This window comes from Proteiniclasticum ruminis DSM 24773, from assembly GCF_000701905.1.
GTDB lineage: Bacteria > Bacillota > Clostridia > Clostridiales > Clostridiaceae > Proteiniclasticum > Proteiniclasticum ruminis.
In genome coordinates, this window is the sequence record NZ_JNKC01000012.1 from 1 (window position 1) to 57,205 (window position 57,205).

Below are 57,205 nucleotides of genomic sequence, written 5' to 3' on the forward strand. Positions count from 1 at the left end.
ATGCGGCACTGTAGGCTTATGCGGTATTAATCTTCCTTTCGGAAGGCTATCCCCCACTTTGAGGCAGGTTACCCACGTGTTACTCACCCGTCCGCCGCTAAGAACGCTTCCATGTAAACATATCCGCATTCTCCGCTCGACTTGCATGTGTTAGGCACGCCGCCAGCGTTCGTCCTGAGCCAGGATCAAACTCTCAATTTAAAAGTTTGAACTAGCTATTCATTACACTAGCTTCTGAACTTCATTTTCATGAAGTTCGCACTTTCTTTTCAGAAAGTGGTTTTTTTGATTTCTCAAAAAGAATTACTTTGGTTTTTTACCTATATTCTGTTTAATTTTCAAAGAACTGTGTTTGTTTGTGTTTGTCGCTTTCATCAGGCGACTTCTATATAATATCATTCAGGCAAATTAGTGTCAACAGGTTTTTTCGTTTTTTTTAGGAAAATGTTCATTTTTTCTGGAGTTCAGTTGATACTCCTTGAAACTCAATTGAGTTGATCACTGACATTTTCTTCTGTATTCTAAAAACTTGTCTGATAACTCACCTCAAAGCATACTCATCTGTAGAAAACACCACAAAAGAATACTTTGAAGTACTTGTAATTATACAACAAATCATCAAAGAAACAAGTAGCACACTTCATGATTATTCTCATTTATTTTACATTGTTTTCGACACAAGCCCTCTTCAGTTCATTATAATAGAGGTAATAAAACTAATTGGAGGTAATTATGGGAATAGTAACAAAAACAGGGGATCAAGGCACTACCGGAACTCTCGGTGGAAAGAGAATCCCCAAATCATCTTCCTTAATAGAACTGAACGGACAAATCGATGAAGTGAACGCTTCACTTGGATATTTGAACTCCCTTATAGAAGAAGGAAAAGCTTTTGATAAAAAACAAGAGCTAATGGAATTCATCCGTTTCATTCAAAACGGACTCTATAACCTAGGAACAGAAATTTCTTCCGGATTTACTATTGTCAGATTCAATGAAACTCACCCAGCCATGCTGGAAGCGAAAATTGATGAACTCACTGCTCTGATGCCACCCCAGACTAAATTCATACTTTTCTCTGGTGCAAAAGAAGCAACCTATGCTCACGTGGTCCGCTCTGTATCCAGAAGATGTGAGAGACAATTCGTACGGTATTTGCTAGAAGAAAATATTGATCCTTTTCCTCAATGTTATAAATTCTTGAACAGACTTTCTGATTATCTATTTACTGTTGCCAGATTCCTAAACCAGGAGCTAGGTGGAGAAGAGATTGAAACCTCTCCTTGGAATAGCTAATCTACTTTAAGTCAGACTATTGTATAGACTTTCATGCCTTCATCACTAATCTCGTATTCACGCCTTGATTCTTCTTTGTTTTCGCCTTCAATTTTTGTTTGGCATTAAACGAGACTTCTTATGGGTATGAGTATAATTTCCAGCCTTTTTCTTTCCTGCACGAAAAGGAGCAGCTGCAAAACTAGGTCTAGTTTTGCAGCTGCTCCTTTTTCATATTTTATACTTGCTTCACCAAAAAAAGAGATAGAACCCGTATAGTACTCCATCTCTTTTCTCAAGGAGCTCCTTCATAACAGCTCCGCTCTATTTTAATCTACCCTGAAACCTGAATTAAGATTCCCTGTTTCTTCTTACAACTTCCACCATTTCAATATAAGTTTTTTCGTCACTGTATGGGACTTTTTTCCCGCAAACAAGATTATATGTTTCATGCCCCTTACCTGCAAGGACAATCGCATCTCCCCTCTGCGCTAAAGTAAGCGCAAGTAGTACCGCTTTTCTTCTGTCTACTTCAATATATACCTCCGAAGCCCCATCCTTCATATACTCCGCCATCTCTTTAGTAATCTGAAGAGGATCTTCTCTATCCTGGTTATCTTCAGTAAGAATTGTAATGTCACAGTACTCTGCTGCGACTTCAGCTAATTCTCTTCGTCTTTCCTTCGTCCTATTCCCGACAGATCCAACTACAAGAATTATTTTTTGGGGGTTGTAGGATCTCACAGTCCTTAAAAGATTCAACAGAGCAACTCTGTTGTGCGCGTAATCCAAAATCCCAATTACACCATCTAGATTATTCATAATTTGAAATCGTCCTGAAGCCTTTACTTCCAGTAAAGCTTTCTTGACATTACCCAATTCTACACCCATCTCAACTGCAACGCTGATTGCAGCTAAGGCATTGTATAAATTATAAAGACCTGGCTGAGGAAGAAACATAGGCATTGACAATTTTCCATGAACAAAATCAAATTGCGTTCCCATCGTCTCAAGTGTATTTCCTTCACAAGCATTCAAGCCTCTATAGAAACCCTCTGTTTTTAAAGAAAAAGTCTTCAGTTCTCCCACTGTGACAGATTTCATGAAATCCGCATACTCATCATCATTATTAATGATGGAAATCTCAGCCATCTGAAAAAGCTTCGCTTTACTATCTCGATAATGTTCAAAGTTTGGATGCTCTTTTTCGCCAATATGGTCAGGAGTCAAATTGAGAAAAACACCATATTTAAAGTGGATATCATCCACTCGATGCATCATGAGTCCCCCAGAAGAAACCTCCATGACGACTGTATCTATCCCCTGGTTATAGATATCTCTAAGAATTCTTTGAAGCTCATAACTTTCTGGCGTAGTATTAGCAGTGTCTTCCATAACATTTCCGTAAAATACACCTACAGTTCCAATGAGACCGCAAGGGTTCCCGTTAGACTCCAATATATCCCTAATGTAATGAGAGACTGTGGTCTTGCCCTTTGTGCCTGTCACACCTATGATTGTCATATTTTTAGAGGGATGACTATAAAAATTCGCTGACATTCGAGAAAGAGCCTTACGAGAGTTCTTTACAACGAACACAACAGCATCGTCAGGGAGATCCACATTCTTCTCTACAACAAAAACCCTAGCTCCTTTTTCATATGCATTCATTACGAAGTCATGGCCATCCACATCAAGTCCTGTCAACGCAACAAATACTTTCTGTATCCCCGCTTTTCTGGAATCATACACCAGCTCTTCTATTTCCATATCAGCGGTTTCTTTATACAATTCATCATCAATTAAGTCGATGCCATCCAATAGTTCTAAAATCCGCATTATATAACTTAGTACCTCACTTTCATTTGAATCAACTTCATTATACATGACTTTTATGGCATTTAACAATCAGGCCAATCTCATCCATCGCCTATTGTTGTGTTCATTCACCGATCCCACTCTACTCTGAATTGAAAGGTTTTGGGATTCATCGGTTTGAGAATTTGCCCTGATGTATTCTGACTGTATCCGATATTCTTCTGATACAGGAGAGAGCAGTCAAAGCTCACATCCACTCTTGCGGAAAAAAAGTGACCTCATCCCATTCGGACAAGGTCACTTCGTCTAAATCTAACTGCATACTTCCAAGTGGAAGTACCAAGCTCCGACTTTTATTATGCTTTCTTTACAAGACCGAACAGACTGTTGAGAATGATACCCACGACCGCCGCCAGGCTCAGTCCGCTCAACGCGATGTTGTCTGTCAGTCTGATGGAGAAGAAGGAAGCCATTTCTGCTGGAAGATAAGTTGGTGCCAGTCCGATCACTACGATAGCGATCGCTGTAATCACTGTTCTAGCCTCTACTTTCACTTCTTTCTGTTCGAATGCTGATTTTAAAGTTTTTACACCAATCAGAGCAATCATAGAGAACAAGATGACACTGATTCCTCCCATGACTGGAGTTGGAATACTTCTAAGAGTTCCTCCAAGTTTACCTACAAATGCCAGAACGATAGCAAACACTGCAGCCAGTCTCAGGATCGCAGGATTATAATTCTTCGTGATCGCCAGCACACCTGTGTTTTCGCCATAGGTTGTGTTCGCTGGTCCACCAATGAGCGCAGCAAATGCAGTTGCAAGACCGTCACCCAGAAGTGTCTTATGTAATCCAGGATTTTTGATGAAATCTTTTCCTACCACCTGACCGTTTGTTGTGATATCTCCCACGTGTTCCATAAACACCGCAAGTACTACAGGTGCAATAGTTAACACTGCATCCAGATTGAACTTAGGTAAGGTAAAGGTCGGTATTTGAAGGAGCTGTGCGCTTGTGATGATAGAAAGGTCTACTTGAGACAACGCCAGAGAAACGATATACCCTACCACTACAGCGATGATAATAGAAAGCTGCTTCAGCATTCCTTTTCCAAAGAGATTCAATGCAAGCGCTGTAAGAAGTGTCGCAGATGCAATAATCAGATTTCCCTGAGCCATGCTATATGCGGTTGGCAGCAGTGTCAGTCCGATGACCATAATCATAGGTCCTACGACATAGGAAGGAAGAATCTTTTTCAGACTCTCATACTTCACTTTCCTCATAATGAAGGAAGCCAGTACATACAGAAGACCTGCCACAACAATACCACCTTGCGCATAAGCATAATCCCCACCATTTGCTTCTTTAACGCTGTTGATCACCGCGATAAAGGCAAAGGAAGATCCTAAAAATACTGGTACTGTTCCACCAGTGACAAAATGAAATATCAGTGTACCGATACCCGCTGTTAGAAGTGCAATGGATGGATTCATTCCAGTCAGCATTGGAACCAGAACAGTTGCACCAAACATCGCTATGAGATGCTGGAGAGCAAGTATGATGTCTTTTGGTGAAGTCACCTCGAAAAATTTATGTTCCGTTTGAACTTCCAGTTTGTTTTTTGCTGTAATTGTTGTCATGTTTTCCTCCTTATTGGGTATCCCTGTACCCATTAATAAAATATAATTGCATAAAAAAACCTCTTGTCCAAACAGACAAGAGGTATAATAAGCCTACGTATTCTTTGATTCATGCTTACCATCTTCTTGGCCTCTCTGGACCTTGTTAAAGATTTCTTCTAAAGAAGTATAGCACATGGAGTCTTATTCATCAAGAGTAAATTCAAACTAATCCTATACTTTCCATTACAGCTTATTCCAACGCTTTTTTATCCTTACTTTACTCTTCACCTGAGGTCAGCGCAGAAAAATCACGGAAAAACTCCGGATAGGATTTATTTACTGCTTCATATCCTAAGATCTTCACCGGCCCTTCACACCTTAAGGAAGCCACCGCACTGGCCATGACAATACGATGATCATGATAAGTATCAACGGTTCCTCCTCGAAGCATTTCGCAGCCTTCTATCACAATATCATCACCATCCAGCTCCGCCCGCCCTCCTAGAGAACGGATCAGCTCAATGGTGGACTCGATACGGTTGGACTCTTTGTAACGGAGTCTTCTGCAGTTTTTAAGCTTTCCGCCACCCTTCGAAAGTGCTAGAAGCACCCCAAGAACCGGTGTCAGATCCGGAATGTCAGAGATTTCCACTTCTATACCATGAAGTTCAGATTTCCTTACCTTATATCCATCCTCAGTACGAAGTGCTTCTGCTCCCATTTTCTCAAGGATATTCACAATTTCCCGATCTCCCTGAACAGAGTCATGAGAAAGCCCTTTTATATGCGCCTCTCCTGCAAGAGCTGCTGCCGCCATAAAGAAAGCCCCTTGAGAGAAATCCCCTTCCACTTCATAATCTCTTGCTGTATAACTCTGATTTCCTCTAACAAAGAAGGTGTTTCCTTCCCGCTCCACAAATACCCCGAACTCTTCCATGACACGAAGTGTCATGGCTACATAACCTGCACTTTCAAGGTTTCCAGTTACCGTCAGCGTACTGTCACCGTCCAGCAAAGGCAGAACAAAGAGCATCCCGGAAATAAACTGAGAGCTCACATCCCCTCTCATGGAGAAATGTCCAGGTAATAGCTTCCCTTTTACCACAAGACTTTCCATACTGTCCCGGTAAAGAGTCACATCCAGTTCCTCAAAAAGTTCCTCATATACAGTCAGTGGTCTCTTCATGAGATTTGTGCTTCCTCTGAACTCATACACTTCATCAAAAAGCAACGTGATGGGAATGAAAAAACGAAGGGTTGAACCAGACTCTTCCGGTTTCAGAACACGGTCCCGCCTGTTCCCGAATCCTCTGGCATCCATGTGTACTTCTTTTTCACGAATAAAGAAATCCACGCCCAAATCTTCCAGACATTTCAGAGTCGACATAATGTCCATGGATAGATCCACCGGATAGACAACACCCTTCCCTCTAGAAAGCGCTAAGGCGATCAGTGCTCTATGGGCATAGGACTTAGACGGCGGCACTGTGATCTCCCCCTGAACAGATTTTGCATTCAGCTCTTTAATCACCTAAATTCCCCCTTTCTTTTGTGCAGCTTTTTTACAGACTCTTCTCGAAACGTTCCAGCACTTCCGTTAGGAATTGTCCATTTTCATGGAAAAGTTCTCCATCGGCATAAATCCGTCCTGTTTTACGAAGCTCGCCAATCATATCCCAATGAATGACACTTCTGTTCATCCCTCCAGCTTCTGGAAAAGAGTCTCCAATGGCCATATGGAAGGTTCCGCCTATCTTCTCATCAAAGAGGATATTTTTTGTGATGTTCTTAATGCCATAATTGGTTCCAATGGCCAGCTCTCCGAAGGTTCGCGCTCCTTCATCTGTATCCAGGATGGTCATGAGAAGCTCTTCTCCTTTTTCTGCAGAAGCTTTTACAATTCTTCCTTTTTCAATCTCCAATCTGATTCCTTGAATTTCTTTTCCTGCATAGATCAGCGGGAACTCAAAATAAACATGTCCATTCACCGAATCCTCCACTGGAGAAGTGAAAATCTCTCCATCCGGAAAATTCACCTGGCCATCACAGTTGATCCAGACTCTGCCGTCCACACTTGCTGTGACATCCGTCTCTTCTGACACAATTCTGATTGTCTTCTTAGTATTGAGATAGGCAATCCAGCGGTCCTGCTCCTTTGAGATTTTTGTCCACTCGGCCACAGGATCCTCTTCGAATAAAAGTCCTGCACCGTAGACAAAATCCTCATACTCTTCCAGGCTCATGCCCGCTTCCTGAGCATCTCCCATTGCTGGAAATTGAGTGCCGCACCATCTTAATGATCCATCTCCCATACGCTCTGAATAAAGCTTTCTCCAACCTTTAGCCCCGATAGAGGAGAACTTCACTTGATCCGGATGAATATTCGTCCCGAATTTCGGATTTCTTGACCCCCATGCAGTCAGCCATACATCCGCCTTGGCAAGAAGAGTTTCATTAAGAAGATTCCCCTCCCGAAGCTGCTCTTCAGTGGACTCTTTTAAAATCACTTCCTGGATTTCATCTGACGTAAGTACAACCTCAACATGACCTCCTGCTTTCACCGCTTCCCTTGCCACAGCCTTTGCCCAAGGTGTTGCTACCTCGTCACAGCGTATGTACACAAAGTCTCCTGGTGTCACTTTCGTGGAGTACTTCACCAAAAGTTTCGCCAATTTTTCAAGTCTTTCATCTCTCATCGTTTTTCACTCCAATGCTTCTGTTTTCTCCATTATACATCAGAGTGCTTCCACATCCTAGAAAAGAAACATTTCCAGAGCCTCCCTGCGTTCATGCAAAATTCTTGCCAGGTCCGTAGAAACGTTAAGACAATATTCAAAGTTCTCCCTTATAATAAAAGAAGAGGCTCATGCGGATGCACTTGCCTCAAAAAGAACAATAAAAAAATCCGGTAAATCTACCGGATTCAAATGGTGGTCGATCAGGGGTTCGAACCCTGGGCCCTACGATTAAGAGTCGCATGCTCTACCAGCTGAGCTAATCAACCATATAAACAACAAAAATTATTATATCGGGTATAGGATGCACTGTCAATATCTTTTTAAAAATAATTTCAGCGACTTCTGAACGCCTTGTCGATAACAGGCAGAATCAGAATAAAAAATCCGGTGTATACACCGGATTTAATGGTGGTCGATCAGGGGTTCGAACCCTGGGCCCTACGATTAAGAGTCGCATGCTCTACCAGCTGAGCTAATCAACCTTGTTTACTGACAAAGATTATTATACTTATTCTACTGTTTTCTGTCAATAGAAGAATAGGATTTTCTTGTTCTTACCACACTCCCGCTCTTTCACAATCAGGTCTACCCTACTCCATTTCCACTGAATTTCAAGGAGTTCTGGTTCTGGAGATGAACATAATTTAGGAGGTAATCTTATTGTTCGAATTTACATTCCATATGCCCACTTCCATCATCGTCGGTAGAAGCTGTCTGGTGAAGAACAGCCTAAGACTCCGCGAATTTGGCAAAAAGTGCCTGATCATCACCGGTCAGACTTCCTCGAAGCTCAACGGCTCACTGGAGGACAGCATTCTGGCGTTGGAAAATGAAAACATCAAATATGTCATTTTTGACAAAATCGAAGAAACTCCCACCCTATCCACCGTGGAAAAAGCCTATCGCGAAAACAAAGAGAAAGGCATTGACTTCATCCTTGCCGTTGGAGGCGGTTCTGCCATTGATGCGGCAAAAGCCATCTCCATCCTGTTCAAACATGATATTTCAAAAGAAGAGCTTCTTTCCCGGAAAAACCTCAAAGGGATTCCCATTGTAGCAGTACCTACAACTGCTGGCACAGGTTCAGAGGCCAATCCTTATTCTATCTTGGCCATGCCGGAAGAGGGTGTGAACAAGAACATCGGACAGCAGGTGTTCCCTGTTCTGGCGTTTCTCGATGCCAGATACACGCTGAATATGTCCTATGAACTCACTGTATGTACTGCAGTGGACGCTTTTTCGCATCTGGCCGAAGGATACCTCAATACAAGAGCAAATCTTTTTACAGACACCTTGGCTGAAAAAGGACTGCGCTTATTTGGCGAATGTATCGAACCCCTGAAAAATATGGACTGCAACATTGACATGCGGGAGAAGCTGCTCCTTGCATCCACCATCGGAGGTATGGTCATTTCTCACACCGGCACCAGTCTCCCCCATGGTATGGGCTATCCACTCACCTACGAGAAGAACATCCCCCATGGCGTTGCCAATGGAATTCTGTATCCCGGATACCTGAAGGTCTTCAAAAAGTGCGACAAGCTGAAAAGGATGCTTTCCCTCATCAACGTTTCATCGGTGGAAGAGCTCTCTAGTATACTTCAGAAAATTCTTCCCATGAAACCTCTGACACTTACTCAGGAGGAGATCCGGCGTTATGTGAACGGTCTTCTGTCCAATGAGAAAAAACTGAAAAACCATCCGGAGAAAGTGTCTCGGGATGACCTGATCAAAATCTACAAGACAATACTCACCCCTTAAGGAGGAAGCTATGTGCGGACGGTTTCAGCTGGAACTCACCATGGAAGATATCAAGAACCTTCTGGATGTCATCGGAGAAGTGAAGGAGCGGTATCAGGAAGACCGCTTGTCATCCTTTGTCCAGGAGAAGCAGGATTTTTATCCCGGAAGCCTTTCTCTTACCGCAGGTCATGACAGCCTTCAGAAAAATCTGTGGGGATTTCCTTTGGGTAAAAAACTGGTATTTAATGCCAGACAGGAAACACTTTTTGAAAAGCCCTTCTTCAGGCAGGCAGCCTTGAAAGAGCGCTGTCTGGTTCCTGCTTCGCTTTTTTATGAGTGGCAGGGAAAAGAGAAAATCAAGCATCTCATCCGAACCGAAGATTCCCTCTTTTTCATGGGGGCGGTGAAAGAAAAATTTCCAGACAGCAGCGGTTCCATCACCGAACACTTTTCCATCATCACCACGGCTTCAGAAGGTGAGATGAAAAAAATCCATGAAAGAACCCCTTTTATTCTGGACAAAAATGATATCCGTAGATTTCTCGATCCGAAGGCTTCTCCAGAAGAAATCAAGGAGATCCTAAATAAAAGGAACCTGAATCTTCTCATTGAGCGCGCAAGCAAAGAGGAGCAGCTTTCTTTCTTCTGAAATCTCTGATGAAATACGCAAAAAAAAGCTCCCTGCTTAAAAACAGGGGGCTTTAATCATTCTATACTTCTTTGTTATGGAAGAACTCAAGAACTTCCTTTGCTTTTTCCATAAGATCCTCCAGGCTTCCATCGTTATTGGCGATGAAGTCTGCTTTATCTACAAGCAATGCCACTTCTTTTTCTGTATTGTGGTTTGGATTGCTGTTTTTTGCGACTTCCTCCCCATCACGGATGGCCAGTCTGTGGAATCTGTTCTCTTTGGTAGCCGTGATGCCTACGATCAGAAAACCAGCCTTCTTCCAGAAATCGAAATCATCCTTCGTACGGCCGCCAACGATCATTGGAAGAATGTTCTCATTGACTCTTCTCAGATTCTCATAGAGGTCTTCCCATTTATTCTCCTGGGTTACCTTGTGAAGCTCAGCATTTTCGGTGATCATCTTTGCCAAGGCATACTTATTGAGAATATTCATGTCAATTTCCCGCAGTTTATCCGCCATCAGCTGGAAAAACCCTCTCTCATTGCCAGACCATTCTGGGGAAATAGAAACGATGGGTTTCATGTTTCTGATGATGTCTCCTAAACCGTACTTCTTGGTCTTCGGTTCCATTTCAATGATGAAGTCCGCAAGGGTATCCTTACCTGAACCCATTTCTCCAAAAATAATAATTCCGTTATAATTCATATTAACCTCCATAAACTCTCAGCTTTATCCGTTGCACCAGAAAGGCAGAATGGATTTCTTCCGAGGTGTATCTAAAATATTTCTTTTCTAAGCTCTTTCAACACTTCAATAAGTATATAGAGAATGTGCTTAGAATTCAAGAGAAAATCCTAGGCAATTTCCTCCACTTTTTCATCTTTGATCTTCAGGAAGAAGTAAGCTCCAAGGATAAAAAGGATGATAAGACTCAAAATTCCATGTCTGGTCTCACCTGTGATACTGATGACGATCCCCATCAGAAGAGGACCGAAAATCGAGGAGACCTTACCGAAAATATTGAAAATAGAGAAGTACTCCGCGGATTTGTTCTTTGGAATGAGCTTTCCAAAATAGGACCTTGAAAGAGCCTGAATCCCCCCTTGAGCACTGGCCACAAGCATAGCAAGGATCCAGAAATCCAGCTCTGTCTTTAAAAAGAAGCCATAGATGGAAATCACCGTATAGGTGATGATTCCTGCCATAATCATTTTCCTTGCACCGAAAACCTTAGCCAGTTTTCCATAGAGAATTGCAAAGGGAAATGCCACCAGCTGAATGGCCACAAGAATGATGAGAAGCCTGTCAGAATCTACACCCACATCCACCCCATAGGCCGTGGCCATGGTGATGACAGTATGGACACCATCAATATAGAAAAAATAGGCAATCATAAAATACAGGACCATTTTGTTCTTTGTGATCTCCAGAAGGGTTTTCCAGAGCGCAGAAAAGCTTTCTTTGATCTTAGAAGGTTCTCCTTCAATATAGTATTTCTGCTTCACATTTTTCAGCATGGGCACCGTGAAGATCATCCACCAGAGTGCCGTGATGAGAAAAGCCATCTGGGTGGCAAAGGTCACCGTGAGCCCCAGATTTTCAGCACTTAAAATCAGTCCCAGGGAGAGCACAAAAGGAATGGTTCCGCCAAGATAACCAAATCCGAATCCTTTAGAAGATATGTCATCCATACGGTCATCTGTGGTGACGTCCGTTAGGAAAGCATCATAATAGATGCTGGATCCATTGAACGCCACGGCAGTGATGATATAAATGGCAAGTGCGTAAATCCACTGACCTTCTCCCACTGTGGCAAGAAGCGCCGAGGAGATGATTGCAGTCAGAGTGAATGCGGCAAAGAGCTTTTTCTTCACCCCTTTAAAATCCGCAATGGTACCCAGAAGAGGAGCCAGAAGTGCTATGAGGAGCGTTGCAAGAGAATTGGCATATCCCCAATAGGCCGTGGAGGTAGCATCAGGCAGCTGGCTGGCGGCAACCCCCTTGAAAAATATAGGTAAAATTGCTGTGGTGATGGTGATGGAATAGGCTGAGTTGCCGAAATCCTGCAAGATCCAGCTTCTTTCTTCTTTCGTCATAAAAGTTCCTCCTAACGCGTTATCCATTTAGAATCAGTGCAAAGGTATAGTGATCTTGCCATTTGCCATTGATATAAAGATATTTCTCATTCTTTCCCACATAGGTGAATCCAAGTTTTTTAAGGACATTTTGTGACCGCTCGTTAAAGAGGAGCGTAGAAGCTTCCAGCCGGTGAAGCATCAGTTCTTCCTCAGCGTAGTGGATTACAGCCTGAAGCGCATCCTGCATGAGGCCTTTGCCTTCAAAATCCCGATGGAGCGCATAACCAAGATGTGCACTTCTCAGTCCTCCGTAGACCAGATTGGAGAGCTGCACCTTGCCGATAAGCTTCCCTTCAAGATATACACCGAAATTGATGGCCTGTCCGTTCATATACTGCTTGAAACTCTCATCCAAAGACTTTCTTTGACCCTCCAAAGTATAGAACTCCGGGCTTCTCTGGGGTTCATAAGGCCTAAGAAATTCTCTGTTCTCCATGTAGTACTGAAGATAATCCTGTGCTTTTTCAGGGGAAGCAAGGCTCAAATGCACCCTTTCTCCGTCCAGCGCTAGAAGCTTGAATTCTTTCAGCTGATTGAAGCGTGTCTGGTCTGTTCCAAAAACATACTCATTGCTGATGAGTGAATTCTCATAGCGGTTCCCCACCAGTATTCCTTCTAAAGTGTAGCCGAGCTCTGTAAATGGAAGGGTGGACACTTCATCCGCCACCAGCACATTCACCTTGTAAATACTGCCATCTTTCAGAAAGGTCCTGGTCATGATCCTTAGGGCCTCCCGCAATAAAATCCGGTCTTTTTTATAGAATCTTAGTCGGATCATCATATTCTTCTGTCCCAGATTTCTCTCGAGAAGGGTAAATCTTCCGATGGTGATCCGGTCTGTATCTCTTAAAATATACTCTTTTCCCTCTGTGTCTTTAATCTCTTCCATAGTAAGTTTCATTTTTTCCATTCACTTCTGTCTCCGTTCTATAAGATTTTCTACTGTAATGCTGTTTCGTTGTTTTTTGTCTTGATTCTGATGAAGACCATAAGACACAGCGATATCCCCATGGAAAGGGGCAGCAGGAAGATGGCAAGCCTTGGACCGATCTCATCCATGAGAATCCCCATCAAAAGGTTCATGCTGTTCAGGATAAATGCCACCATAGTCATGATGAACCCCGTTGCCATGCCAGGTCTCTCTTTGAAAATCTTAGATACCAGAGACATGGTGGACGGAAACACGATGGAGAAGAAAAGTCCTGAAATACTGATGACAAAAAGATAGGAGTTTCCAAAGAACACCCCGATAAAAAGCAGAAGGAGTGCCGCAATCTCTGTGAAAATCACGGTACGCATGACCCCTGTTTTTTGTACTATGAATCCGCCTAGTAGACGTCCCACAGCAAAAAGCAGGAAGAAAGCACCCAGGTATCTCGCACCAATGCTCTCTCTCAGCCCAAAGGCCTCTTTCAGATAATTAGGGAGCCACAAAGACATCCCCTGCTCCGCAAATACATAAAATCCAAGCGCTGCGCCGAAAACATAAAGCTTCGGATTCTTAAAGACCGAAACCTCTCCCTCTTTTACGGGAACCCGCTGCTTGTCCGGGAACCGGGTGAACTTGAACGCCAGCAGCACAATCACGTAAAGTGCGGCGATAAACAGATAGATGCTTCTCCAAGTGATACCATAATCAAGAAGAACACCTATGGCGTTTTGCGAGACCGTCGAGCCCGCCCCATACATAAAATGGAAGAGGTTCATGGCCAAAGTGGAAGACCCCACAAAGATCAAAGGCACCATGGTGTTGGATGCTACACTGTATATGTTCAGTCCCGCAATGATCGGGATAAATCCAACAAAGAACATAAAATAGCTGTTGGAGAGGGCTTGGAGGACCATACCAAGAATCAGGCAGAGGATACCAAGAAGCACCGTCTTCTTCTGTCCAAGCTTCTCAATGAGCGCTCCTCCAATGAAGGTGACCGCCATACCTGCCAGGGAAACTCCCGTGATCATGGAAGAAATGGCGGTATTGGACACCGAAAAATCCTCCTTGAAGATGGGGATGAAAATCCCTCTTGTATTTTCTATAAACGGAGCCAGGAACATCAGGGTGAATAACAGGAAAACCCCCAGCTTGTTCACTTTCGTCTCTTTCATCAAATGTACCTCATTTTCATAATCTATCGGGAGTTTTCGCCCGAATATATACATTATTATAAGCCATTGGGATATAATATAATAGAAGCGGCAGGTAAATTAATTCCCGAAGTACTGCTCTTCAGAAACAGTGAGGTGTAAAAAATGAATAAAACAACCCTGGATAAGATGGCTTTCTTTTTCCTTGGTCTCAATAGCAGATTCAACGAAAACAGAGAGATTTTCATAGAGATTGATGTGCGGTTCAAAGCTGGTTTAAAGTCATTCAAAGGAATCGGCCTTCTGAATGAGGAGGATACACTCTCCTATAACTATAATGGAGTCACGAGGCTTCTGTCTTTCAGCGATGTCCTGGAGGACATAAAAAAAGAATCTGTGCACTATGACAGCCTTGTTCTGACTTATAAGGAACGAGGGACGAAGCTCATCATTGAGGCCAGTACCAAAGGCGTTTCCATGAACAGCGAAGCACTGAAATATGAAACCTCTAAGGAAGAAAAGGAAACATCCACACTATTGACCAGAGACTACCTCATAAAATCAAAAGAAGCAGCTCCTCTTCTGAAAGCCATTGGCATTATGTCCAAGGATGGGAAAGTCAAAAATGACAAGATCAGAAAGTACAATCAGATTGACCATTATGTGGAGCTTCTCAGTAAAAACTTTGAAACTCTGAAAAAACAGGAAACCATCCATATCATGGATGTGGGCTGTGGAAAAAGCTATCTCAGCTTTGTACTGAACTACTACTTAACAGAGGTGCTCCGCATGAAATGCCATTTCATCGGCATTGATATTTCTGAAGAAGTCATCGAAACCTCCAGAAAGATTCAGAAAGAGCTCGGATACCGCAATATGGAATTCCACGCCATGGATGTGAAAGACTTTAAAGACTCCAGAAAAATCGATGTGGTTCTGTCTCTTCACGCCTGCGACACCGCCACAGATATGGCCCTCTCCTATGGGGTCTATCAGGAAGCTGATTTCATCGTGGCTGTGCCCTGCTGTCATAAAGAAATGCTGAAAACTTACTCTTATGAACCATTTGAAGGCATTATGAAGCACGGAATCCTGAAAGCAAGACTTGCAGATACCCTCACCGATGGTCTCAGAGGACTGCTTCTCGAATCCCATGGATACGAAGTTTCCATTGTGGAGTATATTTCTCCTCTGGAGACCCCGAAAAACCTCATGATCCGGGCGATGAAAAAAGGCAACCGAAACGAAAAGGCCGAGAAAGAAGCTGCCGCACTGATAAAGGCGCTTCAAATCTATCCTGCATTCAATTATTATCTGGACCAGTATACCTATGGTACCGGAGAAGGATTCGGTGATTTCACATGATGGTTTATACCCTTGGGCTTCTTGTGACCCTTATGGTCATTCTTTTCCTTGCCATGATCCATATCGGCTCCAAGGAACCCTATACACTAAACAGAATCTATCAGAAGGAGAAGAACGGCATCCGTCTTTTCAACCGGTTTTATCTCAGCTATCTTCTTCCCTGGATCTTCCTGCCCTTTATCGGTTCCGTCTATTTCAGAACCTATTATGTGCTTTATATCCTGATCTTCACTCTGGCTTTGGAAGATGGCCTCTATCTGTATGGACTGTCTACCGGAAAGAACAAGGAGAAATTCTTGGTGATGGTGCTTTTTAATGCCCTGCTATTGGGTCTGATGTATATTCTCATTCTGCAGTTCCTGAAAGGATTCACTCCTTTTCCCATGAACTAAGCAAAGATACCAGGAGGTGGTTTTATTGAAGATAACCAAATTAATCAGTGATGCCCCAGAACTGACCAAAATCAAAGCAAAGAAACTTCTGAAAGAAAACAGTATCGGAAAGATCACCTACCGGAAAAACCTTCTTCAGGCACGCACAGAAGATGGTATGGACTATATCCAGAAAATTCTTCTGGAAGATCAGGAAGTGAAAAACTACAGCTGCAGCTGTAATCGTGAAGAGATCCTATGCCCGCACCTTCTTGCGCTGCTGATAAAATGGGCTGAAAAACCCATAAAAGAAGTCACTGTGGATAAAACGCCTAAAGCTACCCTGAAAAATACCAAGAGCAATCTGAAGGAGATTCTTGACGGCGCCGACAAAGAAGAACTCATTGAATTTATTCTGTCTTTAAGAAGTTATTATAAAGACATCCCCGTCATCATCAGAAAGAGCTTTTTAAGTTCCACCGATGAGGAGTTTATCCGGGAGACAAGAGAAGAACTGCTCTCTCTTTATCACAGCCTGAAACCTACCAGCAGTAAAGAGGCCTTTTCCCGATATTTCAACAGGATCCTCTCTGCCCATGAAGAGGCCAGGCACGAAGCGAAGGAAAGAAACTATCTGAGAGCCACACTTCTTTATCTCCTTCTCTTTGAAATGGTCAGTCTTCCAAGCATTGGAATGGAGAGCTTTCTCTTCAACAGCCATTACATCAAGGTCTATCAGGAGGCCCTCTTCCCCCTTGCCGAAAAAAAATATACAGTGCGGGAATCCCAGATGATTTTCGAGTCCCTTCGGTCTATCTGCGTTTCACTGAAAGATCTCAGTAATATCACCACCCTTTTAAGAATCATGAAGGATTATATCACCACAGAAAAAGACTTTGACCACTACTACGAAACACTTCTTCTGGTCTATGAAAAAGATACTGTACTGCCTTATGACAAAAACAATCTTCTGTTCCTGGAGTATGAGCTCCTCATGATGATTGGAAAAGCTGAGGAAGCCAAAGAGCTGAGGCGGGAAAACCCCTCCGTTCCGGAGTTCCGATTTATGGATGCGGAGTCTTACCTCGCACGGGGAAAACTCCATGAAGCCCTTCTCATTGTCCGGGACGGAATTGAAAAAGCAGGAAGAAACTGGGATGAACTCATCCATTGGCTATACATGGAAGCGAGTATCCTGAAGCTTCTCCACGACCAGGAACAGTATGTGGAGGTCACAAAAAAACTCCTGGCCTTAGGAGAATATCGAGCCTATACCGATCTCAAAAGAAGCATCAGCCCCATGGAGTGGCAAGGTATTTATGAAAAAATCATCGAAGACGAAGATGTGAAGAAGAACCTGAAGGGTGTCTACAAAAGAATCATTCTGGAAGAAAAGGACAAAAGAAGACTGCTGGCTTATATTGAAGAAAACAAAGAGTTCATACCAGAACATTATGATTTTCTCAGTCCTGAGTATAATCTCGAAGCTTCCAGGATTCTCTCTGAGTTCATCGAAGACTCTGCCATCACTGCCAACGGAAAAAGAGACTACGAGTACCTTGCCCAGCTGGTGGAAAAGCTTTATATCTATGGCCAGACGAAGCTGGGGAACGATACCATCATGAATCTTGTCATGAGATACAAAAGTAAAAAATCACTGCACGCAATTCTCTTTGAACTGAAAGACTCGTACAGCCAAAGCGGACCTTATATACCTGAATAAATAAAAGAAGCAAAGTCTTGCACCTTATGAAACGATGCAGGTTCTTTGCTTTTGTCTGTTTTACAGCTTTTTTATACTTCAATCAAAGGAGCGACTGCCATGGAAATCATCAAAATCACAGGACTGAAAAAATACTATGGGAAGCAAAGAGGGGTGGAGGATGTCTCCCTTACGGTAAATCGAGGAGAAATTTTCGGTTTTATCGGTCCCAACGGCGCCGGAAAATCCACCACCATCAGAACCATGCTGAGCCTCATCTATCCGACTGCGGGTGAAATCAGTCTCTTTGGAATGGACATCAGAAAGAGCGCTGTGAAAATTGCAGAAAAAGTGGGGTATCTCCCCTCCGAGGTTGCGTATTACGAAGGCATGACAGTGAAGGAGCTCTTATACTACTCCGCTTCTTTCTACAAGAAAGACTGCACCCATAAAATAACCGAACTGTCCTCGCTGCTTGAGCTGGATCTATCGAAGAAAATCGAGGATCTTTCCTATGGAAACCGAAAAAAAGTGGGAATTGTCCAAGGACTGCTTCATGATCCGGATCTCATCATTCTGGACGAGCCTACTGGGGGCCTGGATCCTCTTATTCAGCAAAAATTCTTCGCGCTGCTGCAGGAAGAAAACAGCAAAGGAAAGACCATCTTCTTCTCCTCCCATATTCTCAGTGAAGTGCAGAGGCTCTGCCATCGGGTTGCCATCATCAAAGAAGGGAAGATCCTAAAAGTAAGCACCATGAAATCTCTTCGGGAAGAAAACTACAAGAAAATCACAGTGGAAACCAAGGATTCTTCAAGAGAACTTTTTATGCACCTTCCTGGGGTGAAAGATCTTTCAGAGAAGGAGCAGGAGCTGAAGTTCATATATAAAGGAAATCTGAAGGAGATTTTATCTCTGTTGCAGCATCTTGATCTTCAGAATCTTCTCATCGAAGAGCCCAGCCTGGAAGAGATTTTTCTTCACTACTATGAAAAGGAGGAGATGTAAATGCCTCTATTTCGTTCGACTCTAAAAACAGAGAAAAAAGCCTTTCTCATTTGGGTTGTTTCCCTCACCGTAACTCTCCTTCTTTTTCTGTTCATGTACCCTTCTATTCTAAAAGAAAAAGAAGCCTATGAAAAAATACTGGCTGTCTATCCCAAAGAAGTCTTAGAAGCTTTTGCCATAGAACTGGATACCCTTCTCAGTTTCCACGGCTATCTTGGCTATGTCTATGGCTACCTCCTTCTCGCCCTTGGAATTTACAGTATGCGTCTTGGACTCACTGCCATTGGGAAAGAGATTTCAAGAAACACCTCGGAATTTCTATTCACAAAACCTGTAAAAAGATCCAGGGTTCTTCTGGAAAAAGGTCTTGCAGCCTTTTTTCTGATGGTGCTTCTTACGTTCTTTCTCCTTCTGGCAGCTCTCTTCATGGAGAATCTCTACGCAGAGGAGAGAAATCCAGGCATCACTTTTCTCATCGTGTTCTCCGCATTCTTCCTCCAGATGCTCTTCTACAGCCTGGGTCTTCTCATGGGAATCATGAAACGGAAAGTGCGCTTTTTCAGTTCCAGCGCCATTGGTGTTGTTTCTTCCTTTTACATTATGTCCATGGTCAGTCAGGTGCTCCAAAAAGACTATCTCCGCTTTGCCGCGCCTTTTCGTTACTTTGATGTCTCTGAAATCATGAGAAGTGCATCCTACGACAAAGTTTTTCTTCTATTCACTCTGATCCTTACCTCTCTTCTTCTGCTTCTTTCTTTCGCAGCACTGAATCGTAAAGCGCTTTCAGCAGGATAGGGGGATGACTGATGAATCTATTTAAAAAAGAGCTGAAATTTGAACGTCTTTTCTTCTTCTACTGGACTGCAGGTCTCTCATTGACAGTATTTCTATCCATGATGGCTTATCCCATCATGAAAGACACTGGACAGGACTTCACTGTATTTCTCGAGGCCATGCCAAAAGCACTGCTTGTGCTCTTTGGCATGAACGGACTCTCCATATCAAATGCTCTGGAGTTTCATGGTATCATCTATTTTTATGTGGTGTTCGGAGGGATTCTATATGCCGTAACCTTAGGAAACAGGCTTGCAGCAAAAGAAGAACTTTTAAAGACAGGGGAGTTTCTTCTGGTGAAGCCTCTGAAGAGAAGCTCCATTTTATTTTATAAAGCACTCGCCAGTATCTTTCTTCTGAGCTTTCTTGTGCTGCTTCTCCACGGCACAACGCTCCTTAGTTTCTACCTGTATGCCAATGAGGAATTTTCCCATCTGGTGCTCCTCAAGGAGAGCTTTACCCTGTGGCTCCTGATGCTTCTCTATTTCGCCCTTGGATTCTTTTTTGCCGCAAGTCTCAAAGAAGAGAGGAAATCTTCTGGAATCTCCATGGGCATCACCTTAGGCACCTTCATACTAGGCCTCTTTTATGATCTATGGGATTCTCCCGCCCTTCTTCGGCCGTGGACACCTTTTCGCTATTTCCCGGTGAAGGATCTTCTGGAAGAGACCTCTTTGCCTTTTCTCTATATCGCACTGCTTGTCCTTCTTCTTGGAGGACTCCTGACTGCCGCTTTTCACTTCTTTCAGAAACGGGATCTTCGAATGTAGTGCGTATATATCATACCGGAAACAAAAAACACCAGAGACTGTTTTATGAACAGACTCTGGTGTTTTAGCTTCTATAGATAATTGGACAGCTTCAAGAATTTGGTTTCTTTGTAGTTATGTATGTCTATGGAGTAATCAAAAATCACTCCGCTTTTTAAGAATGCCCGGTTGGTGGATATAAGAGATGGTTCCCCGGGTGTCAGTCCCAGTTCCCTGGCATCATGCTCATTGAGCACTCCTGCTGTAATGACACGGTCTACGAATCCGATGGATTTTTTCAGTTCTTCCCGGACATACTGGTAAATAGAACCTTTCACGATTTCCTCACTGAGATATGGAATCAGCTCTCTATTGTAGTAGGAATACTCCACAACATAGGGGACGCCCGCCACGCTTCTCAGTCTTTCGATGAAATACACGGGTGTGCCTTTTTCGCACTGCATCACCTGAGCAAGCTTCTCATCCGCTTCAATAAGTTTGAAGCTGTTCACTTTTGTTGTGACATGGTTCTCTCCAAATCCTTGTGTAAGACCATGAAAGTCTTCCAGATTGATGGCTCCATCCATGGACACACTTCTTAAAAAGACACCGCTGCCTTGGATGGGAATCACAAGACCTTTTCTTGTCAGGAGGTCTATGGCTTTTCGGATAGTATTTCTGGATACCTCAAACTGCTCAATGAGCTCTTCCTCTGTAGGCAGCTTTTTAGTATCCTGATATAAGCCTTCCCTGATATTCTTTGCAATCTCTTCACAGATCACCTTATACTTCACATCCAAGTGTAATCCTCCCATCTTCTTCTGTTTCCTCTGCTTTTATTATATCCGTCACCCATTCCGGTGACAATGTATTTCCATTTTCTACTAGCTTAGCTTCTTATGAATGTCAATGATTTCCTTCGCCATGATTCTGAAGGTCTCAGCGGACATCATCTGATCTTCTGCATGTACCAGAAGAAGATCCACCTTTACTTTATCTCCGGAAGCTTCCTTTGTGAGAAGACCTCCATGGGCATGGTGTCCTTCAGCCAGCATCTTTTCGCCTTCTTCCATAAGCTTTTCCGCTTCCTCAAAATTTCCTTCTTTTGCTGCTTCAATGGCTTCCATAAAATAGGATCTGGCAGATCCGTTGGCCGCAATCATTTCAAAACAGACCAGTTCTATACCTTCCATATTCTACCTCCTTATTCTTCGAGACAATTTTCTCCATTTGTTTTTATAACTTCCTGATAGAAATAGAAAGAATCTTTCCTGATTCTTGGAAGATCTTCCTTTTCAAAGTCCACGAACACAAAGCCGTACCGTTTCTGATATCCATTGAGCCAGCTGAGAAGATCCGTGAAGGACCAGGTGCAGTAACCTAAAAGGTCTACACCTTCTTCTATGGCTTCATAGCAGGCTTTGATGTGTTCCCTGATATAATCGATCCGATATCCGTCCTGAACTTTTCCTTCTGAAACCTTATCAAAAGCACCCATACCGTTCTCAGAAATGAGGATGGGTTTTCCATAGCGCTCTGAAATCTCCACCAGAGCATATCTGAGCCCATCGGGATCAATGGACCAGTCCCAATCGGTGTACTTGAGCTTGTTGTTGTAGACCTGACGGTACAGGCCTGGAATGCCAGACTCCCGGAAATTTCCTTTCTCCCCGGAAACATTGAAGTCAGACATGCCGATACCGTCTTCTCCATTATAAGCCAAAGTAGCACTCTGATAATAGTTGATTCCGATGAAGTCCGTCATCCTGGCACTCTCCACAAGCACTTTCTCATCCTCAGGAAGGATTTCCGGTGCAAGACCTCTCTCTTTAAAGTAAGCATATCCCCAAGAAGGGTACTTGCCTTTAAAATAGATGTCCATGATGTAGTGATTTACGGTCTCATAATATCTTCTTTGAGCTTCCACATCTTTTTCATCCTCCGTTTTTGCATATCCCGGAGTATAGGCGATGGAGGATCCGATTTCCCCCTCATATCCCCTCTCTTTAAAGAGCTTCACCACATAGGCATGAACCAGCGCTGTATGGTGATAGGTTTTCAGATACATCCCCATGTCTTTCATTCCCGGTGGATGAAGCGCCATGAAGTAGCCCAGCTGTGTAAAAATATTGGGCTCATTTAATACAATCCAGTACTTCACTTTCTTATGGAACTCATCAAACAGAATCTTTGCAAAGGCTGTAAAGTCCTCCACAATCTTCCGGTTTTCCCATCCGCCATACTCTTCCTGTAAAGCCAAGGGAAGATCCCAATGATATATGGTTACGACTGGCTCAATACCATTTTCCAGCAGCCTATCAATGAGCTTATGGTAAAACTCCAGTCCTTTTCTTTCAATTCTTCCACGCCCTTCCGGAAGGATCCTGGTCCAGGAGATGGAAAAGCGGTATGCTTTCAGCCCCATTTCCTTCATGAGCGCAATATCTTCATCTGATCTGTGATAGTGATCCGTAGCCACATCTCCATTGGTTCCCTGGAAGGTTTTTCCAGGAAGCTTCACCCACTCATCCCAAATGGAGAGTCCTTTTCCGTCTTCCTGGTAAGCACCTTCTACCTGATATGCCGCGGAGGCGCTGCCAAAGAGAAAATTCTCCGGAAATTTATTTGACATATTCCACCATAAAGAACAGCGCTGGTCCCAGCTCTGATTTTTTGATGGCAGCCTTGGCGACAGAAGCGGCTCTTTCTGACTCCTCACTGGTATTAAAATACATTTTCATCTGTTCTGTTTTCACATACTCATAGGTAATGCCGTCTATGGTTTTTCCATGGAGCAAGTCTTTCACAAAATCCCTTTTTAATGGCATATTCACGATAATCACTTTTTCTCACCTTCCAACATCTGTTTTAATGATTCAAGTTTCTTCTGAAGTTTCTTTTTTGCACCACTGCTTAATACAGGCAGACTGAACAGCAGATAGTTGTACTTTCTTATGAGACTGTCACTGGTAGCCTCCTCTTTCAGCTGGACATAGGTGAATCCATCCCCCTTGTCACGGAAACTGTAGGTGGTCTTCACCTGGTCCTGTCCAAGATAAGATACAAAGGAAAGCAGCTTGTTCTCTTCCACCTCCGTAATAACCTGGCGCACTTTACGTTCCCCTTTCAGAGATGGCATATGATAGATAGACTCCTGATCCAGAAGCGGCCCTTTTAGTTTCAGCGCTTTCCTCAAGCTGTCTTCTACAGCACCATAAACTTCGTGTATGTTTTTATAAATTAAGATTCCCTGTTCCATCTATTTCACCCTCAATTTAGGAAGAATAGTCCCAGGACAAGCTCCTTGGGACTATTCCATCAGTTTCAGTATTATTTATGCGGTTTTTTCCAGCTCTTCTCTTTCTGCTTCATAACGGTTTGCAATCATAACAAATGGCATGTACACAAGGAAGGCAATGACCAGGTTCACAACAGAGACAACAACTGCTCCAAAGGATCCGTTGGTCGCTAGGAATGCGTTCAGGATTGGTGGTGTTGTCCATGGTACAGAGTTTACAATCGGACCTGCGAAACCAATCTTTGTGGCATAGAACGCAATCAGGGTCAGAATTGGCTGTACAATGACAAATGGGATGAAATACACTGGGTTCAGAACGATTGGCATACCAAAGAGCACAGGCTCATTGATCATGAAGACTCCCGGTGGGAATCCAAGCTTTGCCACTTCTTTCTGCTGTTTCACTTTAGAGAAAATAAGAATTGCAGCAATCAGTGGAAGCGTTGCTCCAGAACCACCCAAGAACACATAAGCATCCCAGGAACCTCTGACCCAAACAGCCAGTTCATCTGCACCGGTTCCGATGGCTCGGATGCCATTAGCAAACTTATCAATATTTTCAAGACCCATAGTTCCATAAATTGGGCTCATGATGGCTTCCAGCATATTTGCGCCATGAAGACCAAAGAACCAAAGAACAGGAATCAATGTGGAAATGAGCAGGATAGAGAAGATATTCTGTCCTAAAACAGAAAGTCCGCTGGCAATATTTACTTCAAACCAAGCAAAGATGTTCAGCCCTGATGCTACATTAAAGAAGTATGCAACCAGTGCCCAGAAGAATACTGCAACAAATCCTGGTATAACCGCGGAAAATCCTTTAGCAACAGCAGGAGGAACGGTGTCAGGCATCTTGATGACCCAGTTCTTTCTGACGATGGCAAAATAGATTTCTGGAGTGATCAGACCGACAATCAGCGCAATGAAGATACCTTGAGCTCCAAGGAAGTTTGTCACCCAGGAAGCCACAGCTTCATTGTTTCTAGCCAGTGCTCCTAATAGAATGAACGATGCAACAGAAATAAGTCCAGTGGATAATGAGTCTTTTTCTTCATTGACTGCACGGTTGTAGCCCATGGAGAAGGTAAGACCTAAAGCGATGATGCCGAAAGTTCCACTTTCCATAAGAGAGAACAGTGGAGCCAGATTAGTATTGGTCCATACAATAAAAGCGCTTTCTCCACCAATATATTCAGCTAGAAGTGACCAAGGCACAAAGAATACATTGTTTAGCAGTACAGCAAATGCACCTACAAGGATAAGAGGCATCAGTGCTGCGAAAGAGTCTCTGATGGCTACCAGATGTTTCTGTCCGCCTATTTTTGCAGCTACTGGGACGAATTTTTCTTCAAGAAAATTAATAAAACGATTCATTTTGACCTCCTTTGAACTACTGACTTACTATCTTTTCCTCTCCCATTGTCGACTTATGGTTGGGGTTTAAGACCATTACTTCTGCGCTAAAAGCGCCAGGGCACTATCAAGGACTTTCTCGCCTTCCATTCTTCCGTAGGACAGCATATCAATTACGCCTACCGGAACCGTGGCAAGTTTGACGAACTCATTTTTCATAAAGCGAACCTGAGGTCCTAGAAGGACAAGATCCACATCTTTGAGTATTTTTTTACCTTCACCAGCAGAAAGCGCAAAGATCTCAACGTCTATTCCTTTTTCTTTCGCTGCTTTTTCCATTTTTGTCACCAGCAGACTGGTGGACATTCCTGCAGAACATACAAGAAGTATTTTCATAAGATCCCCCTTTTTGGTTATAAACGATTACAACCTTCTTAAAAAAATCAGCACCAATAAATTCATTGGTACAACTTTATGATATGATTATAACGAAGTACTTTAGTAATGTAAATAGATATTTTCGATTTCTATTATCTTTATTATCTTATTTCGTCCTATAGGATTCATTTTCAACATAAAACACACTTTATTTTTATTTGATTCTTCATCGTAAAAGAACACTTATCTCCACATCCACAGAAATCCGCAGAGAATCTGATGAAAAATTCTTATAGGAATCACTATAACTTGTACCAATAATTTAGTATAATCTGAGTAAGGATAAAAATTTAAATGGAGGTAGATTATGAAAACCTATAAAATTGTCACCATTGGCGGCGGATCCAGCTATACACCAGAGCTTATCGAAGGATTCATCAAGCGTTATACAGAACTTCCCGTAAGAGAACTCTGGCTTGTGGATATTGAAGAGGGTAAAGAGAAACTGAATATCATCTCTGAGCTGGCTGAAAGAATGGTTGAAAAAGCGGGCATCCCCATGAAAATCCACAGTACCTTGAACAGACGTGAGGCATTGAAAGATGCGGATTTTGTCACCACACAGTTTCGTGTGGGAGGCCTTCATGCCAGATCCCTGGATGAATCCATCCCCCTTTCTCATGGGCTCATCGGACAGGAAACCAACGGTGCAGGGGGTATGTTCAAAGCATTGAGAACCATCCCTGTGATCTTTGACATCCTGAAAGACTGCGAGGAGCTCTGTCCCAATGCATTTGTTGTGAACTTCACGAATCCTGCAGGACTCGTGACAGAAGCCGTCTTGAACCACACCACCTGGAAGAGGTTCATTGGCGTGTGCAACCTGCCTTATGGTATGGAAGTTGGTGTATCCAAAATTCTGGAGGCAGATAAATCCAGAGTACGCGTTCATATGGCCGGACTCAATCACATGGTCTTCGGTTTGGATGTGTTCCTGGATGGGGTATCTGTGAAAAGAGAGGTTCTGGAAAAAATGGCAACAGAATCTGAGGCCCTGAACATGAAAAACATCATGGATCTCCCCTGGTCACCTGAGTTTTTAAGGGGACTTGATGCCATTCCATGCGCTTACCACAGATACTATTTCCAGAAGGACCAGATGCTGAGCCATATGCTGGAAGACTTTGAGAAAGGCGAAACCCGCGCATCTCAAGTGATGTCTGTAGAAGAGGATCTTTTCAAAAAATATCAGGACAAAAATCTTGCCGACAAACCCAAGGAACTGGAGCTGAGAGGTGGCGCATTCTACAGCGATGCAGCGGTGAACCTCATCTCTTCCATCGCCAACGACAAACGAGACATTCAAGTAGTCAACACCCGAAATAAAGGAGCCATCGCTTCACTTCCCTTTGATTCCGCTGTAGAAGTATCCTCCATCATCACAAAGGATGGCCCAGTGCCTCTTTCAACAGGGTTCCTGCCAGCAGCAGCAGAAGGTATTGTGCAGCAGCTTAAATCCTTCGAAAGACTCACTGTAAAAGCAGCCCTAAGCGGAAAATACGAAGATGCCTATGTGGCCATGGTCACAAACCCTCTGGTTCAAAGCGAGCATCTTGGCAGAAAAGTCCTGGATGATCTTCTTCTGGCCCATGAGAAGCATCTTCCCGCTTTTAAAGAAACCATTGAAGCCTTGAGGAAAAGGCCATGAGAATAATCATCAACGGAGATGATTTCGGTTTCTCTGAAGGACAGAACCTTGGTATTATAAAAGCACACAAACAGGGAATTCTCACCTCCACCACCGCCATGGCTGGAGGGCCTGCTCTTACTCATGGCATGGCCCTTGCAAAAGAGTGTCCCCATCTCGGCATCGGCGTGCATCTCACATTGGACGCATTACGTCCACTCTCTCCTGTGGAACAGATCCCAAGCCTTGTTGATGAACACGGCAGATTTATAAAATTTCCCATGGATGCTCCTCTTCCGGTCCAACCGGAAGAAGTGTATCTGGAGTGGACAGCCCAGATTGAGAAAATCAGATCCTACGGAATCGAACCTACCCATTTGGATGGTCATCATCATATGCATCTTCATCCGGACGTGCTGAAGGTAACCACCGTCTTGGCAAAAGAGTACAACCTCCCTATACGGCTGGTTCCATCCTATATTTCAGATGATGACCTGAATTTTATCCATAAAGAGCAGATTCAAACATTTTATGGACTGACAGATTTCTATAAAGAAACAGTTTCAGAAGAATATTTCCTGAGATTCCGGGAAAACCATGAACCGCTCGAAACTGAAATTCTTGAAATCATGTGTCATCCGGCCTATCTCGATGATGTGATTCTAGAAAACAGCAGTTATCAGATCCATCGGGTGAAAGAGCTTTCCATACTTGTGAACCCGAGCGTAAGAAAATCGGTAGAAGAGCAGCATCTCACTTTGGGAAGCGTGAAAGATTTCTTTCCAGTTCTAAGATAAACAATCCATAAGAAAGAACCTGATCACATATAAAAACGATCAGGTTCTTTCTTATTTCATCATTTATTTTCGATGGGACCAATCCACATGAAACCCTCTTTTATAAGCAAAGAGCGGTGTCACATGGCCTCTTCCTTCTTTGATCAGCACAAAAGGATCTCTCAAAAGCACCCGGCCTAGAGCCACAAGGTCTGCCCGTTCATTCTGTAGAATTTCCTCTACCTGATTCACTTCTGTGATCATCCCAACAGTTATGGTTTCTACTCCGCATTCCTTTTTGAGGATCTCGGAGAACTTCACCTGGTAGCCCGGATACACATTGATTTTCTGATCCACATGAAGCCCACCAGAGCTTACATGGATCATATCAAAATCTTCTTTCACAAGATGAGTGATTCTCACCATCTCCTCAATATCTATACCGCCTTCCACATAATCGGCAGCAGACACTCGAAGAATCAGAGGAAAATTCTCCGGAAGCACAGATTTCACTGCTTTTGTCACTTCCTTCAGAAATCGGACACGATTCTCCGTAGACCCGCCATAAGCATCGGTTCTATGGTTGGAAAGTGGGCTCAGAAACTCATGAATCAGATACCCATGGGCTCCATGGAGCTCAATGAGTTCATATCCTGCTTCAAGACTTCTCACAGCGGCCGCTTTAAATGCTTCCACGATTCTTTCAATATCTTCAAGATCCATCTCCTTTGGCTGCTTATAATCTTCATTGAATGCAATGGCGGATGGTGCCAGTGTTGTAAGAGAGGAAATACCACATTTTCTTCCAGCATGTCCCAGCTGAATACCGATGTGGGACCCATATTTTTTAGAGAGTTCCACTATTTTTCTATGTCCTGGAATTTGATCATCCTTCCAGATGCCCAGATCTCTCTCAAGAATCCGCCCTTCAGGAGTAACTCCTGTCGCTTCCACGATGATGAGTCCAATCTCTCCCAGCGCCGCGTTTCCGTAGTGAATATAATGAAAGTCAGTTGGATGTCCATCTTCTGCCATATTCATGCACATAGGCGGCATCACCACTCTATTTTTCAGGACCAGATCTTTGATCTTGTACGAACTAAATGTCTTCATCGCTCGGCTGCAAAAAACAGCACCCTCAACTCCTTTATGCCTCAAAATCTACCCAAACATATCAATTACCCAACATGTAAACGTATCTACCATCAATTCTACCTTCTACTCTGTATAAAGTCCACAGAAAGAAGGCGGTACCCTCACCCTGTGGACTCGTACAGATATGGTGTTTTGTTGTTAATCCATAGATAATATCGCCAAATAATTAACAAACTTATAATATTCATCAAACCTTTGTTAATAACTTACATTTTCTCACGTTTTTCTCTTATAATATGAGTAACATATACCACTTGCCTAATATGAGGAGGAAGAAACATGAGTATGGAAACAGCTTTCACCCAAGAAAACATCATGGTGATGGACCCCTTTATTCTGCTCAGCACCATCAACACCAAGCTGCGTAACGACTTTGATTCCCTCGCAGCCTTCTGTGACCACTATAATCTGGATCAGAGTGCTCTTATGAACAGGCTTGGAGAATTCGGCTACGATTATATTGGAGAAATCAACCAGTTCCGTATGCCTTAATCGAGTAGCCCCATAAGCTCTCTCATGACTTCAGAAGCAAGAAGAATTCCCGCCGCAGGCGGAACAAAGGAAGTACTCCCCGGAGTGCTTCTTTTTTTGAGGCTGCTTACAGCACCTTCCACAGTTTCACCTTCTATGGCCATGGGCACCAAAGGTTTCTCCGTGGATGCCACCACTTTCAGGTGAAGAATCCCACGGTTTTTCAGCTCTCTTCGCATCACTTTGGCCAATGGACACATGGTGGTTTTCTTGATGTCCGTCACGAAAAGCTTGGAAGGATCCAGCTTATTGCCCGTTCCCATGGAACTGATGATTTTTATGTTCTTTTCCTTACAGTAGGCAATGACCTGAAGCTTACTGGTTACTGTATCTATGGCGTCAATGACATAATCCGTGTCCTCTGTGATGATCTCGGAAAGATTCTCACTGCCTATGAATGCTTTCACCCCAATCACTTTACATTGCCGGTTGATGCTTACTGCTCTTTCCAAGGCAGCATCCACCTTGTGTTTTCCGATATGATCATAGGTGGAAAGGAGCTGCCTGTTCAAATTGGACAGGGTGAACACATCATCATCCACCACCACAATCTTTCCCACTCCACCGCGCACCAAGGCTTCAAAGCAGGTTCCCCCTACGCCACCAAGTCCTAGAAGCACCACCTTGGACCTATGTAGTTTTTCCATATTTTCTGCTCCCAGGAGCATTTCTGTTCTTCTTAACTCATGCTGCATCTTCATCCATTCCTTTCTTAAAACAAATGTAAATATATCGGAAATCTCTCCCTATTTCAAGTGTTTTCCAAAAACACTTCCTTTACATCTCTTCTCATTATCTCTTATAATTAAATGCAAATAGAGTACAAGGAGATATAGCTAAATGAAAATAGGGATTATTTGTGCCATGGAGGAAGAACTGGCTCCTCTGAAAAAGATCATGTCCATCAAGGAAAGCAGGACAAAAGCAAGAATGGAGTTCATTGAAGGCACTCTGGAAGAGAAAGATGTAGTCATGGTGATTTCAGGCATCGGTAAAGTCAATGCAGCGGTTTGCGCTCAAATTCTTGCGGATGACTACCATGTGACACACCTCATCAATGTAGGCGTAGCTGGAGGCGTCAAGGAGAATATCCAACCCATGGATGTGGTGGTGGCAACGGCTCTTCTACAGCACGATATGGATGTCACCGCCTTCGGTTTGAAACGTGGCGAGATTCCAAGGTTCGAAAGCTCTCTCTTCAAGACCGATGACAAGCTCACCAGATTGGCACTGGAGGGATCCCGAAAAAACGAGGGTTATACCACGCATGAAGGCATCATCGTCAGCGGAGATCAGTTCATCTCCAGCAAGGAGAGGATCGAAGATCTTCTGGAAACCTTTGATGCAGCTGCCTGCGAGATGGAAGGCGCTGCCATCGCCCAGGCAGCTGATCTCAATCACATTCCATTTTCAGTCATACGAGCCATTTCGGACAATGCCAATACCGGTGCAAGCATGGACTATGAAAAGTTCAAAGACTTAGCCGTAGAAAACACTGTATCGATCCTCACCTATGTTCTTAAAAATCTATAATTGAAAAAATCCCAGGAGCAGTTCTTCACAGAAATGCTCCTGGGATTTTATTATTTCATAAAGGCTTCGTTAGAATCCGTAGATCTTAGAGTACTTCTCTTCCAGATACTGGAGGAAATACTTAGCGTTCAGGGGCTCTCCAGTGATCTTCTCAATGAGCACCTTGGGTTCGTAGGTTCCGCCATGGCTATGGACATGTTCCGCCAGCCATTTTGTAATTTCAGAAACCTTTCCTTCACGGATGAGCTCATAGTAGTTAGGCAGATCTCTCAGAATGCCTTTGTAGAGCATCTGTGCGCCATAAAGATTTCCGAGAGCATAACTTGGGAAATACCCAATCATTCCGCCAGACCAGTGAACATCCTGAAGAACTCCCTTGGCATAGGATTCTGGAGTTACCCCCAGATATTCTGTATACTTATCTGCCCAGATTTGGGGAAGCTCATCAAAATTCACCTCTCCATTGATCAGCATTTTTTCAATCTCATAACGGATGATGATATGGAGACTGTAGGTGAGTTCGTCCGCATCGATTCTGATGAGAGACGGTTCTACCTTATTGATGGCTCTATAAATTTCTTCTGGGCTGTAGTTTTTAAGCCCTTCAAAAGCTGACACCATATTGGGATATTCTGTCTCAATGAACTCCTTTCCTCTACCTAGAATATTCTCGTAGTATCTGGATTGGGATTCATGGATTCCCATGGATACACCGCCACCGATATTGGTCTTGGTGATGTCATCGGGAATGTTCTGCTCATAAATGGCATGCCCTGTTTCATGGATGGTGGAGTACATGGCTGTCACAGGGTCTTCCTTGCTGTAAGCTGTTGTGATTCTCACATCCTTGTTGCCAAAGTTTGTGGAGAATGGATGCGCGCTTTCTGCAATGGCACCTCTTTCAAAATCATAACCCAGCCTCTTCGCAAGCTCTGTGTTGTAGTTCTTCTGGGGCTCTATTGCATATTCGCCTTTCAGAATGCTGCTGTCGATCTCCACAGCGCTTTCACCAATTTTTTTCAGAAGAACCAGAAGACCATCCCGAAGCTCCTTGAATACACCATCGATTTCCTCCACCGTTGCACCAGGTTCATACATATCAAGCAGCGCATCATATGGAGTCTTTTCATAACCGATGTATCCGGCGATTTTCTTATTGAAATAAACAATCTTCTCCAGAATAGGCTTGAAGGATTCATAATCATTCTTCTCTCTGGCTTCTGCCCAGTAGGTTTCTCCTGAAGCCACAAGCTTGCTGTATTCAAGGTATTCTTCTTCCGGAATTTTCTTCATGAAATCCAGAGACTTTTTCGCCGATTTCACCATGGCTTTTTCTTTATCATCCATTTCGTCCAGATGCTCATAAAGACCAAACACCAGATCCTGATACTCTTTTCCTGTCTCCAGCTTGTACATAAGCTGGCTTAGGTACCCCACAACCTCGGAACGTCTCTCTACGCCTTTGGAAGGCATAATGGTCGCCATATCCCAGTATAGAACCCCTTGAGCATCTCCGATGTTTTTCATTTCTTCCTGGATTTCCAGAAACCTTTTGAATGACTCTTTGTAGTTTTCCAATCCTTTGTCCTCCATTCTATTCCATATTTTTAAGCTTATAGTATCTTTCTATCATAAGTTCACGCTCCCTGTCCATAGGTGGCGCCAGTTCTAGCACAGATTCTGTTTCTCTGCAGTATTTAACTGTTATGCATTGCCCCAGATTCCGAGGACACCTGTAGCAAAGACAGGCGGGATCATTCCCATCGCAGCTTTCCCCATACTCCGGACAGTGTTTGCAGTTCTCTGCTAAATTTTCTCTCATAGAATACTCTCTCCCCGATATTTGTCCATTAGTCTCTTCATGATTTCTGTATTGGACGGTGGCGTATAGGTGATGGCATTGGCTCCCGCCTCAATGGTTTCCAGGATGCTCTCCTCAGTGGGACCTCCTGTGGCTATAATGGGAAATTCCGGATACTTCTCCCGGATCTTCCGCACAATCCTGGCAGTGTTTTTCGCGCCAGACACATTGAGAATGGTAGCACCGGCTCCAATCCTCGCGTCAATATCATCCTCTTCTGAGATGACTGTGACGACGATGGGAATATCAATGACATCCCGGACTCCACTGAGAATCTCATTTTTTGTCGGACTGTTCAGAACCACACCGATGGCTCCTTTGAATTCCGCATCCAGAGCAAGATTGATGACCCTCTTCCCTGTGGTCGTCCCGCCACCCACTCCGCAGAACACCGGAACATCAGAAGCATTGATGAGGCTTTGAGTAATGATGGGCTGGGGAGTAAAGGGGTAAACACTCATCACCGCATCGGCATTGGTGTTCTTGATGACGGCAACATCCGTGGAAAAAATAAGAGACTTGATTCTCTTTCCGAGAATCACAATACCAGTGGCTTTTCTAATCACTTCCGGTACTTCTATCATATGACCCCGAAGGCTTGTGGTAATCACCGGGGCAGTTCTTTTATCCATTGTACGCCCTCCTTTTGTTTAAGACATTTTCATCATTATAACATTGGATTGATGTCCTTAGTTCTTAACATTTTTAGAACAGCCCCTGTTCTTCTCTGAATACAACAGGGACAGACTTTGACAGCTCCAGTGATGTTTCACTGATTCTGCAGTCATAGGCAAAAAGATTTACTCCTTGAACCTTAGCTCGATAGAGCATGGCGGAAAATAGAGGATCCTGTTCATACGCAGGCGTGAATCCCTTCATTCCATCCATCTGAAGAACAAAGAGAACCCCAGCTCCGTGCCCTTCCTTCTTCGCAGAAATCAGCTCCTCCACATGACGGGTTCCTCTTTCTGTGGGTGCATCCGGAAAACTCGCCATGCCCTCTGTTTCCAACGTGACCCCCTTCACTTCCAGATAGTATTTTTTCCCTTCAGGACTTTCCAGAAGGAAATCAAACCTGCTTTTTCCATAAAATTTCTCGCGCTGGATCTTCGTATATTCCCTCAGCTCAGGAATCCTTCCTGCAAGAAGGGCTTCTTCCACCACTTTATTCGGTATCTGTGAGTCAATGTTGATCAGCGCTTCTCCTTTATAGGCCGCAATAAGACTAAAGGCAGTCTTTCGGTTTGGATTGTCTTCTTTCCGAAGAATCACTTTTGTGCCAGGAATCAGGATTTCCTTCACCCGACCCGTGTTTGGCACGTGAACCATGATGGTTTCTCCTTCATATTCCACATACCCCTGAAAGCGGTTAGGCCGTTTCACAAAAACAGCAGGAACAGTTTGTTTTATGAATTTCATAATGTATTCTCCTTGAAATCTGATTGTGGATATGCTTTTCCATCCAAGAAAAATATCCACAAATTGTGTAGGCTTTTATCCACATTCCTGTGGATAATGTGCAAACCAACCTGGAAACATTCAGTATCAACTCGAAAGTTATCCACAATATTTGACTTTAGTCCACAATCTCTGTGGATAAGTACGGATGTTTCTTTTTTCCTTTGTCAAGCTTTCCTGTTGATTTGTCAATTCCTTAATCTTTTTGATATTTCAGACCACTCAGACAGAGTGTTCTTCTATTCATCGTACTCTATGATTCTTAACAGAAACTTTGGAATTCTACTAAATCCTGAATGATTTCCTTCAAATTGTAAAGAGAAGGCCTCTCCCATTCATAGTAAATTTACTTTGCATAAGATTCCTTAAAATCGTTAGGAACCCAGCAGATGATATAATAGAAAGAAGAAATCATAACCTTTTATAGGTATGCGAGGAGTGTTTTTGAATGAAATGGAGAAACAGGCGACAAAGTTCCAATATTGAAGACCGCCGCGGTGGAAGCGCCCCCATGGGGGGTATGGGCGGTAAAAGCATCATGGGAGGCGGCATAGGGCTCATCCTTCTTCTTGTCTTTGCGCTGCTCGGCGGAGACCTTGGTTCCATGCTTTCCCCTCAGAGCGCAGCGCCTGGGAATATTCCCTATGAAGCTACCCAAGAGGAAGAAGACCTGGCTGACTTTGTATCCGTTGTGTTGGCAGATACAGAAGATGTCTGGACCAGTCTTTTCAAAGAGTATAACAGAGACTACGAGAAACCGACTCTTGTTCTATTCAATGACCGGGTGGAATCCGCCTGCGGTGTGGCAGGTTCTTCCACTGGTCCATTCTACTGCCCAGCTGACCGGAAGATTTATATCGATCTGAGTTTTTATAAAGAACTCAGTCAGCGCTTCGGTGCTCCCGGAGATTTCGCCATGGCGTATGTAGTAGCCCACGAAGTAGGACATCATGTCCAGACGCTGCTTGGTATCTCACAGCAGGTGCAGCAGCTTCGTGGACAGGTCAGTGAAGCAGAGTATAACGAGAATCTTGTGAGGCTGGAGCTTCAGGCGGATTATCTTGCAGGCGTCTTCGCAAACTATGCCCATGGGAGAGGATATCTCGAGGAAGGCGATATTGAAGAAGCCATCAACGCGGCCAATGCCATCGGAGATGACACGCTGCAGAAAAAAGCACAGGGCTATGTGGTACCCGACAGTTTTACCCATGGCACTTCTGCGCAGCGTATGAAGTGGTTCAGGCTCGGTTTCCAGTATGGAGATTTGGAGCATGGTGACACATTCAACACAAACGACTTATAGAAACCCCTTCTATATAAGGTAAAACCCCCAGAGCAGTTCCTCAAAAGGATGCTCTGGGGGTTTTCTATTTACGCTTATCCCTCAAAAATCACTTCGGACTCAGGACGCATAATCTGGATAAAGGTCTTTCCTGGCTGGAATGCCATCTCTTTTCCCTCTTCATCATAGTACTTTGTCATGGAGGATTCATTCTCGCGGACCCAAGTCCCCTTTTTCATGCTGCCTCCGATGAAGTACTCCGCAGCTCCTGTTCCGATCATTTCCATGTTGGTATAGACTGTATCCTTCACATGGTAGTGTTCTACATGCTGTACAATGATATTCTTCACAGAAATCTGTGTGTTGTTTTCTTTGTCCATCATGGGTTCTCCATTGATAGAGCGGTAATATACTCCTTCCTCTCCCCGGAAGTCATATGTGATTTTATTGTCTGCACGATAGGAGAGTGATACCTTTGAAGCCGGCTGGCCCCCTTCCACTTCCTTGTCAAGGTAGGCAAGGGTTCTGTCCTTCGGCTCAAAGTCATAGGCTTCTGCCATGACCACCTCCAGATCTGTATAGGCATTGTGAGGTGCCACCCGATCCGTGGATCTTGAAAATCCAACGGAGGTTATGGTGCCATCCAGTCTCTTGGCTGTGATGCCCAGATCCTTTCTCCAGGTGTCTATATCCTGACCTTCCAGGTTCTTTGAGCCACCATAATAAATATACAGGTAGTTCCACTCACTCCAAAGGAACATGTGCTGTTTTCTTGCACTTCTTACAGGACCTGCCTTTTGAGGATAACTTCCATGAAAAAATGCAGTCAGCCTTGTGATGGTGCTTTCCACTTCCATCTCATAAATAATGCCAGCTTCGGAAAGTCCACTGTGCGGCCTTGCGGCTTTGGTATTTTCCATCTGTACCATGATGACTTTTCCGTCTCCCTCATAAGGAAGCCCTGTTAATGGTGAAAGTCTAGGCACTACCTCACCGTAATGATGGGCAAGTGTCTCCGCTGGCTCTTCTTCAGGAGTTTCCACAGGCTCCTCCACGGGTTCTTCCTCTGCAGGCGTTTCCACAGGCGTTTCTATTGGAACTTCCGGTGCCTCTTCTTTCTTGCAGGAGAATAGTCCAAAGGAAAGAGATAAAATGCATAAAATAATCACTGTTTTTATCATACGAGCATCCCCCAATTCTGAAATCATTCTACTCCTATTCTATCACAGCCCTCTCCTGTAAATGAACGAATTTTCAAAATCATTTGCTTTCTGCCTCGAAGAATTCTTATAATAGATGTAATAACAGGTGGAGTGTGATTGTATGAGTTACCAAAAAACAGTTGAAACCATCCCCAGCACCAATCATCTATACAATGTCCACATTTATATCTATACGCCGAAAACCAAGCCACGGTATCTGCTTCAGATCACTCATGGCATGTGTGAGTATTTGGAGCGGTATGAACCCTTCATCCGTTACATGACAAGCAAAGGGGTTCTTGTGGCAGGCCATGACCATGCCGGACACGGAAACAGCATCCGTACCATGGAGGATCTTGGTTATTTTTCAAAAGATCCTTATGATCTTACTTTGGTGAAAGATCTGAAAAATGTGTCTGATCTCCTCTCAGATAAGTATGGGCATCTTCCGCACTTTATTCTTGGTCATAGTATGGGTTCCTTTATGCTTCGCAAGTACCTTATGAAATATGGCAGAAGCCTCAGTGGCATCTTTATCAGTGGTACAGGCGGTACAAACAAAGGGATATCAGCAGGAATCACCTTGGCAAAGTCCATTGCCGCCATAAAAGGAGACATCCACCGGAGCAGTCTTTATAACTCCATTTTCTTTCAAGGATTCAATAAAAACTTCAAAGACGAGAAAGATGAATTCTCCTGGCTCTCCAGAGACCAGAAAGTCCGTAATGCGTATAGAAAAGATCCCAAATGCAATTTTGTTTTCACCTTGAATGCCTTCTTGGGTTTTCTCAGTATTATGAAGGATGTCACCCGTGAAAACTGGGCAGAAGCCGTTCCCAAGGATGTGCCCTACCATCTTTTCAGTGGAAAAGAGGATCCTGTAGGAGCCTATGGCAAAGGTGTTCAGGAGACTTACGAATGGCTTCTGAAAGCCAAAGTGAAGGATGTTACCCTAAAGCTCTATGAGGGCGGACGCCATGAAATGCTCAATGAAACCAATAAAAAAGAGGTCTATGAGGATCTTTTCAATAGAATGGAAGAAATGATCAAAGATCGGTCTTGAGATCCCATCATCAAACGACTGGAGTTTTTGATATGCTCCAGTCGTTTGATCACTCCGTTTCTTTACAGCTCCTGAATCAGGTGTTTTGAGAAATCTGAGTCTCAGACCTTTTGCATAAACCTAAAAACAAAAATACATCCTTAAAATCCAGTTAGGAAGTTCTTTCAGAGAACTATCCGTAGATTTCAAGGATGTACTTATAATGGTGACCCCTAGGGGAATCGAACCCCTGATTCCAGCGTGAGAGGCTAGCGTCTTGACCGCTTGACCAAGGGGCCACATTCGTTATGACCTTTCAATAATATCACTCACAGGTGCTCAAGTCAACCATTTTTCCAGTCCATAGCCTATAAAAGACATGACCAAGTCTATGAACATTCTGTAAATACTACTAACTAGTATAATATTAACCCCAGGTACACACTTCATTAATTAACTGTACACAACCCGATGGTATAACTAAGACATCGAAATATTACGGTTATAAGAAAGGGAGTTTGAAACATGAGTAAAGTTAAAGTAGCCATTATCTATTACAGTGCAACAGGAGGAAACTATCAGATGGTTCAGTGGGCAAAGGATGCAGCTGAAAAAGCAGGTGCCGAAGTAAAGGTGCTGAGAGTTCAGGAGCTGGCTCCAGAATCCGCCATCGCATCGAACCCACTTTGGAAAAAGCACTATGATGAAACCAAGGATATCATTCCTGTAGTAACACCACAGGATATGGTGGATGCAGATGCCATCATCTTCTCCACACCAACAAGGTATGGAAATGTTGCTTCACAATTCAAGCAGTATTTGGATACCCTAGGAGGCGTATGGTCCCAGGGTCTTCTCGTAAACAAGACCATCACTGCCATGTCTTCAGCCATGAACGCCAACGGCGGAGTTGAAGAAACCATCCGCTCCATCTATACCTCAGCGATGCATTTTGGTGCGATCATTGTAGCCCCTGGTTACACGGATCCAAGCATTTATGCAGCAGGTGGAAATCCTTATGGCGCATCAGCTTCCATCATTGATGGGGAAATCAAAAATGATGTGGAAGGTGCTGTCAGACATCAGGCGAAGAGACTTGTGGATGTAACGAGACAGTTCCTCGGAAAATAGCCCCATAAAAGATCACAGGAGAATCCTTCGGGGTTCTCTTTTTTTAGAAGTTCTTTTATGTTTTCATCTAATTGATTTGACAAAATTTAATTTTACCCTTACGATATAATCAGTGAAATTAATAACCAAGGAGTGTAAAAAATGAGCATTTATGATTTTAAAGCAACGGATATCGATGGACAAGAAAGAGAACTGAAAGAGTTTGAAGGTAAAGTGCTTCTCGTTGTCAACACCGCCAGTAAATGTGGGTTTACTCCTCAATTTCAGGGTCTTGAGACCCTTTATGAAAGGATGAATGGTGAAGGATTTGAGGTCCTTGGGTTTCCATGCGGACAGTTCAACGATCAGGAACTGGAAAATGCAGAAGGCATCAAGAACTTCTGTGAACTGAACTACGGGGTTTCTTTCCCCATGTTTGATAAAATCGATGTGAACGGAGATGCCGCACATCCATTATTCAAATATCTGAGAAAAGAGACCAAAGGTCTCCTGGGTGATGCTGTGAAGTGGAACTTCACTAAATTCCTGATAGACAGAAACGGAAACGTCCTGAAAAGGTATGCCCCTCAGGTAGATCCCCTGGATATTGAAAAGGACATCCGCTCGTTGCTGTAATATATAGAGTCCCCTTTTAAAAGAGCCTCACTATAGGCTCTTTTTTATTATCTTGTATGCAATAATATTTGACAATGCTTAATATTTGCCTTATTCTAAGGATAATGAATAACACAGTATGAGGTGTATTATGAGTATTTATAACTTTACAGCAAAAGATATTGACGGCGTGGAGACGCCACTGAAAAATTTTGAGGGAGAAGTCCTTCTTATTGTCAACACAGCCAGCAAATGTGGATTCACGCCGCAGTTCAAGGATCTGGAAACCATCTATGAAAAACACAAAGACCAGAAGTTCTCTGTCCTAGGCTTTCCCTGCAATCAGTTCAATCAGCAGGACCCTGGAACTGAAGAGGGCATCAAGAATTTTTGTGAGCTGAATTATGGGGTCACTTTCCCCATGTTTTCAAAAATTGATGTGAATGGAAAATCCGCTCATCCGCTATTCGTCCATTTGCGGAAGGAAACCAAAGGACTTTTGGGCGACTCTGTCAAATGGAACTTCACTAAATTTCTGGTGGACAGAAACGGAAAGGTCCTCAGAAGATACCCACCTACCACCAGTCCTCTGGCCATTGAAAAGGATATTGAGGAACTGTTATAAAGAATAAGGATTAGGAGACTCCCATGAAAAGACCGTATTTGCTCGTATGCTTACTGTTCTTTCTCAATTTCATGACTGCCTGCGGACATAAAGAAGGGTATATTCATCGGGAAGATGCGCTGAAAAGAGGCTATATTGTCCTGGAAGGCACCAATAGTCATAATCATGAGCGTTTTGACATGTTCCTGAAGAACGTGGACTCCAAACGGGAAGATCAGATTACCATTGTGATCTATGATCTTGTTCGGAACCAGTATGTTCTCACCATAGACTATGATGGTGAGAACTATTACGCGAGCCGCTACTTTATGGATCAGAACCATAAAAAATCCCAGACCATCGACAAACTTCTATTTACTCACTTAAGCTATACTTCCTCAAAGAATTATTTTCTTACAAACGAAAATAAAATCCACAGTGATCTGTGGATTTATCAGGGAAAATAATTTTTAAAGCCTACTGTTCTAGTATAAAAATCTTTGTTATACTATTCATAGGAAGTTCAGTATGATTCTCACTGAGCTTTTTGATAACCAATACACGGACAAAAGGAATCCCGAGGGTAACCTCAAATTGCTTTAAAGAATGGACATGACTTCTGCAATTTCATTGCAGAAGTCTTTATTTTTGCCCTATTATTCCTTATTTCTGAAATACACTTCTTTTCCTAACTTCAATGCTTCCAGAATCTCCTGGGTTTCCAGACCGTTTTTTCCACTGGCCTCAACACTTGTTTTTCCAAGCATAGCATCAGAAATCATAGAAATCATCTCCATCTGGGAATGTTCCGGCTCCTGAAACTCAAAAATTTCAGAGCCCTGCTCTGTCATGAGCGTTACAGGTTCCTGATCCATGATGGAAAACCTTAAAGCTCCTTTACTTCCAGCGATGGTTAAGAGATCTTCTCGTATCCCGCAGCTTGCAGTGATGTTTAAAGTTCCTTGTATGCCATTCTCAAAAAGGAAGAAACCCGTGGTCACATCCTCTACAGACAGTTCCTGAGATAGATTTCCAGATTTCCCCGAGACCATGGACGGTTCACCAAAAAGAAACAGAAAAAGATCTATCATATGAGAACCCACATCATAAAGGATCCCGCCACCTGAAGTATCCTCCTGGAACAGCCATGGTCTCTTTGGATCATATTGAGGCACTGGACGAAGGTATTGATACGTGAAGGAACGGACTTCTCCGATGGCTCCTTCCTCCATCAAGTTTTTAATCTTAAGAAACTTCTTCTGGGCTCTTCTATAGTACGCTACATAAAGCTTCACACCATGCTCTTCACACACTTTTCTCATCTCTTTGCATTCATCACTGGTCAGCGCCATAGGCTTTTCCACATAGACATCTTTTTTGTGCTCCGCTGCAAGTACTGTATAATGCTTATGCATATGAGGTGGGGTTGCAATATAAACCGCATCCACTTCTGGATCACGCAGCATGTCGAGGACCTCTGTAGAATAATACGGTATTCCATGTCTTAGGGCATAGTCTTCCAATTTTTTCTCATCTCGTCTCATGACCCACTTCATCTCCGTCTGTGGCAGTTTTCTGAATGCTGGCCCACTTTTTCTTTCAGTTACATCTCCACATCCAATCATGCCAAATACAATCTTATCTTTCATTTTTCGTCTCCTTTTCTTTCTCATAGGCTTTGAGGTATGCTTCTGCCGCCCGGTACTTTTCAAGTCTTCTCCGGTCTTCCTCTCTCAAGGGATTCGGAAGTCTCTCCTTCTTTTGATTGTCCTTCAGATCAGAGAGTTTGACCCTCCGGGAAAGGGGATCTTCTGCCAGTCTTCTGATATATTCTTCATACCCTTCTTCTTCATTCCTTGTGAGAAGAAGAACACTGTCCACAATAGAAGAGGAGAATCCCCTCTCCAGAAGATCCTCTGCGGTCAGTGCCGTATCCTCCAGAAGATCATGGAGAAGCGCGATGATCTTCTCCTCCTTCGTTTCCATAGGGAGCATCACCCGAAGCACATGAAGAATATAGGGTTCTCCACCTTTATCCAGTACACCGCTGTGATAGAACGAAGCCAAAATCAAAGCCCGTTCAAACTCCGGCAATTTCAGAAGTTCTTCTATATCCATACTGGCACCTCACTTCAATAAATCACGAAACTACCTTATAATATAGAAAGATAGTTCTGCTTTTCCTCTACTAACAGTATACGACAGGTCGGATGGAAACGCACAAGAAAAGGAGACTCCAATGAAAAAAGAAACAATCTTTCTAGAACTGATGAATCACGGAAAAGTACCTGTTTATGCCAATCATAATGATGCTGGAGCCGATGTCTTTGCTTCGGAGGATTTCGTGCTTTGTCCAGGTGAAACAAAAGTGCTGCCTCTTAAAATCAAAGTGGCTCTGCCAGACCACTTAGAAATGCAAGTTCGCCCCAGAAGCGGTCTATCCCTGAAAACTTCTCTAAGGATTCCTAACAGCCCGGGCACTGTGGATGCAGGCTACCGGGATGAAGTAGGTATCATACTGGAGAACTCTTATCATCTTTCTCTGCTTCCTTATGAAATGCTCTCAAATCCGAACCTTTTGGATACCATAAAGAAAGACTATGAGATCCTGTTCCCCGTGGATAAAGAAGCAGTTTTCACAGTCTACAAAGGAGAGCATTATGAAACGCCACAACTCCTGAACTTGTCTCCATTCCTCATTTTAGATCAGAATCATCATCCCTATGGCACCATCTATATCGAGAAAGGGATGAAAATCGCCCAAGTGGTCTTCAATGAGGTCATTAAAGGGGAGTTTGAAGAAATCGAGGATGTGACCACCAAAGGAACAAACCGGGGTGGCGGTTATGGAAGCACAGGATTGAAGTAATACCTACTGCTATATTCAACAGAAAAAATTGAGAAGTCGTACCTATCCTCATTGATAGGCACGACTTCTCTTACTTATATAATTACTTATTAGAATTCTTATAGTAGTTAATCAGAGAGCCATCGAGTAGTATCGAACGTTCGTCTCTGGTGAGGTACCCAAAACTAAGAGTCGTTGGCTTCACCTGTCCCTCTTTCAGAACATAGGCTGTAACTTCCGATCCATCTGATTCCAATGCTTCTCGAATATCCTTTACCAGTATCCATGCACCAAGCGATATATCGCTGTAGTTCCCAATTTCAAAAGGAACCATCCCCCAGTTGATGCAGTTGGAGCGGTATCTTTTTGTGGCGTACTCACACGCAATATTCGCTGAAGCACCCAGCACTCTCTGGCAGCTTGCTGCTTGCTCTCGGGCAGATCCATCGCCTGGCTTCACAGCAAATATTGTAGATCCAACAACAGTATCTTCAGGGGATACCTCAGTTACTTCAGCAAAAGACTGATACACTACCGTCACTTCATCTGAAAGAACGGATTCTTTTTTACGTTTCTGTTCTATTGCACTGATTTCTTTGGCCCTATGAACATAACCCGGGTCCTTCCGGGATAAAGTGAACTCTGCCAGCCGAATCGGATTGGACCGGTAGGACGAGGTTTCTCCAGAAGGAATCAGTTCATCCGTTGTCGTTACATCATCCTCAATGAAGGATACAACTTTGAGCAGAAGATCCTTTGAAAGCTCTGGAAACTCTGGCCAGTCTTTGATGTTCGGCCCAAACTGCAGAATCTCTCTGGAGTCCCCTTTCCCTGATGCATCCAGAACACGATGCTCATATACGCCTTTATTGAAGTAATAAACAGGTGTATGATAGTCAGTTGAGATTTCAGAGGCAGCTGTCAGTTTTCCACCGTTCACTGCAGTGGCAGCAATGGATCTTGCGTCCATAAGTGCTACTCCAGCCATCTGACCTTCTCCAGGTTTACTGCCTTCACGGTTAGGGAAATTACGAGTTGTATGCCGTATAGACAGTTCCCCGTGCGCTGGGGTATCCCCTGCACCAAAACAAGGTCCACAAAAGCTCTCTCTGATGATTGCTCCGGCTGAAGCCATGTCTACAAGTGCTCCATTTTTTGCCAGCTCCACATAAGTTGGCATGCTTCCAGGGTAAATACTCAGGCTAAAGGCCCCGTTCCCCGTACTCTGACCTCTCACAATGTCTGCTACAGCCATCAGGTTATCAAATGTTCCACCTGAGCAGCCTGCAACGATTCCCTGGTCCACATAGATTTCTCCGTCCTTATGGATTTTACTCATGAGATCCAGCTTTACTCCTTGCCCCTCAAAAGACTTATTTGCTTCCATTTCCGCCAGGGCAAGAATTTCCTGCGGATTTTCCTTCAGCGAACGGATCGTGAAGACATTGCTTGGATGCATGGGCAGCGCAATCGAACACTCAATTAAAGAAAGATCCACGGTGATGCAGCCATCATAATAGGCAACCGCATCTGGTTTCATCTGTTTATAATCATGAAGTCTTCCATGGATGGCCAGATAATCCCTGGTCTTAGTATCTGTCGTCCAGATGGAAGACCAGCAGGTCGTCTCCGTTGTCATGACATCTATGCTATTGCGGTACTCTACGGGTAGATGATCCACACCTGGTCCCACAAACTCCATGACTTTATTTTTCACATAACCGTTTTTAAATACTTTTCCAATGATTGAGAGTGCCACATCCTGTGGTCCTACCCCATAACCAGGCTTACCTTTCAGATATACGAGAATCACTTCAGGATATCGGATATCATATGTTCTACCCACAAGCTGCTTCGCAAGTTCTCCACCGCCTTCACCTACCGCCAAGGTGCCTAATGCCCCATATCTTGTATGAGAGTCGCTTCCCAGAATCATCTTTCCGCACCCTGCCATCATTTCCCGATTATAAGAGTGGATCACAGCCATATTGGTCGGCACATAAATGCCTCCATATTTTTTAGCTGCAGAAAGTGCAAACATATGGTCATCCTCATTGATGGTTCCACCGACAGCACAAAGACTGTTATGACAGTTTGTAAGGACATATGGCATCGGAAACTCTTTCATCCCGGATGCTCTTGCAGTTTGGATAATCCCCACATAGGTGATGTCGTGGCTCGTCATGGAGTCAAACTTCAGTTTCAGATTTTCCATATTCTCCACGGTATTATGGGCTTTGATGATTCCATAGGTCATGGTCCCTCTTCTACCCGTCTCCTTGGTTTCCGATAGTCCGAGCCTCCCAGCTTCCTCTTCATTTACGATTTCCCTATTGTTGAGGAGATAGACTCCATTTTCACTAAGCTGTATCATTTATCTCTCTCCTCCAGACTCTTCTTTAAGTGTGAAAGCTGACCGCCCGACAATAAAATCTCCACTTCATCATCTGAAATATCCAGAATACCTGAAATGATCTGTCCATTGGTTTTATTGAGAAGGTGTACTTCTCTTTGAGGAATGGCTTCAGCAAAACCACTAATCTCTATCTCATCACCTACACTGATTTTTTCATAATCCGCAGGATTCTTAAAAAACATGGGAATCACACCATGATTGATGAGATTGTTTTTATGGATTCTAGCAATGGATTTTGCCAGCACAATTTTCACACCCAGATACATTGGGGTAATCGCCGCATGTTCTCTACTGGATCCTTGCCCGTAATTCTCTCCCCCGACAATGATTGATGTTCCCATCTCTTTTGCGCGCTTCACAAAATCTTTGTCATATCTAGAATAGGCATACTCTGCAATCAGTGGAATGTTGCTTCTCATGGAACTGAGCTCCGCACTTGCCGGCGTGATATCATCTGTAGAAATATTGTCACCTGCCTTCAGACTGACCTGGGCTTTCAAAAAGCTTCCCGGAGGTGTGTTGATTGGCAAGGGCTTGATATTGGGTCCACGGACTATAGAAATATCACTGGTATCCATGAGAGGTGTGATGAACATAGAGTCATCCACAGGATACACCCTAGGTTCCCTCACCTTGCTTAAAAGTTCCACATTCTCCATCACTTCATCCGGCGAAGTGATATATTCTGTAACTGCTGTGGCTGCAGCAACTTCCGGACTTACGAGGTAAAGATATGCATCCGCGGTGCCACCTCTCCCCCTAAAATTACGGTTGCTTGTCCTCACTGAGATTCCCCCTGTGGAGGGCGCTTGTCCTATTCCACAACAGGCTCCGCAGGCGATTTCAGTGATTCTCGCTCCAGCATCCACCAAATCACTTATGATTCCTTCTTGTAGAAGAAGTTTGAAGTTCTGCCGGGTGCTTACAGAAATGGTGAGACTTACATCTTCATGGACTTTCTTACCTTTTAATACGAGTGCAGCTTTTTTGATATCAGCATAGGATGCATTGGTACAGCTTCCAATATAAACCTGCTGAACGGGTTTTCTCTCCACATCCTTTACTTTCACAACAAGATCTGGCTGGTGAGGCAACGCAACCAATGGTTCCAAAAGAGTCAGGTCAATTTCGACTTTCTCGTCATACTCTGCACCTTCATCCGCCTTAACTGACACAAACTCCTTTTCTCTATTCTGCGCTTGAAAGAATTCTCTAGTCACTTCATCCGCAGGGAATATGCCGGATGTAGCCCCAAGCTCTGCACACATATTGGTGATGGTAGCTCTCTCTGGTATTTCCAGCGTCTCTACGCCCGGTCCTGTAAACTCATACACTCTCCCAAGACCACCTTTTACGCTATACCTTCTCAGCATCTCAAGAATAATGTCTTTTGCTGCTGAACCGGCAGGTAGTTTTCCTGTGAGATGAACATTCACAACCATAGGCATCCGTAGCCTGAGTGGTACACCAGCCATGGCTGTGGCTGCATCCATACCACCTCCCCCAATGCCCAGCATCCCGATGGCACCGGCAGTGGTTGTATGACTGTCTGTCCCCAGTATTGTCTTACCCGGGATGCCAAATCTGGCATAATGAAGGGAGTGGCAGATTCCATTTCCCGGTCTTGAGAGATACAGTCCGAACTTCTTGGCAATGGACTGAAGGTAGATATGATCATCAGGCGTTTTATTATCCACATATAGCAGATTATGATCCAGATAACTCACAGATTTCTCTGTCCGAACTCTTGGCAGTTCCAGAGCTTCAAAAGCCAAATACCCCATTACCGCTGTAATATCATGGGTGAGTGTTTGATCCATTTTCAGGTAGATTTCATCTCCTGCTTTAGGAGAGTGAAGCTCAGACAAATGGGCCTCTATGATTTTCCTCGTTATGTTCTTTGCCATGGTTGACATTTCTCCTTCCAACCTTCTTTTTGTTATAGATTTATCATACCTGTTGATTCTAGTGCTGTAAAATGCATTGTTTATTATGGTTATCATAAGCGAAAGTATATGAGGACTTGATTATATTCCAAATAATCGTTATGGTTAAACAAAAGATGAAAGGAGTTCTCCTATGGATTTTAGACAGCTCCAATACGTACTTGCTGTGGCGGAAGAACGAAGTATCACAAAGGCTGCTCAAAGTCTTTATGTTTCACAGCCTGCTATGAGTCATTACATTCAGAAAACGGAGGAGGAACTGGGTGTTCTTCTCTTTGACCGCACCACCACCCCACTGTCATTGACATATGCCGGCGAAGAATATGTGAAAAGTGCCCGTATCATATTGGAAATTCACAGTGATCTCTTGAAAAAGCTCCGGGATATCGGTGGCAATCTTCAGGGAAGACTTCATCTCGGTATGCCGAAGGACCGAGCCGCCTTCATGCTGCCACTGATCCTGCCAGTGTTTAAACAGAAGTACCCCAGGATAGAGGTGGAGATTACAACGGATCATGGGGACAATTTGAAGGAGCTTCTGGAAAAAGGCAGAATTGATTTCATGATTCTTCCATTTTTTCTAAAAGAACCTCAATTTGAAACCTATAAAATCCATGAGGAAAGACTGCTTCTTGTGGCTAAAAAAGGAGTGCTACCTGAAGATGCTTTTTTAAGCCCCCATCAGGTTGATTTGAAAAAATTAAAAGATGAGCATTTTCTTCTGTTGAAAAGTGATCATGTATCAAGAAAGGCAACGGATCTTCTCTTCAGAACACTGAAAATGAAACCGGAAAGAATCACAACCCTAACCAGCAGCAGTATGACCTACCGTATGGCTTCCAAGGGATTCGGTATCGCAATTATTCCTGAAATGACCACCAAACTGGTAAAACTGGAAGACCCCGTTGATATCTTAGAGCTCACAGGAAATCCTGTCACATGGGATGTTATGGCTGTGTTTCGAAAAGAACAGTATATTGGTCAGGTGGAGAAGGATTTCTTCTCCATTGCCTCTAAAGTATACACGGATTTGCAAAAAGATTCCTAATGTCATAACCTAATGCTTATGCCTTACATGTACAGATAAGTATTGTACATAAAAAAAACTATCCTCTATGATAAAACTATGACAAAGTTACGAAGTGCTGCTACGATTAAGATTTATTCAGGAGGATTGTCATGAACAGAGAAGCCCTTGACTCAGCAAAAGAACAGTTTGAAAAGCTCATTACCGAAGAGCTCGCAAGAATTGAGCGCATGAAGACCACGGAAGAACACATCGACTTCACAAAACTGGATACCATCAGAATCGGAATCCTACCCGGAGATGGCATCGGACCGATTATCACAAAAGAAGCCTTGAGAGTACTCGAATTTCTCTTGGAGAACGAGATCCATGCGGGAAAAATCGAAATTAAACTCATTGAAGGCATGACCATTGAACGCCGTGCTGCACTGATGCAAAGTCTTCCGGATGATGTGATGGAAGAGGTGAAAAGATGTCATGTTCTTCTGAAAGGACCCATGGTTACGCCAAGAACATCTGATCCTTGGCCAAATCTCGTGAGTCCAAACAGCCTGCTGCGCAGAGGGCTAGAACTCTATGCTGCTGTCAGACCCATAAAGATTCCGGAAAAAGGCATTGACTGGACATTTTTCCGTGAAAATATTGAGGGGGAATACATCTGGGGCAATAAAGGCATCCGGGTGAACGAAGATCTGGCCATCGACTTCAAGATAGCCACCAAACCAGGTGTGCAGAGAATTGCCAGAGCAGCATTTGAATTTGCCAGAAAAAACGGAAAGAAAAATATCACCATCATTACAAAAGCAAATATTGTAAAACTCACAGACGGAAGCTTCATTGAAGGCATCCGGGAAGTGGGAAAAGAGTATCCGGATATTGACATCCAGGAAAGACTGGTGGATGCCATGTCTGCAAAAATGATGGACCCTGAGTTCACCAAAGGTTGCGAAATCTTTATCCTGCCAAACCTTTATGGCGATATCGTTACAGATGTGGCTGCTGAGCACCAGGGTGGGCTGGGTACTGCATCCAGTTCTAATCTTGGTGACCGGTATGCTTTATTTGAAGCCATCCATGGAACTGCACCTTTTCTTATAAACAATCACCGAGGGCAGTATGCGGATCCATCTAGCGTCATTCGTGCTGCAGGGATGCTCGTCGCCCACATCGGTTTCAAAGAAAAAAAGCTTCTTCTTGACGAAGCCTTTGACATATGTACCCTAAAAGAACGTAACGTGGTGATTACTACAGACAAGGATGGTGCCACAGCAGAGGAGTTCACAACGTATCTCCTGGAAACAATGAAGAATCTTAAGGAAGGTGCTGAGAAATGAGAAAATTCCCTTCTGTCTATATGAGAGGCGGTACAAGCAAAGGATTGATGTTTAAGAAAGAAGACCTTCCTGAAGATCGCTCCCAGTGGGACAAGATTTTTCTTCAATGCATGGGAAATCCTGATCCAAAACAGATTGATGGATTAGGTGGTACCGTCTCAAGCAACAATAAAATTGTCATTGTCTCAAAAAGCGAGAACCCGGATATTGATGTGGAGTATCTGGTGGGTCAGGTCATCGTTGGAAAAGAGCAGGTGGATTTCAAGTCCAACTGCGGGAATATGACGGCTGCAGTAGCTCCATTTGCCATCGAAGAAGGTCTTGTAAAAACAACCGATCCGGTGACCTATGTGAAGATGCTGAATCTGAATACCAATAAAGTCATTGAAATCAGTGTGCCAGTGAAAAACGGACAGTTTGTCAATGACGGCGATGCCACCATCGCCGGCGTAGACGGCACCTGTTCAAAACTCATGGTGAACTTCCTGGATCCTGCCGGCGCGAAAACTGGAGTTCTTCTGCCTACTGGAAATACAACAGATCTCTTTGATCTTGGCCAGGGAAAAGTCCTGGAAGTAAGCTTATGTGATGTGTCCAATCCCATGGTTATGGTTCGAGCTGAGGATGTGGGATTTACAGGCACTGAAAGTCCAGAGGAAGTGAACAGCAATCAGGAAGCCATGGCTCTGCTGGAAATGATCCGTGGTACTGCAGCCGTGAAGATGGGCTTCGCCAAAGACCTGGAGGACGCAAAAACCAACTCTCCCGCTGTACCAAAGGTTGGATTTTTTTCAAAGCCAGCAACATTCATCGACTTATCCGGAAAAAGTATACAAGAACAGGACATGGACATTCTTGTTCGAATTATCAGTGTGTTCAAGTGCCACAAAGCATGTCCGCTCACAAGTGCAAGCTCTATTTCCGTTTTACTGAAACTAAAAAACACCCTTCTTTCAAAAGAATTAGGGATCAGTAAGGAGAAAGAAGTCCGTATAGGTCATCCCAGCGGGATCATGACAGCAGAACCGCATATATCGGAAAACGGTGATGATATTCATGTAACGGGAGTAGCAATTCTCAGAACAGCTCGCCGCATCATGGATGGCACGGTCTACATTAAGGAATAGAGAAAACACGAAAGAGCACCGTTCTGTATACGGTGCTCTTTCAAAAGGAGTGCATATGATTACCTATATATCACACGGATTCACCTTTCGAGATGGAGCATTCCATCCAGCTCCCGAACCTTATTCTGAGAATAAAAAGAGAACATTGAAATACCGGACAATGGCAGGACAAGTCCTCCTTGCCCACAAGGTCGTGCACCATGAGGATGATATCCTTCATCTGAAATTCGATGCTCTGACTTCCCCTGACAACAACTATGTCAGCATTCTTTCCACCCTAAGAGCTGTGGGCGTATCCTCTTTTCCCCTCCCCTGGATCTTATCCAACTGCCACAACAGTTTATGCAGCATTTCCGGCACCCAGAACGCTGATGATCATAAATTCGGAGCACTCTCCGCCCAGAAATACGGTGCAATATTCCTGCCTCCCTATCTGGGTGTAATCCATCAGTATATCCGGGAAACGGTAGCTTCACCAGGAAAAATGGTTCTTGGAAGTGACAGCCATACCCGTTATGGCCCCTTGGGCACTCTTGGCTTTGGTGAAGGCGGAGGTGAGATTGCGAATCACCTCATGGGACATCCCTACCCTCTGTCATTCCCGAAGATCATCGCAGTTCATCTTACAGGGAAACTCCATCCGGGGGTTGGTCCCATGGATGTTGCCCTCTCACTCATCAAAGAAACCTATTCGAAAGGGCTGCTGAAAAATGCCATCTTAGAATTTCATGGAGAAGGGCTTCACAATCTTACCATGGATGAGCGGTTCGGGATCGATGTCATGACCACAGAAGCTTCTGCCTTATCGAGCATCTGGGCAGTGGATCACCTGACACAGCATTATTTGGCAGACCGCGGAAGAAATGAATCTTTTCAAGTCCTCACACCATCCCCAGATGCCTATTACGATGCCCTGGTTGAACTACCGCTGGATCAGATTCGTCCCATGATTGCATTACCCCCTCATCCGAGTAACGTCTATGAGATTTCTCATCTGCTTGCCCATGGACAAGATATTTTCAAAAAACTCGATGAACAGCACGTGATACCAGGCTTTCATTTCACTAGCAAGCTGGAAGGCAGCAACATCCGTATTGATCAGGGTTTAGTGACGGGTTGTGCAGGTGGCAGTTTTGAAAACATCCGGGAACTTTGCGATATCCTTCAAACAGGTATTGAGAAAAGCAGCATGCGGCTACAGATCAGTCCTGCCAGCACCCAGATCTCTGCGTCACTGATGGAAACAGGCATCACCAGAGACTTGCTGGCACTTGGCGTACCACTGGGGCAAAGCATCTGCGGCGGCTGTTTTGGTGTCAGTGACATCCCTGCAGATCATGAACTCAGTGCAAGGCACGTGACCAGAAATTTTCCGATGAGAGAAGGCGCTAATAAAGAAAAGGGTCAAAGCTGTGCCACAGTTCTCATGGATACCAGAAGCATCGCTGCAACCTATAAAAATGGTGGCTTCTTAACCCCCGGAACATCTCTTACTTATGCGAAATCAGATGTGAAAGAATCCTATCATCCAGCAATCTATAAAAACAGTGTTCTGGATTTTTACAATCACCCGGAACCTGAGACCGAAATCAAACTTGGACCAGGTATCAGTGACTGGCCGGAATTCAGTCCATTGAAAAGTCACTTGCTACTCAAAGTATCCTACTACTCTCCAAAGGATATCACTACGGATGATCTTCTGCCTTCCGGTGAAGTTTCCGCTCTGCGCAGTCATCCGAAAGAGCTTGCAAACTATACTCTGATGAATGTAGATGCTGCCTATGCCCACCGTGCAGCAGCTTATCTTGAAGAGATCCAGACCATTCCACTCCCTGAAACTATGGATAAAAATCAGATCTCTTTTGGCACTGTCATTGTTACACAAACCATGGGGGATGGATCCAGCAGGGAGCAGGCAGTCAGCAGTCAGCGTATTCTTGGCGGTCTCGGGAATATTGCATCCAGCTATGCTACACAACGTTATCTCAGAAATATGGTGAATTACGGTGTACTGCCTCTTCTCCATGAACATCCTGAACGGTTCCAGGAAGGGACCTTACTGTACTTCTCTGATATACGAGACAGCATCCACATCGGATATTCCGTAGTTTCCGCCGTGGATCTCTCTACAGGTGAGCATCATGCCTTCACACTTCCACCTCTTTCTACTCGGGAAAGAGCGCTGCTTTTGGCAGGTGGTCTGATTTCTTATGAAAAAAACACCCTTCATCTAGATCAGAATAAGAAACCAAGGTGAGATCGACTCTTCCTCTCTGCCTTGAATTAAAGATTGCTATTAAAGTGGACGCACCGCTTCATGAAAAAAGCTGCTGCTACATACATCACGTTGTATGTAGCAGCAGCTTTTTTATTCACTGTACTTCTCCATGAGTCCTTCAAAATAACTCCGGTCACGAAGACCTATGGCTCCTTCTTGTGGAATTCCATCCTTAAACAGAATCAGGGCCGGTATACTTTGAATCTTGTAAAACTTCGCAAGTTCCGGGCTTTCATCCACATTCAACTTCAAAACATCCAGTTTCCCTGAAAAATCAAAAGCCACTTCCTCCAGCACCGGTGTAATCATACGGCATGGGGCACACCATGGAGCCCAGAAATCCACAAGAACCAGTCCCTTTTTATGAAGTACATCTTCCCGAAAGGTTCCATGACATGTCTCTTTCATCTTATCCTCTCCATGTTTTTGTCAAATTAGATTTTATAAAATTTATTATACCGGATAATTAGATTTTGCGCAATATGTTTAGAGAAGAGATTGAAAAAACCCCATACTGACATATCAGCATGAGGTTTTTCGTTTAAAGATTTATTCTTTGTCTGTATATTCAAAAGAAAGAGTGTAGCTCATTTCTGCCACATGAGATAGTGTCTGATACACAGAGCAGTACTCTGTAGCCAGTCTCATGGCCTGATCCAGCCCCTTTTCTTTTTCAGGATTCTTTACAACCACATCCACATGTACAGTCTTCAGGGTCGTTGGCACTTCCGTTCTCTTCTCTCCAGACACCTTCATGGACACGCCTTCATAAACAATCTTTTTCTTCACGGCGATATCCAGGAATGTGGAGTAAAGGCAGGAGCCTAAGGCGCCGAACACCATATCATAAGGCTCTATAGTGCCTTCCTCGATTCCAATTGGCACTGTACCTCTCTTGGCCTTCAGTGTCCCTTTAAATCCATACTCAAAATCCATGGTTACCCATTTCATTAAAATCAATCCTCCCAGGTTTTCATTTATTTGACCTGATTCAATTTTACCATAGAGAATCCTGATTGTCATTTTTACAGGCATTCAGTGCTCATGATACGCTATTTCCGATCCTCTTTGAATGGAGAATAGGCTGCAGCCATTTCTTCCATTTTATCCAACAGCTCTTCCACTGGATGTGTCCTGTTCCGTCCACAGGCTTTGGAAGAGTTTCCACAAAGGAGGCATCTTCTTTCTGGATACCCAAATTCCTCTCTCTGCAATGTTCTTATGGTTCCTTCCTGAAACAACAGAATGTCTATATCAAACATTCTGCCTAGAGGGTTTTCCTCTTCGATCCTTATGGCTGCTTTTTTCAGCTCCTCCACTGGACCTCTTATCACCAGAAACAGCTCCGGGCCTGTAGACAAATGAATCTCTTTTTCAAAGATCACGGTCTGGACTGTATGTTCCAGGACACTCTTTATCGCCTCTACACCGATGGTGAAGATTCCCTCTATGTGTTTATTGTTTTTCACTGGACCCGGAATATTCAGCTTAAAAGAAAGAATGCCATGGCCACCATGGGCTGATGCAAGCTTATACTGATAGTTCGCCCGCATTTCCCTGGTGTGAAGCACTTCTTCCAGAGTCGGTCTCTCTCCTTCTGAAAAGCGTGTCCTGGCCATAGCATTTCCTCCTATTCTTTTACTTTTCTTACTACATCAATGATGCTGCCATCGCGGTATTCAATGAGGGCTACCACTCTATCCTCGTACTCAATAGGATCAGGTCTTCCAACAATCTGATAGGCTTTTTCCTTCAGCTCTTCCAAGGTGAACTTTGGAATCTTCACATCTTTGAAGGCTTCCATAAGATCCTGTCTTCTTGGATTGATGGCGATACCAATTTCTGTCACCACCACGTCAATGCTCTCGCCAGGAGTGATGATGGTGTTTACTTCTTCCACGATGGTAGGTATTCTTCCACGGATGAGCGGTGTAAGCACCATACTCATCTTCGCTCCAGCAGAAGCGTCACTGTGTCCGCCTGATGCACCTCTGATGATTCCATCAGATCCGGTCATAACGTTGACATTGAAGTTTGTATCAATTTCCAGTGCAGACAGAACCACCACATCCAGCTGGTTCACCGCTGCACCTTTATTGGCTGGATTTGCATAGAAAGAAGCACTGATCTCATAATGGTTCTCATTCTTCTTCATGGACTCGATGGCTCCACGGTCAAAACATTGTGTATCAATGATTTTTTCGATGAGCCCCTCTTCCAGCATGCTGCACAGATGTCCAGTAAGACCGCCCAGTGCAAAGGATGCCTTGATGTTGTCCTTACGCATGGATTCCTGCAGGAATCTTGCCACAGCAAGTGTGGAACCACCTGTTCCAGACTGGAAAGAAAAACCATCTTTATAGTAGGGAGAAGATGTGATCACCTTATTTGCATTTTCAGCGATCAGCAGTTCTTTCGGATTTGTGGTGATTCTTGTTGCACCCTTGGCAATGCCATTGGGATCTCCGATGGATTCCACTTCCACCACATAATCCACATGATTCTGAGGAATACTGATGGGGGTATTGGGATAAGGCACAAGATTGTCTGTGATGATGACTACTTTGTCTGCAAACTCTGCATCCACCTTGGCATATCCTAAAGAACCACAGTTGGCTTTGCCATGGGAGCCGTTGGAATTTCCATAGCAGTCTGCGCTGGGAGCCCCTAAAAATGCCACATCGATATGGATCTCATCCTTTTCAATGGCTCTGGCTCTTCCACCATGGGAACGGATGATTACAGGATTTTCCATAAGTCCTTTAGAAATCGCCGCACCAAGTTTGTCACGAAGTCCTGAGGATGTGATGCTCGTTACAACCCCATTCTTAATATGCTCTATGAGAGGTTCATGAACGTTTGCTATGGAGCTGGAAGCTAAGGTTAGATTTTTGATGCCCATGGCCGCAATCTCATCCATGACCATGTTGAGGACCTTATCCCCTTCTCTGAAGTGATGGTGAAAAGATACGGTCATCCCGTCTTTCAACCCTGTCTTTTCAATGGCTTCTCGAATTGAACCCAAAAGCTTGGACTCGCCAGGCTTCACGGAACTTACCAGACCGCTGGATCTTTTATATTCATGATGAACTGCCCATTGGCCTTCAAAAAGCCCAAAGGAGTTCAGATAGGTTTCAGGAATCTCTCTTCCTAGTTGATTCTTTGCCATCTTTATTCCCCTTTCCTGTATATACCTGCAGCTTCAGCAAGCAGAAGTACTCTTTCTGCCCTCTCCACAATCGGCTTATCGATCATTTTACCATTGAGCGCAATAACACCTGACCCTTTTGACTCAGCCTCTTCGATGGCATTCATTACCGCAATGGCATTCTGTATCTCTTTTTCTGTAGGCGTGAACACACTGTTTACCACAGGAATCTGCCTTGGATTAATCACGGACTTTCCGTCAAAACCAAGCTGCTTGATGAACTCCGTCTCTTTTCTTAAGGTATCCACATCATCCACATTGGAGAAAACAGTGTCCAGTGCAGCAATACCAACCGCTCTCGCAGCATGTACAATCATAGATCTGGCGAAGAATATTTCCTCACTGTCTCTTTCAGCGTATCTTCTGGTCTTCATGGAGGTCACATAGTCCTCAGCGCCCAAAGCAATACCGATGAGACGTTTGCTGGACTTTGCAATGCTGAGGGCATTGAGAACACCTACAGGTCCTTCAATGGCTGCCATCATACGGGTGGATCCTTCTTCCCTTCCACACTGTCTTTCTGCCTCAAGAATCACTTCTTCCACATCCAGCACATCTTCTGCTGTCTCTGTTTTAGGCAGACGGATCACATCAATCCCTGCGCGGACCATGGCATGGATATCATTTCTTCCTCCCTGGTCCAGACTGTTGATACGCACTACGGTCTCTACGTTTCCATAATCTATGGTCTTCACTGCCTGATACACAAGAAAACGGGCCGTATCCTTCTCCTTCAGTGATATGGAATCTTCCAGATCAAACATGATGGAGTCCGCTCCATAAATATATGCATCTCTCAACATTCCTGCGTTGCTTGCAGGAACAAACATCATGGTTCTTCTTAAACGTTCCATGTTTCCAGCTCCTCCCAATCTATTTCTTCGGTCTTTCCAGAAGCTCTATGCACCACAGCAATGGTTCTAGCGATGATGGTGCAATCTAAAGCTCCTTTATCTGTTACGAGAAGCTTGGCATCCTTTATGCCCATATTTTTCAGTGTTTCTGTTAGTACTTCCCGGATTCTTCTGCCATACTGATTGGCGACGCTGCTCTTAA

Annotated in this window: 57 protein-coding genes, 3 tRNA genes and 1 rRNA gene (1 of these 61 cut by a window edge); 24 read left to right on the forward strand and 37 right to left on the reverse strand. The window is 43.9% G+C overall.

The features are described 5' to 3' along the window. Positions 1 to 201: ribosomal RNA gene (locus T487_RS0112015) — 16S ribosomal RNA — on the reverse strand; the annotation flags it as partial. Positions 202 to 732: 531 nt separating this feature from the next. Between T487_RS0112015 and T487_RS0112020 the strand changes: the two genes are divergently transcribed. Continuing rightward, entirely contained in the window at positions 733 to 1,296 is a 564-nt protein-coding gene (locus tag T487_RS0112020) for a cob(I)yrinic acid a,c-diamide adenosyltransferase (RefSeq protein ID WP_031577383.1), read from the forward strand. Between the two features lie 104 nt (positions 1,297 to 1,400). On the opposite strand, the gene T487_RS16505 is transcribed toward T487_RS0112020, so the two are convergent. The 7 genes from T487_RS16505 to T487_RS0112055 form a co-directional block, all read right to left on the reverse strand. After that, positions 1,401 to 1,574 (reverse strand): hypothetical protein, encoded by a 174-nt coding sequence (locus tag T487_RS16505; protein ID WP_162178258.1) that lies wholly within the window; start codon positions 1,572 to 1,574, stop codon positions 1,401 to 1,403. A 52-nt stretch (positions 1,575 to 1,626) separates the two neighbouring features. Further along, a complete protein-coding gene (locus T487_RS0112030; protein WP_051651705.1) occupies positions 1,627 to 3,183 on the reverse strand; it encodes a UDP-N-acetylmuramoyl-L-alanyl-D-glutamate--2,6-diaminopimelate ligase in 1,557 nt (518 codons plus the stop codon). 266 nt (positions 3,184 to 3,449) lie between these two features. Next, positions 3,450 to 4,733: a uracil-xanthine permease family protein gene (locus tag T487_RS0112035; RefSeq protein WP_031577385.1), complete on the reverse strand. Its 1,284-nt coding sequence runs from the start codon at positions 4,731 to 4,733 to the stop codon at positions 3,450 to 3,452. Between the two features lie 259 nt (positions 4,734 to 4,992). Next, positions 4,993 to 6,246: a 3-phosphoshikimate 1-carboxyvinyltransferase gene (aroA, locus tag T487_RS0112040; RefSeq protein WP_036909486.1), complete on the reverse strand. Its 1,254-nt coding sequence runs from the start codon at positions 6,244 to 6,246 to the stop codon at positions 4,993 to 4,995. A 31-nt stretch (positions 6,247 to 6,277) separates the two neighbouring features. Beyond that, entirely contained in the window at positions 6,278 to 7,411 is a 1,134-nt protein-coding gene (locus tag T487_RS0112045) for an aminopeptidase (protein ID WP_031577387.1), read from the reverse strand. Positions 7,412 to 7,643: 232 nt separating this feature from the next. Continuing rightward, positions 7,644 to 7,719, reverse strand: a tRNA-Lys gene (locus T487_RS0112050). 140 nt (positions 7,720 to 7,859) lie between these two features. After that, positions 7,860 to 7,935 (reverse strand) — tRNA-Lys (locus T487_RS0112055). A gap of 178 nt (positions 7,936 to 8,113) precedes the next feature. Here T487_RS0112055 and T487_RS0112060 point away from each other — a divergent pair. Beyond that, positions 8,114 to 9,214, forward strand: coding sequence for an iron-containing alcohol dehydrogenase family protein (locus T487_RS0112060; RefSeq protein WP_051651706.1), 1,101 nt, complete (start codon positions 8,114 to 8,116; stop codon positions 9,212 to 9,214). 10 nt (positions 9,215 to 9,224) lie between these two features. Continuing rightward, on the forward strand, positions 9,225 to 9,845 hold the full coding sequence (locus T487_RS0112065; protein WP_031577389.1) for an SOS response-associated peptidase: 621 nt from the start codon (positions 9,225 to 9,227) through the stop codon (positions 9,843 to 9,845). Positions 9,846 to 9,906: 61 nt separating this feature from the next. Here the strand turns inward: T487_RS0112065 and T487_RS0112070 are convergent, their stop codons facing one another. From T487_RS0112070 to T487_RS0112085, 4 genes are all read right to left on the reverse strand, one after another. Next, on the reverse strand, positions 9,907 to 10,533 hold the full coding sequence (locus tag T487_RS0112070; protein ID WP_031577390.1) for a nucleoside/nucleotide kinase family protein: 627 nt from the start codon (positions 10,531 to 10,533) through the stop codon (positions 9,907 to 9,909). A 149-nt stretch (positions 10,534 to 10,682) separates the two neighbouring features. Beyond that, positions 10,683 to 11,924 (reverse strand): MFS transporter, encoded by a 1,242-nt coding sequence (locus T487_RS0112075; protein WP_031577391.1) that lies wholly within the window; start codon positions 11,922 to 11,924, stop codon positions 10,683 to 10,685. A gap of 19 nt (positions 11,925 to 11,943) precedes the next feature. After that, positions 11,944 to 12,855: a GNAT family N-acetyltransferase gene (locus tag T487_RS0112080; protein ID WP_031577392.1), complete on the reverse strand. Its 912-nt coding sequence runs from the start codon at positions 12,853 to 12,855 to the stop codon at positions 11,944 to 11,946. 50 nt (positions 12,856 to 12,905) lie between these two features. Further along, positions 12,906 to 14,072, reverse strand: a complete 1,167-nt coding sequence (locus T487_RS0112085) for an MFS transporter (RefSeq protein ID WP_031577393.1) — start codon at positions 14,070 to 14,072, stop codon at positions 12,906 to 12,908. A gap of 144 nt (positions 14,073 to 14,216) precedes the next feature. Between T487_RS0112085 and T487_RS0112090 the strand changes: the two genes are divergently transcribed. The 6 genes from T487_RS0112090 to T487_RS0112115 all read left to right on the forward strand — a co-directional run bounded on the left by T487_RS0112090 (position 14,217) and on the right by T487_RS0112115 (position 20,101). Then, entirely contained in the window at positions 14,217 to 15,416 is a 1,200-nt protein-coding gene (locus T487_RS0112090; RefSeq protein WP_031577394.1) for a class I SAM-dependent methyltransferase, read from the forward strand. Then, positions 15,413 to 15,808 (forward strand): hypothetical protein, encoded by a 396-nt coding sequence (locus T487_RS0112095; protein ID WP_031577395.1) that lies wholly within the window; start codon positions 15,413 to 15,415, stop codon positions 15,806 to 15,808. Before T487_RS0112090 ends, T487_RS0112095 begins: the two co-directional genes overlap by 4 nt. A gap of 25 nt (positions 15,809 to 15,833) precedes the next feature. Then, entirely contained in the window at positions 15,834 to 17,510 is a 1,677-nt protein-coding gene (locus tag T487_RS0112100) for an SWIM zinc finger family protein (protein ID WP_031577396.1), read from the forward strand. A gap of 99 nt (positions 17,511 to 17,609) precedes the next feature. Then, positions 17,610 to 18,497 (forward strand): ABC transporter ATP-binding protein, encoded by an 888-nt coding sequence (locus T487_RS0112105; protein ID WP_031577397.1) that lies wholly within the window; start codon positions 17,610 to 17,612, stop codon positions 18,495 to 18,497. Further along, positions 18,498 to 19,292 carry an ABC transporter permease subunit gene (locus T487_RS0112110; RefSeq protein ID WP_031577398.1) on the forward strand — a complete coding sequence of 265 codons (795 nt, stop codon included), beginning with the start codon at positions 18,498 to 18,500 and terminating at the stop codon, positions 19,290 to 19,292. A gap of 11 nt (positions 19,293 to 19,303) precedes the next feature. Next, positions 19,304 to 20,101 carry an ABC transporter permease subunit gene (locus tag T487_RS0112115; protein ID WP_031577399.1) on the forward strand — a complete coding sequence of 266 codons (798 nt, stop codon included), beginning with the start codon at positions 19,304 to 19,306 and terminating at the stop codon, positions 20,099 to 20,101. Positions 20,102 to 20,172: 71 nt separating this feature from the next. Here T487_RS0112115 and T487_RS0112120 read toward each other — a convergent pair whose 3' ends face one another. The 7 genes from T487_RS0112120 to T487_RS0112150 form a co-directional block, all read right to left on the reverse strand. After that, positions 20,173 to 20,874: a GntR family transcriptional regulator gene (locus T487_RS0112120; protein WP_242848064.1), complete on the reverse strand. Its 702-nt coding sequence runs from the start codon at positions 20,872 to 20,874 to the stop codon at positions 20,173 to 20,175. Positions 20,875 to 20,964: 90 nt separating this feature from the next. Next, positions 20,965 to 21,273 (reverse strand): PTS sugar transporter subunit IIA, encoded by a 309-nt coding sequence (locus tag T487_RS0112125; protein ID WP_031577401.1) that lies wholly within the window; start codon positions 21,271 to 21,273, stop codon positions 20,965 to 20,967. A gap of 11 nt (positions 21,274 to 21,284) precedes the next feature. Beyond that, positions 21,285 to 22,712 (reverse strand): glycoside hydrolase family 1 protein, encoded by a 1,428-nt coding sequence (locus T487_RS0112130; RefSeq protein WP_031577402.1) that lies wholly within the window; start codon positions 22,710 to 22,712, stop codon positions 21,285 to 21,287. After that, a complete protein-coding gene (locus T487_RS0112135) occupies positions 22,702 to 22,923 on the reverse strand; it encodes a hypothetical protein (protein ID WP_031577403.1) in 222 nt (73 codons plus the stop codon). Before T487_RS0112135 ends, T487_RS0112130 begins: the two co-directional genes overlap by 11 nt. Further along, positions 22,920 to 23,339, reverse strand: a complete 420-nt coding sequence (locus T487_RS0112140) for a hypothetical protein (RefSeq protein ID WP_031577404.1) — start codon at positions 23,337 to 23,339, stop codon at positions 22,920 to 22,922. The genes T487_RS0112135 and T487_RS0112140 overlap by 4 nt, the downstream gene beginning before the upstream one ends. 75 nt (positions 23,340 to 23,414) lie before the next feature. Beyond that, complete coding sequence (locus T487_RS0112145) at positions 23,415 to 24,752, reverse strand: PTS sugar transporter subunit IIC (RefSeq protein ID WP_031577405.1); 1,338 nt, start codon at positions 24,750 to 24,752, stop codon at positions 23,415 to 23,417. 75 nt (positions 24,753 to 24,827) lie between these two features. Continuing rightward, the gene (locus tag T487_RS0112150) at positions 24,828 to 25,127 is read right to left on the reverse strand and encodes a PTS sugar transporter subunit IIB (RefSeq protein ID WP_031577406.1); all 300 of its coding nucleotides are present in this window, start codon (positions 25,125 to 25,127) and stop codon (positions 24,828 to 24,830) included. Between the two features lie 349 nt (positions 25,128 to 25,476). On the opposite strand from T487_RS0112150, the gene T487_RS0112155 reads away from it, so the two are divergent. Both T487_RS0112155 and chbG read left to right on the forward strand, forming a co-directional pair. Next, a complete protein-coding gene (locus T487_RS0112155; RefSeq protein ID WP_143004656.1) occupies positions 25,477 to 26,817 on the forward strand; it encodes a 6-phospho-beta-glucosidase in 1,341 nt (446 codons plus the stop codon). Next, the gene (gene chbG / locus T487_RS0112160) at positions 26,814 to 27,593 is read left to right on the forward strand and encodes a chitin disaccharide deacetylase (protein WP_031577408.1); all 780 of its coding nucleotides are present in this window, start codon (positions 26,814 to 26,816) and stop codon (positions 27,591 to 27,593) included. Before T487_RS0112155 ends, chbG begins: the two co-directional genes overlap by 4 nt. Positions 27,594 to 27,656: 63 nt before the next feature. Here chbG and namA read toward each other — a convergent pair whose 3' ends face one another. Continuing rightward, positions 27,657 to 28,685: an NADPH dehydrogenase NamA gene (gene namA / locus T487_RS0112165; RefSeq protein ID WP_031577409.1), complete on the reverse strand. Its 1,029-nt coding sequence runs from the start codon at positions 28,683 to 28,685 to the stop codon at positions 27,657 to 27,659. A 321-nt stretch (positions 28,686 to 29,006) separates the two neighbouring features. Here namA and T487_RS0112170 point away from each other — a divergent pair, with 321 nt between their 5' ends. Further along, a complete protein-coding gene (locus tag T487_RS0112170) occupies positions 29,007 to 29,219 on the forward strand; it encodes a DUF4250 domain-containing protein (protein WP_036909491.1) in 213 nt (70 codons plus the stop codon). Here T487_RS0112170 and T487_RS0112175 read toward each other — a convergent pair. Beyond that, positions 29,216 to 29,959, reverse strand: a complete 744-nt coding sequence (locus tag T487_RS0112175; RefSeq protein WP_031577412.1) for a tRNA threonylcarbamoyladenosine dehydratase — start codon at positions 29,957 to 29,959, stop codon at positions 29,216 to 29,218. The two genes, T487_RS0112170 and T487_RS0112175, sit on opposite strands and share 4 nt — an antisense overlap. 139 nt (positions 29,960 to 30,098) lie before the next feature. On the opposite strand from T487_RS0112175, the gene T487_RS0112180 reads away from it, so the two are divergent. After that, on the forward strand, positions 30,099 to 30,791 hold the full coding sequence (locus T487_RS0112180) for a 5'-methylthioadenosine/adenosylhomocysteine nucleosidase (RefSeq protein ID WP_031577413.1): 693 nt from the start codon (positions 30,099 to 30,101) through the stop codon (positions 30,789 to 30,791). A gap of 69 nt (positions 30,792 to 30,860) precedes the next feature. On the opposite strand, the gene T487_RS0112185 is transcribed toward T487_RS0112180, so the two are convergent. From T487_RS0112185 to sfsA, 4 genes are all read right to left on the reverse strand, one after another. Next, positions 30,861 to 32,369, reverse strand: coding sequence for a carboxypeptidase M32 (locus T487_RS0112185; RefSeq protein WP_162178259.1), 1,509 nt, complete (start codon positions 32,367 to 32,369; stop codon positions 30,861 to 30,863). 16 nt (positions 32,370 to 32,385) lie between these two features. Beyond that, positions 32,386 to 32,613: a hypothetical protein gene (locus tag T487_RS15555; protein WP_036909493.1), complete on the reverse strand. Its 228-nt coding sequence runs from the start codon at positions 32,611 to 32,613 to the stop codon at positions 32,386 to 32,388. After that, entirely contained in the window at positions 32,610 to 33,284 is a 675-nt protein-coding gene (locus T487_RS0112195) for a beta/alpha barrel domain-containing protein (RefSeq protein WP_031577415.1), read from the reverse strand. Before T487_RS0112195 ends, T487_RS15555 begins: the two co-directional genes overlap by 4 nt. A gap of 73 nt (positions 33,285 to 33,357) precedes the next feature. After that, positions 33,358 to 34,071, reverse strand: coding sequence for a DNA/RNA nuclease SfsA (sfsA, locus tag T487_RS0112200; protein WP_031577416.1), 714 nt, complete (start codon positions 34,069 to 34,071; stop codon positions 33,358 to 33,360). A 487-nt stretch (positions 34,072 to 34,558) separates the two neighbouring features. On the opposite strand from sfsA, the gene ypfJ reads away from it, so the two are divergent. Then, entirely contained in the window at positions 34,559 to 35,413 is an 855-nt protein-coding gene (gene ypfJ / locus T487_RS0112205) for a KPN_02809 family neutral zinc metallopeptidase (protein WP_031577417.1), read from the forward strand. A 74-nt stretch (positions 35,414 to 35,487) separates the two neighbouring features. Here ypfJ and T487_RS0112210 read toward each other — a convergent pair whose 3' ends face one another. Continuing rightward, the gene (locus T487_RS0112210; RefSeq protein ID WP_031577418.1) at positions 35,488 to 36,573 is read right to left on the reverse strand and encodes a DUF3048 domain-containing protein; all 1,086 of its coding nucleotides are present in this window, start codon (positions 36,571 to 36,573) and stop codon (positions 35,488 to 35,490) included. 142 nt (positions 36,574 to 36,715) lie between these two features. Between T487_RS0112210 and T487_RS0112215 the strand changes: the two genes are divergently transcribed. Next, complete coding sequence (locus T487_RS0112215; RefSeq protein ID WP_031577419.1) at positions 36,716 to 37,657, forward strand: alpha/beta fold hydrolase; 942 nt, start codon at positions 36,716 to 36,718, stop codon at positions 37,655 to 37,657. A gap of 203 nt (positions 37,658 to 37,860) precedes the next feature. On the opposite strand, the gene T487_RS0112220 is transcribed toward T487_RS0112215, so the two are convergent. After that, positions 37,861 to 37,935: transfer RNA gene (locus T487_RS0112220), tRNA-Glu, on the reverse strand. Positions 37,936 to 38,161: 226 nt separating this feature from the next. Here T487_RS0112220 and wrbA point away from each other — a divergent pair. The 4 genes from wrbA to T487_RS0112240 all read left to right on the forward strand — a co-directional run bounded on the left by wrbA (position 38,162) and on the right by T487_RS0112240 (position 40,432). Continuing rightward, on the forward strand, positions 38,162 to 38,767 hold the full coding sequence (wrbA, locus tag T487_RS0112225; protein WP_031577420.1) for an NAD(P)H:quinone oxidoreductase type IV: 606 nt from the start codon (positions 38,162 to 38,164) through the stop codon (positions 38,765 to 38,767). A gap of 141 nt (positions 38,768 to 38,908) precedes the next feature. Further along, positions 38,909 to 39,382, forward strand: a complete 474-nt coding sequence (locus tag T487_RS0112230) for a glutathione peroxidase (protein WP_031577421.1) — start codon at positions 38,909 to 38,911, stop codon at positions 39,380 to 39,382. A 130-nt stretch (positions 39,383 to 39,512) separates the two neighbouring features. Next, positions 39,513 to 39,986, forward strand: a complete 474-nt coding sequence (locus T487_RS0112235) for a glutathione peroxidase (protein ID WP_031577422.1) — start codon at positions 39,513 to 39,515, stop codon at positions 39,984 to 39,986. Positions 39,987 to 40,009: 23 nt separating this feature from the next. Beyond that, positions 40,010 to 40,432: a hypothetical protein gene (locus T487_RS0112240; protein ID WP_031577423.1), complete on the forward strand. Its 423-nt coding sequence runs from the start codon at positions 40,010 to 40,012 to the stop codon at positions 40,430 to 40,432. Between the two features lie 189 nt (positions 40,433 to 40,621). On the opposite strand, the gene T487_RS0112245 is transcribed toward T487_RS0112240, so the two are convergent. Both T487_RS0112245 and T487_RS0112250 read right to left on the reverse strand, forming a co-directional pair. After that, the gene (locus T487_RS0112245) at positions 40,622 to 41,614 is read right to left on the reverse strand and encodes a Gfo/Idh/MocA family protein (protein ID WP_031577424.1); all 993 of its coding nucleotides are present in this window, start codon (positions 41,612 to 41,614) and stop codon (positions 40,622 to 40,624) included. Then, positions 41,604 to 42,083 (reverse strand): hypothetical protein, encoded by a 480-nt coding sequence (locus T487_RS0112250; RefSeq protein WP_051651707.1) that lies wholly within the window; start codon positions 42,081 to 42,083, stop codon positions 41,604 to 41,606. Before T487_RS0112250 ends, T487_RS0112245 begins: the two co-directional genes overlap by 11 nt. A gap of 121 nt (positions 42,084 to 42,204) precedes the next feature. Between T487_RS0112250 and T487_RS0112255 the strand changes: the two genes are divergently transcribed. Then, positions 42,205 to 42,834 carry a dUTP diphosphatase gene (locus T487_RS0112255; protein ID WP_031577426.1) on the forward strand — a complete coding sequence of 210 codons (630 nt, stop codon included), beginning with the start codon at positions 42,205 to 42,207 and terminating at the stop codon, positions 42,832 to 42,834. Positions 42,835 to 42,916: 82 nt separating this feature from the next. On the opposite strand, the gene T487_RS0112260 is transcribed toward T487_RS0112255, so the two are convergent. Both T487_RS0112260 and T487_RS0112265 read right to left on the reverse strand, forming a co-directional pair. Then, positions 42,917 to 45,187, reverse strand: coding sequence for a hydratase (locus tag T487_RS0112260; protein ID WP_031577427.1), 2,271 nt, complete (start codon positions 45,185 to 45,187; stop codon positions 42,917 to 42,919). Beyond that, on the reverse strand, positions 45,184 to 47,136 hold the full coding sequence (locus tag T487_RS0112265; protein ID WP_031577428.1) for an aconitate hydratase: 1,953 nt from the start codon (positions 47,134 to 47,136) through the stop codon (positions 45,184 to 45,186). Before T487_RS0112265 ends, T487_RS0112260 begins: the two co-directional genes overlap by 4 nt. A gap of 172 nt (positions 47,137 to 47,308) precedes the next feature. Between T487_RS0112265 and T487_RS0112270 the strand changes: the two genes are divergently transcribed. From T487_RS0112270 to T487_RS0112285, 4 genes are all read left to right on the forward strand, one after another. Then, complete coding sequence (locus T487_RS0112270) at positions 47,309 to 48,223, forward strand: LysR family transcriptional regulator (RefSeq protein WP_031577429.1); 915 nt, start codon at positions 47,309 to 47,311, stop codon at positions 48,221 to 48,223. A 131-nt stretch (positions 48,224 to 48,354) separates the two neighbouring features. Further along, positions 48,355 to 49,536 (forward strand): isocitrate/isopropylmalate family dehydrogenase, encoded by a 1,182-nt coding sequence (locus T487_RS0112275; RefSeq protein ID WP_031577430.1) that lies wholly within the window; start codon positions 48,355 to 48,357, stop codon positions 49,534 to 49,536. Further along, positions 49,533 to 50,663 carry a 2-methylaconitate cis-trans isomerase PrpF family protein gene (locus T487_RS0112280; RefSeq protein ID WP_031577432.1) on the forward strand — a complete coding sequence of 377 codons (1,131 nt, stop codon included), beginning with the start codon at positions 49,533 to 49,535 and terminating at the stop codon, positions 50,661 to 50,663. Before T487_RS0112275 ends, T487_RS0112280 begins: the two co-directional genes overlap by 4 nt. A 55-nt stretch (positions 50,664 to 50,718) precedes the next feature. Further along, positions 50,719 to 52,920, forward strand: a complete 2,202-nt coding sequence (locus T487_RS0112285; protein WP_051651708.1) for a hydratase — start codon at positions 50,719 to 50,721, stop codon at positions 52,918 to 52,920. Between the two features lie 111 nt (positions 52,921 to 53,031). On the opposite strand, the gene trxA is transcribed toward T487_RS0112285, so the two are convergent. From trxA to citD, 6 genes are all read right to left on the reverse strand, one after another. Beyond that, positions 53,032 to 53,349: a thioredoxin gene (gene trxA / locus T487_RS0112290; RefSeq protein WP_031577434.1), complete on the reverse strand. Its 318-nt coding sequence runs from the start codon at positions 53,347 to 53,349 to the stop codon at positions 53,032 to 53,034. A 141-nt stretch (positions 53,350 to 53,490) separates the two neighbouring features. Further along, a complete protein-coding gene (locus tag T487_RS16060; RefSeq protein WP_074912806.1) occupies positions 53,491 to 53,892 on the reverse strand; it encodes an OsmC family protein in 402 nt (133 codons plus the stop codon). A gap of 101 nt (positions 53,893 to 53,993) precedes the next feature. Continuing rightward, positions 53,994 to 54,560, reverse strand: coding sequence for a citrate lyase holo-[acyl-carrier protein] synthase (gene citX / locus T487_RS0112300; RefSeq protein WP_031577437.1), 567 nt, complete (start codon positions 54,558 to 54,560; stop codon positions 53,994 to 53,996). Positions 54,561 to 54,571: 11 nt separating this feature from the next. Further along, positions 54,572 to 56,110 carry a citrate lyase subunit alpha gene (gene citF, locus T487_RS0112305; RefSeq protein ID WP_031577438.1) on the reverse strand — a complete coding sequence of 513 codons (1,539 nt, stop codon included), beginning with the start codon at positions 56,108 to 56,110 and terminating at the stop codon, positions 54,572 to 54,574. Between the two features lie 2 nt (positions 56,111 to 56,112). Then, the gene (gene citE, locus T487_RS0112310) at positions 56,113 to 57,003 is read right to left on the reverse strand and encodes a citrate (pro-3S)-lyase subunit beta (protein ID WP_031577439.1); all 891 of its coding nucleotides are present in this window, start codon (positions 57,001 to 57,003) and stop codon (positions 56,113 to 56,115) included. Then, positions 56,991 to 57,205, reverse strand: the 3' portion of a protein-coding gene (citD, locus tag T487_RS0112315; RefSeq protein WP_031577440.1) for a citrate lyase acyl carrier protein. 106 nt of this gene lie beyond the right edge of the window; 215 of the gene's 321 nt are visible here — the last part of the coding sequence; its start codon lies off the right edge, out of view; the stop codon is at positions 56,991 to 56,993. Before citD ends, citE begins: the two co-directional genes overlap by 13 nt.

Excerpts from the sequence above, each read along its gene's own strand:
- T487_RS0112020 (WP_031577383.1), top strand. The coding sequence starts at position 733 with ATGGGAATAGTAACAAAAACAGGGGATCAAGGCACTACCGGAACTCTC.
- T487_RS0112035 (WP_031577385.1), bottom strand. The coding sequence starts at position 4,733 with ATGACAACAATTACAGCAAAAAACAAACTGGAAGTTCAAACGGAACAT.
- T487_RS0112045 (WP_031577387.1), bottom strand. The coding sequence starts at position 7,411 with ATGAGAGATGAAAGACTTGAAAAATTGGCGAAACTTTTGGTGAAGTAC.
- T487_RS0112065 (WP_031577389.1), top strand. The coding sequence starts at position 9,225 with ATGTGCGGACGGTTTCAGCTGGAACTCACCATGGAAGATATCAAGAAC.
- T487_RS0112070 (WP_031577390.1), bottom strand. The coding sequence starts at position 10,533 with ATGAATTATAACGGAATTATTATTTTTGGAGAAATGGGTTCAGGTAAG.
- T487_RS0112075 (WP_031577391.1), bottom strand. The coding sequence starts at position 11,924 with ATGACGAAAGAAGAAAGAAGCTGGATCTTGCAGGATTTCGGCAACTCA.
- T487_RS0112080 (WP_031577392.1), bottom strand. The coding sequence starts at position 12,855 with ATGGAAGAGATTAAAGACACAGAGGGAAAAGAGTATATTTTAAGAGAT.
- T487_RS0112085 (WP_031577393.1), bottom strand. The coding sequence starts at position 14,072 with ATGAAAGAGACGAAAGTGAACAAGCTGGGGGTTTTCCTGTTATTCACC.
- T487_RS0112090 (WP_031577394.1), top strand. The coding sequence starts at position 14,217 with ATGAATAAAACAACCCTGGATAAGATGGCTTTCTTTTTCCTTGGTCTC.
- T487_RS0112095 (WP_031577395.1), top strand. The coding sequence starts at position 15,413 with ATGATGGTTTATACCCTTGGGCTTCTTGTGACCCTTATGGTCATTCTT.
- T487_RS0112105 (WP_031577397.1), top strand. The coding sequence starts at position 17,610 with ATGGAAATCATCAAAATCACAGGACTGAAAAAATACTATGGGAAGCAA.
- T487_RS0112110 (WP_031577398.1), top strand. The coding sequence starts at position 18,498 with ATGCCTCTATTTCGTTCGACTCTAAAAACAGAGAAAAAAGCCTTTCTC.
- T487_RS0112115 (WP_031577399.1), top strand. The coding sequence starts at position 19,304 with ATGAATCTATTTAAAAAAGAGCTGAAATTTGAACGTCTTTTCTTCTTC.
- T487_RS0112125 (WP_031577401.1), bottom strand. The coding sequence starts at position 21,273 with ATGGAAGGTATAGAACTGGTCTGTTTTGAAATGATTGCGGCCAACGGA.
- T487_RS0112130 (WP_031577402.1), bottom strand. The coding sequence starts at position 22,712 with ATGTCAAATAAATTTCCGGAGAATTTTCTCTTTGGCAGCGCCTCCGCG.
- T487_RS0112140 (WP_031577404.1), bottom strand. The coding sequence starts at position 23,339 with ATGGAACAGGGAATCTTAATTTATAAAAACATACACGAAGTTTATGGT.
- T487_RS0112145 (WP_031577405.1), bottom strand. The coding sequence starts at position 24,752 with ATGAATCGTTTTATTAATTTTCTTGAAGAAAAATTCGTCCCAGTAGCT.
- T487_RS0112150 (WP_031577406.1), bottom strand. The coding sequence starts at position 25,127 with ATGAAAATACTTCTTGTATGTTCTGCAGGAATGTCCACCAGTCTGCTG.
- T487_RS0112155 (WP_143004656.1), top strand. The coding sequence starts at position 25,477 with ATGAAAACCTATAAAATTGTCACCATTGGCGGCGGATCCAGCTATACA.
- chbG (WP_031577408.1), top strand. The coding sequence starts at position 26,814 with ATGAGAATAATCATCAACGGAGATGATTTCGGTTTCTCTGAAGGACAG.
- namA (WP_031577409.1), bottom strand. The coding sequence starts at position 28,685 with ATGAAGACATTTAGTTCGTACAAGATCAAAGATCTGGTCCTGAAAAAT.
- T487_RS0112170 (WP_036909491.1), top strand. The coding sequence starts at position 29,007 with ATGAGTATGGAAACAGCTTTCACCCAAGAAAACATCATGGTGATGGAC.
- T487_RS0112175 (WP_031577412.1), bottom strand. The coding sequence starts at position 29,959 with ATGAAGATGCAGCATGAGTTAAGAAGAACAGAAATGCTCCTGGGAGCA.
- T487_RS0112180 (WP_031577413.1), top strand. The coding sequence starts at position 30,099 with ATGAAAATAGGGATTATTTGTGCCATGGAGGAAGAACTGGCTCCTCTG.
- T487_RS15555 (WP_036909493.1), bottom strand. The coding sequence starts at position 32,613 with ATGAGAGAAAATTTAGCAGAGAACTGCAAACACTGTCCGGAGTATGGG.
- T487_RS0112195 (WP_031577415.1), bottom strand. The coding sequence starts at position 33,284 with ATGGATAAAAGAACTGCCCCGGTGATTACCACAAGCCTTCGGGGTCAT.
- sfsA (WP_031577416.1), bottom strand. The coding sequence starts at position 34,071 with ATGAAATTCATAAAACAAACTGTTCCTGCTGTTTTTGTGAAACGGCCT.
- ypfJ (WP_031577417.1), top strand. The coding sequence starts at position 34,559 with ATGAAATGGAGAAACAGGCGACAAAGTTCCAATATTGAAGACCGCCGC.
- T487_RS0112210 (WP_031577418.1), bottom strand. The coding sequence starts at position 36,573 with ATGATAAAAACAGTGATTATTTTATGCATTTTATCTCTTTCCTTTGGA.
- T487_RS0112215 (WP_031577419.1), top strand. The coding sequence starts at position 36,716 with ATGAGTTACCAAAAAACAGTTGAAACCATCCCCAGCACCAATCATCTA.
- wrbA (WP_031577420.1), top strand. The coding sequence starts at position 38,162 with ATGAGTAAAGTTAAAGTAGCCATTATCTATTACAGTGCAACAGGAGGA.
- T487_RS0112230 (WP_031577421.1), top strand. The coding sequence starts at position 38,909 with ATGAGCATTTATGATTTTAAAGCAACGGATATCGATGGACAAGAAAGA.
- T487_RS0112235 (WP_031577422.1), top strand. The coding sequence starts at position 39,513 with ATGAGTATTTATAACTTTACAGCAAAAGATATTGACGGCGTGGAGACG.
- T487_RS0112240 (WP_031577423.1), top strand. The coding sequence starts at position 40,010 with ATGAAAAGACCGTATTTGCTCGTATGCTTACTGTTCTTTCTCAATTTC.
- T487_RS0112245 (WP_031577424.1), bottom strand. The coding sequence starts at position 41,614 with ATGAAAGATAAGATTGTATTTGGCATGATTGGATGTGGAGATGTAACT.
- T487_RS0112250 (WP_051651707.1), bottom strand. The coding sequence starts at position 42,083 with ATGGATATAGAAGAACTTCTGAAATTGCCGGAGTTTGAACGGGCTTTG.
- T487_RS0112255 (WP_031577426.1), top strand. The coding sequence starts at position 42,205 with ATGAAAAAAGAAACAATCTTTCTAGAACTGATGAATCACGGAAAAGTA.
- T487_RS0112260 (WP_031577427.1), bottom strand. The coding sequence starts at position 45,187 with ATGATACAGCTTAGTGAAAATGGAGTCTATCTCCTCAACAATAGGGAA.
- T487_RS0112265 (WP_031577428.1), bottom strand. The coding sequence starts at position 47,136 with ATGGCAAAGAACATAACGAGGAAAATCATAGAGGCCCATTTGTCTGAG.
- T487_RS0112270 (WP_031577429.1), top strand. The coding sequence starts at position 47,309 with ATGGATTTTAGACAGCTCCAATACGTACTTGCTGTGGCGGAAGAACGA.
- T487_RS0112275 (WP_031577430.1), top strand. The coding sequence starts at position 48,355 with ATGAACAGAGAAGCCCTTGACTCAGCAAAAGAACAGTTTGAAAAGCTC.
- T487_RS0112280 (WP_031577432.1), top strand. The coding sequence starts at position 49,533 with ATGAGAAAATTCCCTTCTGTCTATATGAGAGGCGGTACAAGCAAAGGA.
- T487_RS0112285 (WP_051651708.1), top strand. The coding sequence starts at position 50,719 with ATGATTACCTATATATCACACGGATTCACCTTTCGAGATGGAGCATTC.
- trxA (WP_031577434.1), bottom strand. The coding sequence starts at position 53,349 with ATGAAAGAGACATGTCATGGAACCTTTCGGGAAGATGTACTTCATAAA.
- T487_RS16060 (WP_074912806.1), bottom strand. The coding sequence starts at position 53,892 with ATGAAATGGGTAACCATGGATTTTGAGTATGGATTTAAAGGGACACTG.
- citX (WP_031577437.1), bottom strand. The coding sequence starts at position 54,560 with ATGGCCAGGACACGCTTTTCAGAAGGAGAGAGACCGACTCTGGAAGAA.
- citF (WP_031577438.1), bottom strand. The coding sequence starts at position 56,110 with ATGGCAAAGAATCAACTAGGAAGAGAGATTCCTGAAACCTATCTGAAC.
- citE (WP_031577439.1), bottom strand. The coding sequence starts at position 57,003 with ATGGAACGTTTAAGAAGAACCATGATGTTTGTTCCTGCAAGCAACGCA.